The 57,671-nt window shown below is 39.5% G+C and carries 50 protein-coding genes (1 of these 50 running past the window's edge); 23 read left to right on the forward strand and 27 right to left on the reverse strand.

Annotated elements, in window-relative coordinates; all coding sequences use genetic code 11:
* Positions 1-157 precede the first annotated feature (157 nt).
* The 7 genes from K8F54_RS03900 to K8F54_RS03925 all read left to right on the forward strand — a co-directional run bounded on the left by K8F54_RS03900 (position 158) and on the right by K8F54_RS03925 (position 9,924).
* Positions 158-955 carry a M90 family metallopeptidase gene (locus K8F54_RS03900; RefSeq protein ID WP_290787298.1) on the forward strand — a complete coding sequence of 266 codons (798 nt, stop codon included), beginning with the start codon at positions 158-160 and terminating at the stop codon, positions 953-955.
* 49 nt (positions 956-1,004) lie between these two features.
* On the forward strand, positions 1,005-1,313 hold the full coding sequence (locus K8F54_RS13935) for a DUF6660 family protein (RefSeq protein WP_363299216.1): 309 nt from the start codon (positions 1,005-1,007) through the stop codon (positions 1,311-1,313).
* A gap of 118 nt (positions 1,314-1,431) precedes the next feature.
* Positions 1,432-5,847, forward strand: a complete 4,416-nt coding sequence (locus tag K8F54_RS03905) for a CusA/CzcA family heavy metal efflux RND transporter (protein ID WP_290787300.1) — start codon at positions 1,432-1,434, stop codon at positions 5,845-5,847.
* 65 nt (positions 5,848-5,912) lie between these two features.
* Positions 5,913-7,061: an efflux RND transporter periplasmic adaptor subunit gene (locus tag K8F54_RS03910; protein WP_290787303.1), complete on the forward strand. Its 1,149-nt coding sequence runs from the start codon at positions 5,913-5,915 to the stop codon at positions 7,059-7,061.
* A 107-nt stretch (positions 7,062-7,168) separates the two neighbouring features.
* A complete protein-coding gene (locus tag K8F54_RS03915; protein ID WP_290787306.1) occupies positions 7,169-7,504 on the forward strand; it encodes a P-II family nitrogen regulator in 336 nt (111 codons plus the stop codon).
* Positions 7,505-7,507: 3 nt separating this feature from the next.
* Complete coding sequence (locus K8F54_RS03920; RefSeq protein WP_290787309.1) at positions 7,508-7,924, forward strand: transcriptional repressor; 417 nt, start codon at positions 7,508-7,510, stop codon at positions 7,922-7,924.
* Between the two features lie 41 nt (positions 7,925-7,965).
* Positions 7,966-9,924, forward strand: coding sequence for a heavy metal translocating P-type ATPase (locus K8F54_RS03925; protein ID WP_290787312.1), 1,959 nt, complete (start codon positions 7,966-7,968; stop codon positions 9,922-9,924).
* 69 nt (positions 9,925-9,993) lie between these two features.
* Here K8F54_RS03925 and K8F54_RS03930 read toward each other — a convergent pair whose 3' ends face one another.
* Complete coding sequence (locus K8F54_RS03930; protein WP_290787315.1) at positions 9,994-11,208, reverse strand: site-specific integrase; 1,215 nt, start codon at positions 11,206-11,208, stop codon at positions 9,994-9,996.
* Between the two features lie 406 nt (positions 11,209-11,614).
* Complete coding sequence (locus tag K8F54_RS03935) at positions 11,615-12,037, reverse strand: hypothetical protein (protein WP_290787318.1); 423 nt, start codon at positions 12,035-12,037, stop codon at positions 11,615-11,617.
* 237 nt (positions 12,038-12,274) lie between these two features.
* On the opposite strand from K8F54_RS03935, the gene K8F54_RS03940 reads away from it, so the two are divergent.
* The 3 genes from K8F54_RS03940 to K8F54_RS03950 are packed head-to-tail and all read left to right on the forward strand — an operon-like array spanning position 12,275 to position 15,476.
* Positions 12,275-13,708, forward strand: a complete 1,434-nt coding sequence (locus K8F54_RS03940) for an aminotransferase class V-fold PLP-dependent enzyme (RefSeq protein WP_290787321.1) — start codon at positions 12,275-12,277, stop codon at positions 13,706-13,708.
* A 5-nt stretch (positions 13,709-13,713) separates the two neighbouring features.
* The gene (locus K8F54_RS03945; RefSeq protein ID WP_290787324.1) at positions 13,714-14,952 is read left to right on the forward strand and encodes an NAD(P)/FAD-dependent oxidoreductase; all 1,239 of its coding nucleotides are present in this window, start codon (positions 13,714-13,716) and stop codon (positions 14,950-14,952) included.
* On the forward strand, positions 14,949-15,476 hold the full coding sequence (locus K8F54_RS03950; protein ID WP_290787327.1) for a DUF1697 domain-containing protein: 528 nt from the start codon (positions 14,949-14,951) through the stop codon (positions 15,474-15,476). The genes K8F54_RS03945 and K8F54_RS03950 overlap by 4 nt, the downstream gene beginning before the upstream one ends.
* Before the next feature lie 58 nt (positions 15,477-15,534).
* Here the strand turns inward: K8F54_RS03950 and K8F54_RS03955 are convergent, their stop codons facing one another.
* From K8F54_RS03955 to K8F54_RS03995, 9 genes are all read right to left on the reverse strand, one after another.
* Positions 15,535-17,124: a T9SS type A sorting domain-containing protein gene (locus tag K8F54_RS03955; RefSeq protein ID WP_290787330.1), complete on the reverse strand. Its 1,590-nt coding sequence runs from the start codon at positions 17,122-17,124 to the stop codon at positions 15,535-15,537.
* Positions 17,125-17,193: 69 nt separating this feature from the next.
* Positions 17,194-18,810, reverse strand: coding sequence for a tail fiber domain-containing protein (locus tag K8F54_RS03960; protein WP_290787333.1), 1,617 nt, complete (start codon positions 18,808-18,810; stop codon positions 17,194-17,196).
* A 230-nt stretch (positions 18,811-19,040) separates the two neighbouring features.
* A complete protein-coding gene (locus K8F54_RS03965) occupies positions 19,041-20,768 on the reverse strand; it encodes a hypothetical protein (RefSeq protein WP_290787336.1) in 1,728 nt (575 codons plus the stop codon).
* Positions 20,765-21,163, reverse strand: coding sequence for a hypothetical protein (locus K8F54_RS03970; protein ID WP_290787339.1), 399 nt, complete (start codon positions 21,161-21,163; stop codon positions 20,765-20,767). Before K8F54_RS03970 ends, K8F54_RS03965 begins: the two co-directional genes overlap by 4 nt.
* A 125-nt stretch (positions 21,164-21,288) precedes the next feature.
* Complete coding sequence (locus K8F54_RS03975; protein WP_290787342.1) at positions 21,289-24,543, reverse strand: CHAT domain-containing protein; 3,255 nt, start codon at positions 24,541-24,543, stop codon at positions 21,289-21,291.
* A 7-nt stretch (positions 24,544-24,550) separates the two neighbouring features.
* On the reverse strand, positions 24,551-25,300 hold the full coding sequence (locus K8F54_RS03980) for a hypothetical protein (RefSeq protein ID WP_290787344.1): 750 nt from the start codon (positions 25,298-25,300) through the stop codon (positions 24,551-24,553).
* A gap of 8 nt (positions 25,301-25,308) precedes the next feature.
* Positions 25,309-25,887, reverse strand: a complete 579-nt coding sequence (locus K8F54_RS03985) for an RNA polymerase sigma factor (RefSeq protein ID WP_290787347.1) — start codon at positions 25,885-25,887, stop codon at positions 25,309-25,311.
* 33 nt (positions 25,888-25,920) lie between these two features.
* Positions 25,921-27,081 (reverse strand): hypothetical protein, encoded by a 1,161-nt coding sequence (locus K8F54_RS03990; protein WP_290787350.1) that lies wholly within the window; start codon positions 27,079-27,081, stop codon positions 25,921-25,923.
* A 114-nt stretch (positions 27,082-27,195) separates the two neighbouring features.
* Positions 27,196-27,957 carry a helix-turn-helix domain-containing protein gene (locus K8F54_RS03995; protein WP_290787352.1) on the reverse strand — a complete coding sequence of 254 codons (762 nt, stop codon included), beginning with the start codon at positions 27,955-27,957 and terminating at the stop codon, positions 27,196-27,198.
* A 449-nt stretch (positions 27,958-28,406) separates the two neighbouring features.
* Between K8F54_RS03995 and K8F54_RS04000 the strand changes: the two genes are divergently transcribed.
* Positions 28,407-29,486: a diphosphomevalonate decarboxylase gene (locus tag K8F54_RS04000; RefSeq protein ID WP_290787354.1), complete on the forward strand. Its 1,080-nt coding sequence runs from the start codon at positions 28,407-28,409 to the stop codon at positions 29,484-29,486.
* 1 nt (position 29,487) lies between these two features.
* On the opposite strand, the gene K8F54_RS04005 is transcribed toward K8F54_RS04000, so the two are convergent.
* Positions 29,488-30,867: a T9SS type A sorting domain-containing protein gene (locus tag K8F54_RS04005; RefSeq protein WP_290787357.1), complete on the reverse strand. Its 1,380-nt coding sequence runs from the start codon at positions 30,865-30,867 to the stop codon at positions 29,488-29,490.
* 161 nt (positions 30,868-31,028) lie between these two features.
* Between K8F54_RS04005 and K8F54_RS04010 the strand changes: the two genes are divergently transcribed.
* The 9 genes from K8F54_RS04010 (at position 31,029) to K8F54_RS04050 (ending at position 39,304) form a co-directional block, all read left to right on the forward strand.
* Positions 31,029-31,967: a mevalonate kinase gene (locus K8F54_RS04010; RefSeq protein ID WP_290787360.1), complete on the forward strand. Its 939-nt coding sequence runs from the start codon at positions 31,029-31,031 to the stop codon at positions 31,965-31,967.
* A 38-nt stretch (positions 31,968-32,005) separates the two neighbouring features.
* Positions 32,006-32,911 carry a geranylgeranylglycerol-phosphate geranylgeranyltransferase gene (locus K8F54_RS04015; protein ID WP_290787362.1) on the forward strand — a complete coding sequence of 302 codons (906 nt, stop codon included), beginning with the start codon at positions 32,006-32,008 and terminating at the stop codon, positions 32,909-32,911.
* Between the two features lie 6 nt (positions 32,912-32,917).
* Positions 32,918-33,880 (forward strand): carbon-nitrogen hydrolase family protein, encoded by a 963-nt coding sequence (locus K8F54_RS04020; protein WP_290787365.1) that lies wholly within the window; start codon positions 32,918-32,920, stop codon positions 33,878-33,880.
* A 133-nt stretch (positions 33,881-34,013) separates the two neighbouring features.
* Positions 34,014-34,874, forward strand: coding sequence for a S4 domain-containing protein (locus K8F54_RS04025; RefSeq protein WP_290787368.1), 861 nt, complete (start codon positions 34,014-34,016; stop codon positions 34,872-34,874).
* 336 nt (positions 34,875-35,210) lie between these two features.
* Positions 35,211-36,608, forward strand: coding sequence for an arginine decarboxylase (locus K8F54_RS04030; protein WP_290787371.1), 1,398 nt, complete (start codon positions 35,211-35,213; stop codon positions 36,606-36,608).
* On the forward strand, positions 36,598-37,533 hold the full coding sequence (speB, locus tag K8F54_RS04035; RefSeq protein ID WP_290787374.1) for an agmatinase: 936 nt from the start codon (positions 36,598-36,600) through the stop codon (positions 37,531-37,533). Before K8F54_RS04030 ends, speB begins: the two co-directional genes overlap by 11 nt.
* Positions 37,523-38,500, forward strand: coding sequence for a deoxyhypusine synthase family protein (locus K8F54_RS04040; RefSeq protein ID WP_290787377.1), 978 nt, complete (start codon positions 37,523-37,525; stop codon positions 38,498-38,500). Before speB ends, K8F54_RS04040 begins: the two co-directional genes overlap by 11 nt.
* 51 nt (positions 38,501-38,551) lie before the next feature.
* Positions 38,552-38,857 carry a hypothetical protein gene (locus tag K8F54_RS04045; RefSeq protein WP_290787381.1) on the forward strand — a complete coding sequence of 102 codons (306 nt, stop codon included), beginning with the start codon at positions 38,552-38,554 and terminating at the stop codon, positions 38,855-38,857.
* Between the two features lie 39 nt (positions 38,858-38,896).
* Positions 38,897-39,304 (forward strand): VOC family protein, encoded by a 408-nt coding sequence (locus tag K8F54_RS04050; protein WP_290787384.1) that lies wholly within the window; start codon positions 38,897-38,899, stop codon positions 39,302-39,304.
* On the opposite strand, the gene K8F54_RS04055 is transcribed toward K8F54_RS04050, so the two are convergent.
* Both K8F54_RS04055 and K8F54_RS04060 read right to left on the reverse strand, forming a co-directional pair.
* Positions 39,294-40,697: a glycosyltransferase 87 family protein gene (locus K8F54_RS04055; RefSeq protein WP_290787386.1), complete on the reverse strand. Its 1,404-nt coding sequence runs from the start codon at positions 40,695-40,697 to the stop codon at positions 39,294-39,296. The genes K8F54_RS04050 and K8F54_RS04055 overlap by 11 nt on opposite strands.
* Positions 40,698-40,705: 8 nt before the next feature.
* The gene (locus K8F54_RS04060) at positions 40,706-41,818 is read right to left on the reverse strand and encodes a hypothetical protein (RefSeq protein WP_290787389.1); all 1,113 of its coding nucleotides are present in this window, start codon (positions 41,816-41,818) and stop codon (positions 40,706-40,708) included.
* Positions 41,819-41,850: 32 nt separating this feature from the next.
* On the opposite strand from K8F54_RS04060, the gene K8F54_RS04065 reads away from it, so the two are divergent.
* The gene (locus K8F54_RS04065; RefSeq protein WP_290787392.1) at positions 41,851-43,074 is read left to right on the forward strand and encodes a M28 family peptidase; all 1,224 of its coding nucleotides are present in this window, start codon (positions 41,851-41,853) and stop codon (positions 43,072-43,074) included.
* A 2-nt stretch (positions 43,075-43,076) separates the two neighbouring features.
* Here the strand turns inward: K8F54_RS04065 and K8F54_RS04070 are convergent, their stop codons facing one another.
* The 5 genes from K8F54_RS04070 to K8F54_RS04090 all read right to left on the reverse strand — a co-directional run bounded on the left by K8F54_RS04070 (position 43,077) and on the right by K8F54_RS04090 (position 49,302).
* Complete coding sequence (locus K8F54_RS04070; protein WP_290787394.1) at positions 43,077-44,009, reverse strand: lipid A-modifier LpxR family protein; 933 nt, start codon at positions 44,007-44,009, stop codon at positions 43,077-43,079.
* A gap of 87 nt (positions 44,010-44,096) precedes the next feature.
* Positions 44,097-45,590, reverse strand: coding sequence for a cellulose synthase family protein (locus tag K8F54_RS04075; protein WP_290787397.1), 1,494 nt, complete (start codon positions 45,588-45,590; stop codon positions 44,097-44,099).
* Complete coding sequence (locus K8F54_RS04080) at positions 45,587-46,282, reverse strand: glycosyltransferase family 2 protein (protein ID WP_290787400.1); 696 nt, start codon at positions 46,280-46,282, stop codon at positions 45,587-45,589. Before K8F54_RS04080 ends, K8F54_RS04075 begins: the two co-directional genes overlap by 4 nt.
* 128 nt (positions 46,283-46,410) lie before the next feature.
* Positions 46,411-48,000 (reverse strand): 4Fe-4S dicluster domain-containing protein, encoded by a 1,590-nt coding sequence (locus K8F54_RS04085; RefSeq protein WP_290787403.1) that lies wholly within the window; start codon positions 47,998-48,000, stop codon positions 46,411-46,413.
* Positions 48,001-48,003: 3 nt separating this feature from the next.
* On the reverse strand, positions 48,004-49,302 hold the full coding sequence (locus tag K8F54_RS04090; protein ID WP_290787406.1) for an FAD-dependent oxidoreductase: 1,299 nt from the start codon (positions 49,300-49,302) through the stop codon (positions 48,004-48,006).
* Positions 49,303-49,460: 158 nt separating this feature from the next.
* Here K8F54_RS04090 and K8F54_RS04095 point away from each other — a divergent pair, with 158 nt between their 5' ends.
* Positions 49,461-50,174, forward strand: coding sequence for a DUF547 domain-containing protein (locus tag K8F54_RS04095; RefSeq protein ID WP_290787408.1), 714 nt, complete (start codon positions 49,461-49,463; stop codon positions 50,172-50,174).
* Between the two features lie 127 nt (positions 50,175-50,301).
* Positions 50,302-51,324 (forward strand): glycoside hydrolase, encoded by a 1,023-nt coding sequence (locus tag K8F54_RS04100; protein ID WP_290787411.1) that lies wholly within the window; start codon positions 50,302-50,304, stop codon positions 51,322-51,324.
* Here the strand turns inward: K8F54_RS04100 and K8F54_RS04105 are convergent.
* The 8 genes from K8F54_RS04105 to arsS form a co-directional block, all read right to left on the reverse strand.
* Positions 51,321-52,022 (reverse strand): TIGR04283 family arsenosugar biosynthesis glycosyltransferase, encoded by a 702-nt coding sequence (locus K8F54_RS04105; protein WP_290787414.1) that lies wholly within the window; start codon positions 52,020-52,022, stop codon positions 51,321-51,323. The genes K8F54_RS04100 and K8F54_RS04105 overlap by 4 nt on opposite strands.
* A 12-nt stretch (positions 52,023-52,034) precedes the next feature.
* Positions 52,035-52,838 (reverse strand): DUF547 domain-containing protein, encoded by an 804-nt coding sequence (locus K8F54_RS04110; protein WP_290787417.1) that lies wholly within the window; start codon positions 52,836-52,838, stop codon positions 52,035-52,037.
* Positions 52,839-52,870: 32 nt separating this feature from the next.
* Positions 52,871-53,755, reverse strand: coding sequence for a sterol desaturase family protein (locus K8F54_RS04115; protein ID WP_290787420.1), 885 nt, complete (start codon positions 53,753-53,755; stop codon positions 52,871-52,873).
* Between the two features lie 72 nt (positions 53,756-53,827).
* Positions 53,828-54,796: an arsenosugar biosynthesis arsenite methyltransferase ArsM gene (arsM, locus tag K8F54_RS04120; protein ID WP_290787423.1), complete on the reverse strand. Its 969-nt coding sequence runs from the start codon at positions 54,794-54,796 to the stop codon at positions 53,828-53,830.
* A gap of 14 nt (positions 54,797-54,810) precedes the next feature.
* Complete coding sequence (locus tag K8F54_RS04125) at positions 54,811-55,623, reverse strand: purine-nucleoside phosphorylase (protein ID WP_290787426.1); 813 nt, start codon at positions 55,621-55,623, stop codon at positions 54,811-54,813.
* Between the two features lie 3 nt (positions 55,624-55,626).
* Positions 55,627-56,316 carry a TIGR04282 family arsenosugar biosynthesis glycosyltransferase gene (locus K8F54_RS04130; RefSeq protein ID WP_290787429.1) on the reverse strand — a complete coding sequence of 230 codons (690 nt, stop codon included), beginning with the start codon at positions 56,314-56,316 and terminating at the stop codon, positions 55,627-55,629.
* The gene (locus tag K8F54_RS04135) at positions 56,316-56,813 is read right to left on the reverse strand and encodes a rhodanese-like domain-containing protein (RefSeq protein WP_290787432.1); all 498 of its coding nucleotides are present in this window, start codon (positions 56,811-56,813) and stop codon (positions 56,316-56,318) included. Before K8F54_RS04135 ends, K8F54_RS04130 begins: the two co-directional genes overlap by 1 nt.
* Positions 56,814-56,828: 15 nt before the next feature.
* Positions 56,829-57,671 carry the 3' portion of an arsenosugar biosynthesis radical SAM (seleno)protein ArsS gene (arsS, locus tag K8F54_RS04140; RefSeq protein ID WP_290787434.1) on the reverse strand. Its footprint extends 225 nt past the window's final position, so only the last 843 of its 1,068 coding nucleotides appear in the window; its start codon lies off the right edge, out of view; it ends in the stop codon at positions 56,829-56,831.

A 57,671-nucleotide genomic window follows, 5' to 3' on the forward strand; every position in this document is an offset into this window, starting at 1 on the left:
CAAGCAAGAAGGTGTAGAAAGTTGGGAAGTAGATACCACCAATCCAGATAAAATTTTAACCATTGAAAGCGATGGCGCTACCGAAGAAGATGTAAAGGCTACATTGCAAAAAGTAGGCTTTAAAGCGGAAGCCGTAGATTAATATTCTCGTTTTAATATGGTCTATATTTTAATTTTGGTTGTGATTCTTCTGTTTGCTATTCATTTTTATCAAAAAGCGAAGCGGCATAGCGTGAAGCCATTTCCAGAGCATTGGCACAAATTAATAATGGAGAATGTTCTTTATTATGAAAATCTTTCTAAAGGCAGGCAACTTGTTTTTCAACAAAAAATGATGCAATTCTTAAGTGAGGTGTATATTGATGGTGTGCAGTTTGAATTGGAAGAATTGGACAAAATTTTAGTTGCGGCAAGTGCAGTTATTCCTGTTTTTGGCTTTAAAGAATGGCATTACACTAATTTAAGTGGCATTCTATTGTATCCAGATAATTTTAATGAAGATATGCAATTTAGCAGTAAGGATAACTCACGCAATATTGGTGGTATCGTTGGGAATGGACGTTTTGAGAAGCAAATGATTTTATCCAAAAAAGCATTGTATCACGGTTTTAAAAACACAACCGATAAAAGCAATACTGGCATACACGAATTCGTACATTTAATTGATAAGTTGGATGATAGAACAGATGGTGTGCCAGAACGATTATTAGAGCATCAATATGCAATACCTTGGCTGAATTTAATACATAAGGAGATGGAAGCGATTAATGATAACCATTCCGACATTCGTAAATATGGTGGTACAAACCAAGCAGAATTCTTTGCGGTAGCTTCAGAGTATTTTTTTGAGCGTCCAGACTTGCTTAAAAAGAAACATCCAGAACTTTATAGAATGTTGGTTAAATGTTTCAATCAGAATTTGAGTTCTAGTGCTTCAATTAATAAAATAATGTGATATTATTTTTTGCAACCCAGTTGCATAAAAATTCAGCTATATTTGCAATGTGAAATTCTTGGTAGTTATATTATCCTTTTACTTTTTGGCACTTAATGTTGTGCCTTGTAGCGATGCAGAAAAGATTAATGACGATTCCCAAGTTGTTACGGTAACCGATTTTGATGGTGACCACGACCAAGACTGCGAATTATGTTCGCCATTTTGTCAATGTCATTGCTGCCACGTCCATACGTTAGATTTTGGGATAGCTTCATTCAATCCATTTCAGGATACGATTTTAAAAGAGAACTTCAGCCATTTCGATAGCCTTGGCAAAGATATTCGCCATTCTCTTCTTCAGCCCCCAAAGGTTTAATTCAGTTTTTAATAGGGATAGTTATATCCCATTGTGATGTTTTTCAAAAAACATTGCTTCAATTTTAGTTTACGCTTTTGCGTGAATTCATCATTTCAACTGAATTAATACTTTTTCTATGATTAACAAAATCATTTCATTTTCCATTAATAATAAATTTATTATTGGGCTGTTTATAGTGACACTTGTTGGCACGGGCATTTATTCTATGGCCACTATAAATTTGGGTTCTGTACCCGATATTACCAATAATCAAGTACAAGTTATTACCGTTGCCCCAAATTTAGGTACGGAAGATATTGAGCAATTTGTAACCTACCCAGTAGAATTGGCAATGGCAAACCTTCCTGACGTTATCGAACTGCGTTCCGTTTCTCGTTTTGGTCTTTCTGTAGTTACCATAGTCTTTAAGGACGAGGCAGGCACTTATCTTCCCCGGCAATTGGTACAAGAGAAATTAACCGAAGTTGCAGGAGAAATCCCCGAAGGTTTTGGTACGCCATTTATGGCGCCAATTACCACAGGACTGGGCGAAATCTACCAGTACACCTTAAAATTAAAAGAAGGCTACGAAGATAAATACGATGCAATGGAGCTTCGTACCATACAGGATTGGATTGTAAAACGCCAAATGGCATTAGTCCCAGGAGTGGTCGAGGTCAATGCTTTTGGAGGCTATGTAAAGCAGTACGAAGTTGCCATAAACCCTGATAAACTAAAAAGTTTTGGCATTACAATGAATCAGGTCTTTGAGGCCCTTAAAGTCAACAATGCCAACACGGGCGGTGCTTATATCGAAAAAAACCATCAAGCCAATTTCATTCGAGGTGAAGGTTTGGCTCGTAGCATTGAAGATTTGGAAAACACCGTTGTAACCACACAAAACGGAAGCCCTGTTTTAGTGCGGGATGTCGCTGAAAAAGTGGGCTACGGGAATCAAGTGCGCTATGGTGCGTTTACCCAAGACGGACACGAAACTGTTGGTGGACAAATTTTAATGCTGAAAGGCGAAAGCCCTGGCAACGTGGTAGAAAATGTGGAGAAGCGTATTGTAGAAATTCAAAAATCCCTACCCGAAGGTGTTTACATAGATACGTTTTTAAGTAGAAGTGAACTTATTGGAAGAACCACAAGCACCGTTGAAAAGAATCTTATTGAAGGGTCGCTCATCGTTATTTTTGTTTTGGTCTTGCTTTTGGGAAGTTTCCGTGGCGGATTGATAACCGCTTCGGTAATTCCGCTATCATTACTCTTTGCGTTTATCTTGATGAAACAATTTGGTGTGTGGGCAAACTTAATGTCCTTGGGAGCAATCGATTTTGGTATCATCGTGGATGGTGCAGTAATCATTGTGGAAGGAATGGTATTTCACATTCACCAACGGATGAAAAAATCCAACGCTGTGATAGGTCAGGCCGAAATGGATGAAATCGCCTACGACTCGGCAAGCACGATGATGAATTCGGCATTTTTCGGACAATTGATTATCCTTATTGTCTTTACGCCAATTCTCTTTTTAACTGGTATTGAGGGAAAAATGTTCCGTCCAATGGCTTTTACCTTTGGGTTTGCAGTTTTGGGAGCGATTATCCTTTGTCTTACGTATGTACCAATGATTTCCTCAATGTTCTTAAAACCTGCTAAAAATCAGAATAGTTGGTTTGCAAAATTTGAAAACAGGATTGACAGGTTCAGTGATAAAATAATGTCAGGGTTGAACAGGGCGTATGTGCCCTTGCTCAATTTCGCACTTCGCTTTAGGGCTGGTGTGGTTATAGGCGCGGTTGCCTTGCTTTTGATTGCAGGATTTATTTTCAGCAATATGGGTGGCGAATTCATACCTAAATTTGATGAGGGAGATATTGCATTTCAGGCCTTGATAAAACCAGGGAGTAGTCTTACAGAATCTATCGAAGCCTCAAAAAAGCTTCAAAATTTAATCAATGAATTTCCTGAAGTAAAAACAGTGGTTTCAAGGATTGGTGTGGCTGAAATACCAACAGACCCAATGCCAATGGACATTGCCGATAGCTATATAATTCTTGAAAAGGATAAGAGCAAATGGACTTCCGCAGATAGCAAAGAAGAACTCATAGAAAAAATACAGGAAAAAATTTCAGTTGTTCCCGGTGTGAATTTCGTGTTTACGCAACCTGTGGAACTTCGTTTTAACGAATTGCTTACTGGTGTTCGAGAGGACGTGGCCATTAAATTATATGGAGAAGATTTGGGCGTGTTAGCAGATAAGGTACAGGAAATCGCAGCGGTCATCAGAAGCGTTCCCGGAGCGGCCGACCTCAATGTGGAAGCTACAAGCGGTTTACCACAAATGACTGTGGAATACAATCGTGCAAAAATGGCACAGTACGGTGTGACCGTTGATAAGCTGAATGATTATGTAAGTGCCGCCTTTTCAGGAGAAGCGGCAGGTGTGATTTTTGAGGGCGAAAAACGCTTTGATGTGGTCATTCGTTTGGCGAAGGACTTTAGACAGGACATCAACAGTCTTAAGAATTTGTATATCGATTTGCCAAACGGAGCGCAAGTGCCTTTAAAGGAAGTGGCGGACATCAGTTACAAACCCGGACCAATGCAGATTTCAAGGGACAATACCTCGCGTCGTATTTCGGTAGGAGTCAATGTTCGTGGGCGAGATGTAAAATCGATGGTCGAGGAAATTCAGCAAAAACTGGAAACGGAAGTGAAACTGCCACCGGGTTATTTTGTAACCTACGGAGGTTCGTTTGAGAACCTGCAACGTGCTTCAGACCGATTGATGATTGTAGTGCCTATTGCACTTTTCCTAATATTCATATTGCTCTACTTTGCCTTGAGCTCGTTTTCACAGTCGGTAATGATTTATATGGCAGTGCCTTTGGCAGCCATTGGTGGCGTGTTTGCCCTTTGGATAAGAGGAATGCCTTTTAGCATTTCAGCTGGGGTTGGTTTTATCGTGCTCTTTGGAGTAGCGGTTTTAAACGGATTGGTACTGATAAACAAATTCAATGAACTAAAAGAAAGTGGAATGACAGACTTAAAAAAACGCATATACGAGGCAACACACGAACGGTTGCGACCAATTTTGCTAACCGCAACGGCGGCCATTATGGGCTTTATGCCAATGGCGATTTCTACCTCTGGCGGTGCCGAAGTGCAGCGGCCATTGGCAACGGTGGTTATTGGTGGATTGATAACAGCAACATTTTTAACGCTTGTGGTCGTTCCTGTATTATATTTTTGGCTCGAATCGAGAAAGGAACGAAACAATACTGATGGCGATGTTAGCTATGTCAATAAATCAACCAATATTGTAACCGTATTATTGATGGTTGGTGGTTTGATGGCTTCTGGAACTGCTTTTGCCCAAGACACCAATCAAGATGGCATAATTCCAAAAACCTTGACAGTCGATGAGGCCATTGCTTTGGCAAAACAGAATTATCCCTCGCTTAAGGAAAGTCAGGCATTTATTGAACGGGAAAAGGCACTAAAGGGAACGAGTTTTGACCTTGGTAGCACACAAGTTTTCACGGGCAAAGAAGAATATGGCAATAATCTTCCTGGAGTACAGACAACCGTTGGTGTGCAACAGGGCAATATTGATTTGCTTTCAGGGTTTTCAAAATCGAAGTTTTACAAAGAGCGTATTGCCTTGGGAGAAAAGTTTTATGTGGCCAGTGAACAACAATTGGTGCGCAATGTGATGCAAGCCTATGACCAAATTAATTATTACAAGGCACAGTTGCGTTTTGCAGAACAGCTGGATAGTGTTTATATTAATTTTAGGGAGGCTGCTGAATTGCGTTATGAAACAGGGGAAACCGGGAAATTGGAATTTATTGCAGCATCTTCGGAATATCAGCAAATACAAGTATTAAAACAACAAGCCTATGATGATATTGAAATTGCCAAACGTGCTTTAAAACAGTATTTGGGAACGGATGAAAGCATTGAAACGGTGAACGATTTTTACGAGCCATTGGATTTTATGGCAACTTTGGATTCAACCTCTGTAGCAAACAACCCAATATTGCAATATGCGTTGCAGAACGCCGAAGTAAGTAAAGCAAATGTGGGTGTTGAAAAATCGCAATTCCTACCGAAATTCAGTTTATCGTTTGGAAGGCAAGTAGTGGATGATGTTTCTGGATTCAATACCTATCAGGCAGGTATTAGTATTCCGTTGTGGTTTTTTCCGCAGAAATCGAGGATAAAGGCAGCCAAGGCAGATGCAATGGTCGCAGAAAACCAATATTTGGAACAAAAGGCAACCACCGAAAGCCAGGTGTCGCAATTGTTCAAATCCCTTGAAAAAACACGGAAAATATTGCAGTATTATGAAGAAGGTGCATTGCTTTTGGCGGAAGAACAGATAACAACCGCAGAACTGGCATCTAAAGAGGGCGAAATAGATTACGTCAACTATATTACCATTCTAAATAGCGCCATCCGCATTAAACAGACCCAATTACAATATATCAACCAATACAACCAACAGGCTATCGAGGTACAATACCAATTGGGCAATCTATAATATTAAATAAAAGAAAAATGAAACATATATCTATAATCAGTATAGCATTAGTAACTTTTTTGTTGATGAGCTGCAATAATAAAGGAGATTCAGGTTTGGAACATAATGAGAAAAATACAGAACTCGGCGAAGAAATCCACGAAGAAGGTGTTGTTGAACTTACAAAAGAACAAGCTGAAACCATTGGTCTTGAAATGAATACTTTGGAAAAAAAGAGTTTGGGCAATACCATAAAGGTTACTGGTCAATTGGAACTGTTTCCGCAAGACAGGGCAAACATAAGCCCTTTTGTGGGTGGAAATGTGCGCTCCATAAAGGTCATTGAAGGCGATAAGGTAAACAAAGGTCAAGTATTAGCATATTTGGAACATCCCGATATTATAACGATGCAACAGGAATATCAAGAAAAGAATGATGAGTTGGTATTTTTAAAACAGGATTTTGAGCGTAAACAAACATTGTACGATAAAGGAGTGTCTTCGGGAAAAGAATTTCAAATGGCACAATCCAAATTTCGTTCCACCACTTCTTCGGTAAACGGACTTCGTTCTAAATTGAGATTGTTGGGCATAAACACAGACCAAGTCCTACAAGGGCAGATTTACTCCGCAGTTCCTATCACAACCCCAATAAGTGGCTATGTGGATGAAGTAATGATAAGTCTCGGAGATTATGTAGCACCCCAGACCAAAATGTTCACGGTAAGTGATAATTCAGAAATACACGTAGATTTTAAAGTGTATGAAAAGGATATCCGAAAAGTAAAAGTAGGACAGGAAATTTATTTTACGGTAGCAGCCAAACCAGACGAGCTTTTAAAGGCCAAAATCCACGCCATTGGTAAAACCTTTGAAACCGACCCAAAAGCATTGCACGTACACGCAGACGTGCATAACGAAGACAAAGAATTGCTTCCCGGAATGTATGTGGAAGGAAGAATAGTCCAAGACCAAAAAATGGCATTTGCAGTACCCGAAGATGCCATCATCAAGGAAGGTGAGCAATCCTTTATTTTTATTTTGGATGAAGATGAAGAAATGGAAGCGGACAAAATGAAATTTAAAATGATACCCGTAACAGTTGGTATTAATGATTTAGGCTTTGTTGAAGTCAATCTTCCTGCCGAAGTTTCAAAGGATGCCAAAGTGGTCATTAAAGGAGCTTATATTTTGTCATCAGAAAGAATAAAAGGAGAATTGGGAGACCACGATTAATTCAATAATAATAAATGGTTTTGATTCCGAGTTTGTTTTATCGTCTTAATTAGTTAGTTAAAAATAAGAAAACAAGCTCGGTTCAAAATCGATTAAAGATTTATAATATGAAAGAAATAAAAGCATTTATAAAACCAAACAGAATCCAAAAAATAATCGATGCTCTTACAGATAATGGTTTTAAAAGTATGACCCTATCACAATCAGAAGGAACAGGAGCATTTAAAACTAAAGGCGCAAGACCATCCTTGGACTTTCACGTAACGGACAGTCCTGTGGTTAAACTGGAGTTGGTCTGCCAAAATGAAGAAGCCCAATATGCCATTGAGTTAATTATAAAAAACGGCACAACAGAAGAACCTGGAGACGGAATTATTTACGTGTCAAGTGTTGAAGATGCGTTTCAGATTAAAACTGGTAAATCCTTAAAACGTAGCGATTAAAGTATGAAAGAAATAGAAGAAACATTGGAAAGCAAAGGAATACGCCCTACCGCGATGCGCATTTTAATTTATAAGTATATGGTTGAAAAGGAAATTGCCTTAGCACTTACAGATATTGAAAACGCATTTATCAAGTCCGATAGGACAACTTTGTATAGAACCCTAAAAACTTTTGAAGAAAATGGTATTGTTCATCAAATAGACGATGGAACAGGTACTGCAAAATACGCCATATGCGAAGAGCATTGCAATTGTGAATTGGAACAAGACCTACATTTACATTTTCATTGTAATAGCTGTGATGAAACAGTTTGTTTGACAGAGCATAAAATTCCGCATATAAATTTACCTGAAGGTTACAAAGCCAAAGACGCGAATTTAGTGGTAAAAGGTATTTGTGATAAATGTAGCGGTCAATAATTGCACTTCCGTTGCACCTACTTAAATAATATATTGTGTCTATGAAAAAGAAAAAATTAAATCTTCGGGATATTGATGTTGAAAAACATTCGGGCCAACACTTACACGGAGCAGGTCATAATAACAATAGCAAAAAAATAAATTTTAGAACTTATCTGCCAGCAATTTTCAGCTTTGTAATGCTGATTGTGGGAATTGCACTTGATTATTTTAATGCGTTTCCACACTTTTCGGGCTGGATTCGCATCTTGTGGTATGTGATAGCGTACATTCCTGTTGGCTTTCCTGTGATGACAGAAGGATGGAAGAGTATTAAAAACGGAGATTTCTTTACTGAATTTTTCCTAATGTCCATTGCCACCTTGGGTGCGTTCGTCATTGGTGAATATCCGGAAGGTGTCGCCGTAATGCTGTTTTATGCCGTGGGCGAATTGTTCCAAAATGCGGCAGTAAAAAAAGCCAAAAGAAACATTAAAGCTCTTCTTGATGTAAGGCCTAATGAGGCTTTGGTATATCGTGAAAACAATTACATTTCAGTAAATCCCGAAATGGTAGAAATTGGTGAAAAAGTACAAGTGCGAGTTGGCGAAAAAATTCCTTTGGACGGTACTTTGCTTTCTAAAAAAGGCTCGTTCAATACAGCAGCCTTAACAGGCGAAAGCAAACCAGATACCATAGCAAAGGGCGAAAAAGTATTTGCGGGAAGTATTAATCTGGACGGTGTTATTGAAATTGAAACCACCAAAAAATTTAAGGATAGTTCCATTGCAAGAATTCTTGATATGGTGGAAAATGCTACCGCAAGGAAATCAAAGACTGAATTGTTCATCAGAAAGTTTGCACGAATTTATACACCTATTGTTGTATTTCTTGCCATAGGTCTGACTTTTCTGCCCTATTTTTTTGTTGATGATTACGTGTTTCGTGATTGGTTGTACAGAGCATTAATTTTCTTAGTTATTTCCTGTCCCTGTGCGTTGGTTATATCAATTCCATTAGGATATTTCGGTGGATTGGGAGCAGCTTCAAAAAATGGGATTCTATTTAAGGGTGCTTCATTTTTAGATGAAATGACCAAAGTTAATACGGTTGTTATGGATAAAACCGGAACTGTGACCAAAGGTGTCTTTAAAATCAAGGAAATAAAGTCAATTGATTGGGGAGAAACCGATTTTATGAAATATCTGATGGCGATGGAAGAACAATCCACCCATCCCATTGCCAAGGCAATTATGGAATACAAAGACAAAGGCGAAGATTTTCAAGCAAGTAATGTTTCCGAAGTTGCAGGAAAAGGACTGAAAGGAACGGTAAATGGTAAAGCCGTTTTGGTGGGAAATAAGGCATTGATGATTTCAAATAATATTGAAGTTCCTTCTGAAACCGACACAATTGTGGAATCAATTGTAATGGTTTCCATTGAAGGCAAATTCGCTGGTTATGTAATCATTGCTGATGAATTGAAGGATGATGCCCACGAAGCCATCAAACAAATTCGTGATTCTGGTATTTCAAAAATCATAATGCTTTCGGGCGATAAGGATTCCATTACGCAACAAGTCGCCAAAGAAATGGGTATACATACCGCAAAAGGTGGCTTACTTCCAGAGGATAAATTAGAAGAAGTTGAAAAACTGATGTCTGAAACCGACAACAAAGTGGCGTTTATTGGCGATGGAATCAACGATGCCCCAGTATTGGCAGCAAGTGATGTTGGTATTGCAATGGGGGGCTTAGGTAGTGATGTCGCCATAGAAACCGCTGATGTCATTATTCAAACGGACCAACCGAGCAAAATTGCAAGAGCTATTAAAATTGGTCGTTCCACTCGCAGTATCGTTTGGCAAAACATAGGTTTAGCTTTTGGTGTAAAAGCTGTGGTTTTAATTTTAGGTGCAGGTGGTCTGGCAACAATGTGGGAAGCGGTTTTTGCAGATGTGGGTGTGGCACTTTTGGCTATTTTCAATGCGGTACGTTTACAGAAAATGACGTGGAAGTGAGCCGCAACCTAATTCTGCTGTAGTATTGACTAAAATCAATTTAATAACTCTTTCAAAAAAATTGAATTCTTAAAAATTCACAACGCTGTCCAAAGCATCATCAGCTTCTTTATGAATAAAATTAGCTTGATAATTAAGAGTTGTCTTTAAATCACTGTGACGGTATAGTTTTTGAAGCATCAATGGATGTATAGAATCACCAGCGATATTACCAAAAGTATGCCTTGCAATGTGCATAGTAACCTTCTTATCTATTTTTGCCTTTTTCGCAATGGATTTTAGGTTGTCATTGAATTTTTTGGTGGCTGTCTTTCTTTTGTTATAGATGTCTTTTGCATCATCAAGATTCGCTTTTTTTAATTCTGGGAAGACAAAATCCGTTGCATATCTCTTATCATCTCTGTAATAATCCAAAATCTTTAAAACTTTATCGGGAATTTTCAAGGATAGTAACTTTGAGTTTTTGTTCATTCTATAATGCAATCTGTCGTCATATATGTCTGACCACTTTATCCATAGCACATCAGTAACTCGCATTCCTGCAAAATTGAAGCTGAAAAGCCAAACGTTTCTTGTGTGCATTTCGGCTAACGTTAAATTATCAAGAGCCTCTATAGCTCTTACTTCAATAATATTCAACCCAATTTTATTTGTTTCCGGAAATTTAATTTTAATCTTATCACCACCAAAAGGGTACAATTCCCTACTAACAATTTTAAGCTTTATTGCCCTATTGAACAATAAGCGGATAAATACCAGTATATTCATTATTGACGTTTCGGCTAGAGAATGTTCAACTTTTAGATATATCATCAATTTCTTCAGGAAACGCTCGTCGATTTCCTGAAAAGAAAGTTGTTTGGATTTATTGAATTTTAAGATATAACTTACCAAAGCACTATCTGTGGATAGGCGGTTTAATTTTTCAGCAGCTTTCAATTCATCGAGATGTTCTTGGGCAAGTTCAAAAAAGGTAGAAGTATTACCCAATGCGTATAGCTCTTTTTTGATTTGGTTTGCAGAAGCATCTTTGTGTTCTGATTGCAAATCAATAAGTGCTTTATTGGCATCAGAAAGTTCTTGTGACAACAACTTGTTTAAACTGTCCGCGTTTTGATTTGATTTTTTTACTCGAATGTTTTTTTCGTCCCAATCCTCTAAGTCGATATAATGACCGACATATTGATATGTTGAGCGACGATTTTTTGTGATACGAATAGCTAGTGGATATAGACCTTTACTGTTAGGTTTTTTGCGTAGTACTATTTTTGCATTTGATGACATAATTGACCTGTTTTGAGTACGAAAGTCAAATCAGGTACAACATAGGTACAACATTGTATTTTGAGCTCATTTTTTGTTGTACACTTTCGATAAAGGTACGAATTTATTGGGCTTTTTAGGTACAACATAGGTACAACAAATGCTGAAATCAATTGATATTAGATGATATCAAAGAAAATGATGTTTTTTATAATCAATTGAAAATGAATGACTTTGGTGTTGTTTGGGCAAATGTACGCTAGACTTAGGATCTAGTGCTTCACGGCGTGGGAGTTCGAGTCTCCCCGCCCGCACGAAGAAAAAGCTTCTCGGAAACGAGAGGCTTTTTTTATACGTCAGATCGCGTCAAGCAAAAAGCTTCGGTGAAAACCGAAGCTTTCTTCAATATTAATCGAATCTAAAATCTCTATTTAGTACTCGTTGTTTTACCGTACACCAGTCCGGCCAAAAGACCCATAATTCCGAAGAATACTAAGGTCAGTACAAAATTAATAAGTGTCCCTTGTAAATCGAGAATGTTTGCGGTGGCAAAATCGATAAGACCTTCGCCAAGACCTGCCAATAAAGCAATCCAGAAGCCTAATGCAAAACCGCTTCCAGCGCTATAACTATTTAAACCAAATCTCCCATAGATAGTTGAAAAGGCAAAGGCCTGAATTAGACAGCCTGCGAAAATATAGACTAAATCTGGTATTTCTCTCATAAGTCCATCGGTAAGAATATGGTCTGCAAAAAGATTTTCAGCAAGGATACCCCATAGGAGATATCCACCACCAAAACCCCAAATGGTGAGGACAATGGTACTAATAATGTTCGCTTTTGTAAACATAGTTAAAGTTTTATTTATTCGTAGTCAGCAAGTTACGTAATTAACTAATATGTATTTGTAGAAAAAATCGCACAATAAAAATAATTTCTACTAGCTAACACTCACATAAAATAGTTGTAAGACAAATGGTATAGGAGGAATCTTTCTTGTTCAATAGTTGCACTTATTTTTACAAGCGCACGTTCGCTATGGTGTAATAAAGCCGTAATTTTGCAGTCTTAGCATTAACAAATACCTATGTTGAAAATCGATACCACGCAAAAATTAGAACTTACCAAAGCCGAAATGAAGGAGTACGGCTATAAGGTGGTAGATGCCATTGTTTCACATTTTGATACACAAAACCAAAAACTACCGGTTGCTGCGGCATCCAGACAAGAAATGGATCAACTTTTTTTAGAAGATGTTCCGGAAAAGTCAACCGATGCTCATAAGGTGTTGGATTTTGTTTTAGAAAATGTAATGACGCAAAGTAATATAGTGACACATCCAAAATCCTTTTCCTTCGTCCCCGGGCCCAGTAACTACATCAGTGCGATGGCCGATTCATTGGCCTCGGGATTCAATATATTTTCCGGTGGTTGGGCAGGTTCGCCGGCAGCGGCCGAAATGGAGATCGTTACCATGAACTGGCTTCTCAAAATGTATGGTTTTCCGGTAAAAAAAGGAGGAGGGATCTTTACCAGTGGGGGCTCTATGGCCAATCTTACAGCTATTATCACCGCTCGTAAGGTGAAATGTGGTGATGATTTTTCAAAGGCGGTGATATACCTTTCCGACCAAGCGCATTCTTCGAATATAAAAGCCATCCGAGTTGCAGGATTTAGAAAGGAACAGATTAGGATTATTCCAACCGATTCTGAGTTTAAATTTTCACTCAACAAGCTTAAAAATGCTATTGCAAAGGACAGTCTGGAAGGCCTTCAGCCATTTTGCCTTATTGCAACCGCCGGGACTACAAATACAGGAACAGTCGATCAACTTTCGGAATTGGCAGCGATTTGTAAAAAAGAAAAAATTTGGTATCATATAGACGGTGCCTATGGGGCTGCTGCGATCCTGGCCAACAATGGTAAACAGTTGTTAAAAGGAATAGAAAAGGCCGACTCTATCACGGTCGACCCACATAAATGGTTTTATCAACCCTATGAGATTGGTTGTCTTTTGGTGCGCAATCACAGGTGGTTAAAGGGCACATTTACCGAGAAGCCGGAATATCTGAGGGATATCGAAGGTAATACTTCGGAAATTAATTTTTACGATCACGGTATCGAACTCACACGAAGATTTAGAGCCTTAAAATTTTATATGTCAATTAAGACGTTTGGTTTGAAAGCCTTCAGAAAAGCAATTACCTACAATATCAAACTGGCCGAAGAAACCGAATCTTTTTTACGTAAGAGTAGCAATTGGGAGGTGATTTCTCCGGCGACTCTGGCCGTTATTAATTTTAGATATAACCCCATAGGGAATGCGCTCTCTGAAAAAAAACTGGATGCACTCAATCAATATATTTCGGCTCAGGTTGTTAGCTCTCAAAAAGCCTTGTTGGTAACCACGGTGTTAAACAAACAAGTTGTGCTGCGTATGTGTTTGATCAACCCAAGAACCACTATGCAAGATGTAAAAGAAACCATCACACTTTGTGAATCTTTTGCGGGCGATAAATAGTAGGTTTGAGCGAAACAGCAGACATATTGGTCATAGGGGGTGGAGCAGCCGGTTTTTTTTCGGCCATAAATATTGTTGAAAAAAATTCAAAACTAAAGGTTAAAATTCTCGAACGTGGAAGTGAAGTCCTTACCAAAGTAAAGGTGTCGGGTGGTGGCAGGTGCAATGTAACCCATGCCGAATTTTCCCCCAAGGAACTATCTCAAAATTACCCGAGAGGTGAAAAGGAATTGTTAGGCCCCTTTCATAGTTTTATGACCGGAGATACCATCGAATGGTTTGCGCAGCGAGGCGTGGCCCTTAAAATTGAAGCAGACGGCAGGATGTTTCCCGAGACCGACTCGTCTCAAACGATCATTGATTGTTTTATTTCTGAAACCAAGCGTTTAGGAATTGAGGTATTAAAAAATCATTCGGTAAAACGTATAGAAAAGGAAGGGAATCGCTGGAATATAACAACTTCGGAAGGAAATTTCATTTCTGAAAAATTAGTCGTTGCAACAGGGAGTAACCCCAAGGTGTGGAAGTTGCTTGAAAACTTAGGACATTCGGTTGTAACTCCGGTTCCTTCTCTGTTTACGTTTAATATCGAAGATGAGCGAATTAAAAATTTACCCGGAGTGGCGACCGAAGCATCGGTAGCGGTGTTAGACGAAAACGGGAAGAGCATATTGCAAAGTGAAGGGCCTTTGTTAATTACCCATTGGGGCATGAGCGGTCCGGCTATTTTAAAATTATCGGCCTGGGGAGCGAGACTATTGCACCCAACCCACTATCATTTTACCATAAAGGTAAATTGGTTAACCACTGTTTCCGAAGCAGAAGTTTCGGATTTATTAAAGAACAGCAAGGCCGAACACAACAAAAAACAGCTAGCCAAATACCCTCAATATAACCTTCCGAAGCGTTTGTGGCAGAGTTTGGTAGCGGCTTCGGGAATACCTGAAACACTTTCATGGGCAGAACTTACAAAAATTCAGTTGCAACAATTGGCAACCCAACTAACCGCAGGAATCTATGTGGTAAATGGGAAAAGCACCTTTAAAGAGGAATTCGTTACAGCAGGAGGAGTCAATTTAAAAGAAGTGAATTTTAAAACCTTTGAAAGCAAAGTGCATAAAAATCTTTATTTTGCCGGAGAGGTATTAAACATCGATGCCATTACCGGAGGGTTTAACTTTCAGAATGCCTGGACCGGCGGATTTATGGTGGCACAGGCTATTGCGACTACAGAACACCTATGAAAAAGTACATCGCTTTATTAAGAGGAATTAACGTTGGTGGACATAAAAAAATTCTTATGGCCGACCTAAAGTTGTTGTTTGAATCCCTGGGTTTTTCCGAAGTCCAGACCTATATCCAGAGCGGAAATGTGGTCTTTACTTCTAAAGAAGAAAACAATTTAGAGAATAAAATAACTGAAGCGATTGATTCGAAATATGGCTTTTTTGTGCCTATTTTGGTTAAAAAAGCATCAGAAATGGCTAAAATCTTATCAAAATGTCCATTTTCTGAAGAAAAACGAGAAAAAAGCTATTTTATACTTTTGAAAGCGAGTCCCTCTAAGAAGGACATTGAATTAACAACCCATTTTTCGCATATAAATGAAGAATTTTATATCCTAGAAGACTGTATTTATATATATTATCGAGAAGGTGCCGGGAAGGCTAAGATGGGTAATAATTTCTTTGAGAAGAAACTAAAAGTAATCGGTACCGCACGTAACTATAGAACGATGGTAAAATTATTAGAAATGGTTTCCAACTAAAAAGCCCCTGTTATAGAGGCTTTTTAAAGATCAATTTATTCCCCACAATAATCAATCTTTATTCTTTTAGCACCTTGATGGTAGCCGTTTTGCCTTCAGCCGTTGTAATTTTTATAAAATACAAACCGACCTCCGAAGAAATGTTCAAATTTAATTGATCGGTATTTTCAAAATATTCTGAATGAACAACCTGGCCTAGGATATTGGAAACAGTTAATTTTATTTCAGAAAAAGATGCACCCAATGCTACTGTCAAGCTTCCTTGCGTTGGATTGGGGTATGCAAGTACAGTCGCTTCAAGCTCATTTGAGACTACCCCTAAGATGTCGGGACCGGTTTTAAATACCCAGTAATCATCCAGTCCTTCACTGTTATCTCCTTTATCTCCCGAAATATTGGAATCTGAAGAACAGGCCATTACAAAATCACCACTCGGCAAAGGGATGATGTAAGAGCCGGATTCGTCGTTAGCCCCTCCTATAGAATTTTGAGAAATTGGTGTACCCGATGCATTTAGTTTAACCAACCAGTAATCGTAACCTCCGTTTGAAGCCTCTGTTTTATCGCCGGACACATTACTGTTGCTCCAGCCTGCTACCATAATAGTATTATCGGTAAGCTCTTTAATATCTCGCGGATAGTCGATCCCGCTTCCGCCAATGGTATTTTGCCAAACAAGATCGCCACCGGCATTCAGTTTTAAAATCCAATAGTCGTAATCACCTTGTGAATTCTCTGTTTTATCTCCAGAAATGTTGGATTTTGAATAGCCCCCTATTATATAACCTCCATCTGAGGCTTGAACAATATCTCTCAGTACATCACTGTCGTTTCCACCAATGGTATTTTGCCATAAAATATTTCCGCTGGTGTCGAGTTTTACAATCCAATTATCATTTCCTCCCTGTGAATTTTCGGTTTTGTCTCCTGAAATATTCGAATTTGAGAAGCCTGCGATAATATAGTTTCCGTCAGCACTTTGAAAGGCCGCTTGTGGTCTTTCCACTAAACTTCCTCCGATGCTATTTTGCCATACAATGGATCCGGTGCTGTCTAATTTCAACACCCAAAAATCTCGCTGACCATTGGATGGATCGGTTTTGTCACCATTTACATCACTGTCTGAATATCCCCCAACGATATAGCCGCCATCTGATGTCTGACTTACATAGGTGTCAAATTCGGGCATGTTGCCGCCATAAGTATGTTGCCAAACAATATCACCGGACGCATTTAGTTTCAATATCCAATAATCCAATCCACCTCTTGAATTTTCGGTTTTGTCTCCGGAAATATTAGAATCTGATCCGGCCCCTACAATATAACCACCGTCTGCAGTCTGTTCGATAGTAAGAAGATAATCATCGCCGCTTCCACCGATGGTATTCTGCCAGCTAATGGCTCCAGAACCATCAATTTTTACGATCCAAATATCCAGGGCACCATTAGAATCTTCAGTCTTGTCACCGGAAGTGTTGGACGAAGAATACCCTCCAATTATATACCCACCGTCCGATGTAGGTTCAAAGGCAGTGATAAAATCACCATCGCTTCCGCCAATTGTATTTTGCCAATCGATGGCAGGATCTTGGGCTTGGGTATAAGTCAGTGCTATTATAAACATAAGTAAGGTAATTGCATTTTTCATAATTTGGTTTTTTAGTGGTTATATAAAAACATCGAGGATATTATACTTTATCATCATGCTTAATAAAAATCATTGTTCATCCTTAATAAGAGCCTCCATACGATCAAGACGGGCTTCCAGAAGCGTAATTTGTTCTTTTTGACTTTCTATAATCTCCTGTTGCTCCTGGACTGCTTTCACAAGGGGTACTACAAATTCAGCATAACGTAAACCATAATGAGATTTTGGATTCTTAGGTTTGTCAACACCATGAAAATCGTAGCCAACCAATTCTGCCGCTTTTTCGACTTCCTGCGCTATAAATCCACTCTGAATTTCAATCGCTTTAAGCCTTTCAGCATCTTTTAATCTCAGTGAATCTGGCGTTTTATTGAATTGTGCAATAGCATCCAAATCCAGATTATAGCTTACCGGACGAAGCTTTAAAATAAAATCCAATCCTATTACATTTTCCTTTACATTATTTTTAAACCGACCATCTGAAACATTGGACCAATTTGAGTAACCACCAATTGTAGAAACTGATGCATTTCCCAATCGAATTGTATTACTGGCTCCTGGTTCTGCATCATAACCCAATGCGGTAGAATTGCTAAATGTATTCCCAGTACTAAAAGCTGTATAGCCTATTGCTGTATTGTTAATTCCTGTGGAATTGTAATACTGCGCTTGATTGCCTATCGCAATGTTGTTATTTCCTGTGGAATTGTTAAAAAGGGATTGATTGCCTATTGCTGTATTGTTATTTCCTGTGGAATTGGCAAAAAGCGCTTGATAGCCACTTGCCGTATTCAGAAATCCTGTTGTGTTAGCATAAAGCGATTCTACACCACTTACTGTATTTCTATTACCTGTTGTATTATTGTCAAGCACATCATGCCCAATTGCCGTATTACCATACCCTGTTGTGTTGTCATAAAGCGCGTAACTTCCAATTGCTGTATTTCTACTCCCAGTTGTGTTGTAAATAAGCGTACTATAGCCTATTGCTGTATTTGTATCCCCTGTTGTATTGTAAGCAAGCGATGAATGACCATAGGCGGTATTTCTATGCCCTGTTGTGTTAGTATAAAGTGAGAAAGTTCCAATTGCCGAATTAAAAAATCCTGTTGTGTTGTCATAAAGTGATAAATAACCGATTGCCGTATTATAATCTCCCGTAGTATTACTATAAAGCGATTGATAGCCACTTGCTGTATTGTAATCTCCGGTGGTATTACTATATAGCGATTGATAGCCAATGGCCATGTTATTATTCCCTGTGGTATTGCTATAAAGTGAGTTATAGCCCACCCCCACATTTTGGTTATTGCTACTGTCATCATATAAGCCTGCATCGATACCTAAAAAGACAGAAGAGCCGTCTTGTGTACCGTCACTATCAGATTTGCCATCGGTTAAGTCATCTATTTTTTCTACTCCAGCAGAAACTGTATTGAGCGATGCCCAGACGGATCCATCGTAAAACCAGAATCCGGTTGTATTATTAGTTTGGTATACCAAAAGACCGGTTGCCGGTGAGGCAATGGCGGTGCGTTGCGCTTCGGTCATTCTGGGAACAAGTATTCCGGCATTGGTACTCACAATGTCTAAGACCGCAGAGGCGTCCGGATTGGTGGTATTGATCCCCACTTGGGCAATAATAATTTGAGAGATTAGTCCAATGAGTAAAAGTGCTTTTTTCATATTAAAAAATTTAAAAAGCGGCAGTAGGTGTGTCCTGTGTTTTTTGGTGCAAAAAAAGGCGTTTGAGGATTCCTCTTTATTGTACATCGAATAAAAGTCTGAATGTCATCATTTTTAATAAAAAATTATTTCTTATCAAATTCAATAATTTTTTAGGTGAGAGTTATTTTTATTGAAAATAAGCAGAAATTAAAGGATTATATTAAAAATAGTTAGCACCTACTATTTAGCTATTCAATGATATAAACAGCTCCCGAGTCGGCGGCACTATTATTCCATTGATTACCGTTTATGCCTGTTGCATTGGAATCTTCACTTGCGGTGCCAATTGCCAAGTATAGTCCATTGCCACTAAGGGAAACAACTCCTACATGATCTCCTGTTTCTGAGTTGGAGGTCTTTATATAACTTTCCTGTATCCAGGTAGAACCACATCGCGTGTATACATAAACTGCTCCTGAATTGGATGCGCTGTTATTGAACTGATTTCCATTGATTCCTCTAGCGTTAGAATCTTCCTGATGAGCTCCTACCACCAAACGAGCACCATCACCACTTAGATCCAGATAAGAGCCAAATAGATCAACTGTCTCTGTGTTAGAGGCTTTAATGTAGGCTTCCTGAGTCCAGGCGCCTGCACTCCTACTAAAAACATAAACTGCTCCAGCATAGGATGCGCTATTATTGGATTGGTTTCCATTGATTCCTGTAGCGTTGGAGGCTTCATTCATAGCTCCTACAGCCAAATGGTTTCCGCTATCACTGAGGGATATACTAAAACCAAAACTATCACCTACTCCTGTGTTAGAGGCTTTGATATAGGCTCCTTGCGTCCAGGTAGTTCCAATTCGGTTAAAGACATATACAGCCCCTGCATAGGTTGCACTGTTATCAGCCTGATTTCCATTGATTCCAGTGGCGTTTGAGGCTTCCCAGCGTGCTCCTACTGCCAAAAGAGTGCCATCACTATTAATGGATAGGTTATTGCCAAAACTATCACCAGAGCCTGTATTAGAAGCTTTGATATAAGCTTCCTGTGACCAGGTGGTCCCACTTCGGTTAAAGACATATACAGCACCGGCTTGGGTTAAACTGTTATTGGCCTGATTTCCATTAACCCCGGTAGCGTTAGAGCGTTCATATTGTGCTCCTACTGCCAAACGTGATCCATCATCACTTAGGTCTATATCAAAACCAAAAGCGTCCGCAGTATCAGGGTTCGAAGCTTTGATATAGGCTTCTTGTGTCCATGTAGTCCCACTCCTGCGAAATATATAGACCGCTCCGGAGCCGGATACACTATTATTGGATTGGTTTCCATTGACGCCAGTAGCGTTGGAATCTTCACCTGTAGCTCCTACAGCTAATCGTGAACCATCTTCACTTAATTTCAAACTAAATCCAAAATAATCATTAGATTCTGTGTTCGATGCTTTGATATAGGCTTCCTGAATCCAGATTGCTCCATTTCTTCTGAAAATATAAACGGCCCCAGAATTGGATGCACTGTTATTGAACTGGTTTCCATTGATACCGGTGGCGTTGGAATCTTCACCTGTAGCTCCTACAGCTAATCGTGAACCATCTTCACTGATACTCATAGAACTAAATGAATCACCAGCATTGGTATTGGATGCTTTTATATAGGTTGAAATATTGCTATAATCTGGCCGGTTTACAGTTAAGGAAGGTGATCCAGAATAATTACAGGTACAAATCCAAGACCCGTTAATACGAAAACAGGTTTGATTTCTGGATAAATCATATACGACCGTTCCATCCAGTGGATTATTACCATTGCCATCGGTAACATCTTCAATTTTAGTTACTCTAGGGATGACTAACCCTGAATTCCCAGAACTAATATCTAACATTCCTTTTGGTGCTATAGTTCCCAAACCCACTTGAGCGGAGAGGCAAAACGGAACAAATAATATAATTATAATATACTTTTTCATTGTTCTATTTCATTCAAGTTAGTAGCATTGTTTGTTGAGCGGTTTTGAGTGTTTACTTTATTATTTTGTATAACTTGTTCATTAGGATCATTAATGGTTATTGGGGAAGGTGTTGTTGTAGTAATAGCTAAACTTGCATCATCCGCAATACAAACCCAAGTATTCGCTATTCTAAAACAAGTTTTACTTCTAGAAATATCATAAACAATGGTTCCGTCTTCTGCCAGTCCTGCATTATTATTGGTAACGTCTTCCAATTGTGTTACTCTCGGTAAAACCAATCCTAAATTGCTAGAAGTTATGTCTAAAGCTCCTTTGGGGTCCGTAGTTCCAATTCCAACCTGACCAATGGCGAACTGCGACATTAAAACGAAAATAATAAGTACTTTTTTCATATCTAAATATTTAAAAGCACAAGTAGATTTTATATGGTGATTTCGGGCAAAATCAAGGTGTTTCTATAGACTCATCGAAAAGAAGTTGACATGTCATCAAGTTTTCAGAAAAAATTTAGAAGATATTACGCCCTGCGATATTTGAAGAAGACAGATAGCACGAAAAGAACTAGTAAACCACCTATGGCCCAATACCACCATGGCGCACCAGCCTCCAATTCTAATGGAGCCGTATTTCCCATGATCACAAGCCCTGCCCAATATTGCGGTGCCAGTTCTCTTCCATTGGCCGTTGCTAAGTAAGAAAGTTTAGCTTGCTTAAGTGCCTCATCCTTAGCCATCCCTTCGGCTAGATTATCATAAAAGAAGGCGAGAATTTCGGCACTGGACTTCTCGTCAATCTTCCATAGACTCGTAAGAATACTTTCACTTCCGGCATAGGTAAAGGCATGCGCCAGAGAAATCATTCCTTCACCGGCACTATAGGTTGGTTTTCCTGTTTCACAAGCCGTTAAGATGGCCAGATTCGAGCTGAGGTTCTGATTGTAAATCTCGTACGTATACAGGAAATTATTATCTATGGTTTCTTCAGAAGTGTCTGCTTCCGAAATATTCTTCGCAAAAATCAGGCGGGAAAGCTCCGGACTTACATTGTTAGATTCGGCATGTGTGCCAATATGTATGATTTTGTGCTCCTTCGCATTTGTAATAAAAACGGATTTGGAAGCTTTCTCATTTACAAATGAACTACCATCAAAAATTCTAGAATATTCCTTTGCGATATCAACGCTGAAGGGCTGTGGCAGAAGCGTTAAATAATTTTTGTCCAAAGCAACTGAATCTTTTACCGCAATTATATAATTGTCCTTCATTCCTTTAGAAAACTCAGGGGCAAAGGCAACGAAGTTATCGGAATATACATTTATAGTGGTGCTACCACCGTTGTTCAGCAGCAGGCTGAAATTATAAGAAATGGTGTATTTTGCGAGGAGACTATTAGTCGTTAACTCCTTGAAATCTAAAATAGGAGCGGGTGTTAATAATTCGAAACTTAAATTGTAAAGTTCACGATCGGGGATTATGATAACTTGATTTGTTTGTATGTGTTTATCGAAGGGTTTCCAAAGGACTTCATAAAGTTGATGTAAGAAAGCGCTAAATTCTTCAACTTCAAAGTTATTGTTCATCAGTTTCGGAATATGATCCTTTACTTGTTCAAATTGTAAGGGATACAAATGCTTGTCTTCTTTGGTAACTAGAAATACAAACAGCTTCTCTTCAATAAAGAAGTATCGAACAATCGACGTATTTGAATCTATATTTTGTTGAAGATCGTTCAAAGATGATTCAATAGTCGCATAACGCATTTTGTAGTATTTCGGGAAATGCTGTTTTAGCGAATCGAGAAAGTGATTCCAGGAAGTGGATGCCTCGAAAAATGGATCGAACTTTTCATTTGATTGGTCATTAAGCGCAGTAGCGAAATTCTTTTTAAGCTGTTGTTCCTTTTGCAACACGGTTTCAGGAATATCTGCAAAGGCAATATTATCCCTAATATTGAGGCGTGAGCGTATACGGTTATACATGCTGGATTCATGTATGGTCACTAGATCTAGCATATATTTCTCCTTACCGGTAATTTCGTAAAGGTCTAGATATAATTGCTTGGCAAAATTGAACAATTCATTATTATCATCTATTAGAATCTGGATATCCTCTGTTGAATTTATAATAGTTTTACGCCGCTCCAGTATATCAATACCTTCTGCAACTTGAGATAAGAGTTCGTTTAAATCAGCTTCTGTTCGATTATTTTGGAGTTTATATTTAGATTTAGCATTTATGAGTAAGGAACGGGGTTTGTTAAATTCAATCTGAATGGAATCTGAAAGCGAAGTTGCGGTAAAATTATTCCGGTTGAAGAAATTCAGGGCTTCTCCACTAAACTGCAAGGCACTGGGGTAGTTTTTTAGTTCAAAATGAACATCGGCCATATTCTGAATATGTGAATAATGTATAAGTGCATTTTGAAAATCTTGACGCTTCGTGTACCTATATCCGGTTTCCGCCAGCTGCATTGCTTTTTCCGAATCACCGTATTTTGAATAGAACAGAGACATGTTTATGAGTGCATCCAAGTAATCACTAGAATAGGTCCCATCAAAAGATTGCATAAAGAGCGCCTCACTTTTTTTATACATTTTTGATGCGAGTCCCATTTGCTCTAATGCTTCATATACCGATGCTCTAACGGCCAGGATATAGCTGTGTAAATAAGAAAAGTTGCTAGGGTTTTTATCTATGATCTCTAAGGCCTTATCGGCATATTCACCAGCAGCCTCATAATTTTTTGCGCTTAAATGACCATGACTTAAGATAACTAGTGAGAACACAACATTCGGATCTTCGGGGCCTAATTTTTGAAGTTTTTGAAGGTAGGAATAATTAAAGATCTCCACCGCCTTATTGTACTCACCCAGACCGTGGTAAAATGTGCCGAGGTTATCGATTGTGGCTAGTCGATAACGGACTGCCCGTGATTTTTTGGATTCATCCTTGGCTATATCAATAAAATCCTGATAGTTTTCAATAGCCTGTTTAATGAAGGCGATTGCCTCCTTCGTATGTCCAATATTTTGAAGGTTGAGTGAGATATTGTTTTTCACAATTGCCATCCAATAAAACCGATTCTCCTCAAATTTGTCCATTTCATTCAAAGCGGCGACGGCCTTTTTGTAATAAATGGTAGAGCTATCAAGTTGCGATTTACTCGCAAAATATCTACCGGTAGAATTATATGTATTGTACAATTCTTGCAAATTTTTCTTCGGTAGCCCTTCCAAAATGTTTTTCGACTTAAGTAAATGGGGTTTAGCTTCCTCCACATTCCCTAGATTGAGCATTGCAGTACCAATATTGTAATGCAGTGTAGCGATGAGTCGTTCATCTTTTGGTGTAGCTAGTTTTGCATATTTTAAAGCCTCGAAGGCCACTTCCAAGACCTTGTCGTTTTGTTTTGCACTAAAGTAAATATTGTTTAATTGTAGTAAGGCCTTGGCCTTAACAGCTGCAGTTGAGTTTTGAAGTATTATATCAACCAATGAAGAAGCCCCAACAATGGCTGCATTCGAATCTCCTTCGTTAAGTGTAAGACTGCCCACTAAAGGAATGTAGGCTACAAGTGTATCGTAATTCCCTTGCTTTTTAAACGCCTCAATCTCTGAATATAGTGTTGTAATTGCCAGTTCCAGCTTGTTCTGTGCTATTAGGTCTTCAATATATTTTGGGCCTGATGTAACCGAGTTTTGAGCCTGAACAGATAATGTGCCTAACACAACAAGCAGCAGTATTGTTCTTAGAGGGCTTGTTCGATTCCACATTATTGTCCTATTTTATATCTAACAAAAGTTTAGCGTTTCTTTCAGAAGGATTAGCTTTAAGCAATTGAGTTGCTTGTTCTGCTTTTCCACTTTTTAATAGCGCTAGTGCACGATAAAAAATGGCATCATTTGTAAAAATACTATTGGGTTGATTACTTAATTTTTGAAGGTATTCCTCGGCCAAACTACCATTTCCCTTTGCTAGGTAAGAAACGCCTAAAAAGTATTGCAAGGAATCATTCTGTGGTTTTTCCCGAAGTAGCTTTTCCCACTTGGCAATCGCAAGGTCGTATTCTGCACGTTTATAATTCACCATGGCATCATAAAAATCAAAGTTCGAAGTATTGCTCATGGTGGTAGGCAAACCGGGATCGGGGATAAAATGTTTTGCAAAAAGTTTTTCAGAAGACGTTTCCGCATTCATAATGTAGAGTACTCCAAAGGCTACAACAAGTATGGCTGCAATAGCATAAATTGAAGACTTCGAACGCCTGCGAATTAAAGTACGTTTAGGTGCATCAATAAGTGATGCTTTTGAGTCTTTTATCGACTCGTGAAAACGTTCTAATTTAGACTTAAGTGCGGCCGTTTCCACAGTTTCAATAAGAAACCGTATTTCGGCTACTTTCTCTTGTAAGCTGGTGTCTTTGGCAAGTTGTGCTTCAAACTGAACTTTTTCACCGGCATCCATAGTGTGATCCAGATACCTTTCTATGGTTTCCAATTGTTCTATTGTAAAAGTATGTTGTGTGTCCACTGTATATTTTAATTTGGGGTTTTTACCAACCTACGCAATTTTTGCATACATCGGTATTTTTTGTTTCTGGCGGAAGCCTCGTCAATACCTAAAGTTTGCGCTATTTCCCGCATCGACTTTTTTTGGTAATAAAACTGCATTAAAAGTTGTTTGCACGAATCTCCCATATCGTTGAATACGCTCATTGCGTCTTGCATCAAAACACCGGATGTCCAATTCAAGTTTTCAGTTTCGCTTTCAATTTCTTCACTTGACACGGTATTTAAAGGGTGTAAGGAAATGGTCTTTTTATATTGTGAAGAACGAAGAAAGTCTGTCCATTTGTTCTTTGCAATTTGGTACAGATATCCTTGAATGGCGGTTTCGCTCTGCGGAATAAATTTATCATCCTTAACGTTTTTCCAAACCGCTATAAATGCTTCCTGATAAATGTCTTTGGCATGGGGAATCGTACCATTGTTTTTTAGAATATGCATTTCCACTTTCCTGAAATTATCTTGATATAATTTTTTCAACACAAACTCATTGTTATTCTTAATTGCTTCAATTATCTGAAACTGTTTTTCTATGTGTTGTCTTTCCCCCATCCTTGTAGATAAAAGAAAGGTAAGAATTTTTTATTATTTCTCCACTGCAAATTTGGTCCAGTCTGTATTGTTAGTTGCGTTATTGATGTTTGGATCGAATAAAGCATTGTCCGTTCCAATGTATTTTCCATCGTTGTTTACCCAATAAAAATTGCTCCCCGATGTTACATTGTAGTGCTCCCCGGTTTCATGATTTCCTATCACGGCCGTTTCTGTCAACATATTAATTGTTTTTTGATGACCCTTTTCCTGGATATTACTACGGCTCAAATATCCTTCGTGCATTATATCTAATATATCGCTGTTGGTTTTCCCCGCCTCTAAGCTAGCTTGACCTCTTGCTGCTATGGCCTGCATGCGCTGTTGGTGTGCAGCAGCACTTTTTGCAGAGGCATCTGCCCAAAAATTATTGGTGCGTTGTATGTCCCCCATCAACTTGCCATTGGCGTATGCAACCCATTGTGGATTGATTTGGGTATTGGCCCATGAATATAAATACGCATTTTTGGCTTCATCAAAATATGCAGGAGAAGTTTCCATCTCTGATGTCTGTACGATCCAAACCATGGATTGGGATGTAACGGTTTCCATTTTCGACAAAACAATGAATGATTTTGTACCATTAGGGGTATTCCATTCTGTGCCTATAGTTTCAATTTTTCGTTGGGAGCCGGTGTTGGGCATTCCAGCGGTGAACTTTTGCCAAAAACCGTCTACTTCGGGCAAGGGATAGCTATTAATGAGGCTGTAGCCCTGTGACTGGGCGCTTGGCAAAATATTTTGTTGAAGTATTTGTTGAGTGTTCATAGGGGCCGCTAATGTCTGACCGCTCATTTGTATGGTCTGTTGCATAAAGGGATCATTGGACCAGGCAAAATTGTTGGTCTGGGTTTGGTAGATTTTTAACCCATTTGGGCCTTCTATATAAACAGGGGCGTTGGGACCGTTTACCTTCCAACTATTTGGAATGGGGGAGCGGGCTTGGACCATTCCGTTTTGCGGATCTCTTATTTCATGAAACTTTGTTTTTTCGACACTTGCCATTCCTTTATCAAATAATGTTTTTACATTTTCTATTGAAGAATTATCCCCTTGCGCATCATTTTTGGATACATCGTTTTCAGATTGTTTAGCATCCATACAGCCTTGTAAGGTGATGCAAGTAATGATTAATGTGAATATTAGATATTTCATGATTCGTTTTTTTAATGCATCGGAATGATTTTAAAATGTCATCAAAAAGCAGCCGTTTTTTTTAAGAGGAATGTTTTTGATGTCCGAAATATTCACATTTATAACTATTTAGTGCTAATTCGAATGATTTCTTTTGAATTGAGAAGGTGTCACCCCCGCAATTTTTTTGAAGGCACTGTTAAAGGTTGATTTCGAATTGAATCCGGCTTCTAATCCAATAGCTACCAGGGTGTAGCTGGAAAATTCAGCATTTTTAAGATACGATTTAGCTTCCTCTACCCGTAAGGTATTTATGTAATCTGAAAAACTGATGCTTAGTTCAGTATTAACAACTCTAGACAGGTGTCCTTTGCTAATATTCAGCTCATTTGCAATGGAATCTAGGGTTATTGATGAATCTTGGAACCATCTTTCTTCTACCAACAGTTTTTCGAGCGAGGCAATATGTTCGTTTTTGGGTTTTTCCACAATGGAGAAACTGCGATTTTCCTTTGAGAATTTTCGTAATTTTTTGCGCTCTTCCTGAACGCCTATTTTGTATATTCCAATATATCCCAATACATAGATGATTATTGAAACCATAGCAAAAAGAGGCAAGAACAATATTTCAAAATCTATGGCGTATTGAATCGTAAAATAGATCCAAGGTAATGTTGTTATAAAAAGGAAAAAAAGCAATATTTTTAACCAAAGTAGTCGGTTCTTAATTATTTCTAAATCGAATTTTTTTTGCTTTTGTTCGAATTTTTTTATGTTGAGCAGTAGCACGACTAACACAAAAAGAAACAAAGGGATATTTATAAAGTCCCCATACGCATCTACAAATACCTCCGTCCCCTGCATAGCACTTTTTACGAACTCAGTTTGGGGAATCAACAAAGCGATTTTGTAAAGCGCTGCTAAAAAAAGGAAGAGTAAAAAGGGTAGGTATAGTATTTTTTCTTTGCTTTTTGTTTTCCGCTTAGGATAGAGAAAAGTCATTACAAAGAAGTAAAGAAATGGCGGAGTCAGAAAGAAATAAGGGAAATAAATAATATTAAAAGTAAAGGTGGAAATCAAGCCTATAGCATCCAAGCTATACTGTAGGTTAGAAAGTGTAAAAGCGAGAATTAGTAATCCCAAATACACCGAGGACCGCGTTTTGTTTTTTTTGGAAAATAAAATAAAAGCACTTAAAAATAAACCCTGAATGATTCCCGCAAGTATGAGGCTATTGTAAATGGTGAAATCCAAATTGCTATTCGTTTACAAAATTAAATATAAGAAAATTAACTTGTTTCTGTCTCCCATTGATTTGGTTATATTTGTCCCATAAAATGATTGTCATGCCGGAAGCTCAATTTGTTCCAAAAAGCGATACCAAAGCACTTCGTAACGGGAGTTTTTCCTGGCAATCGCCCAGTAATATTGCTTTAGTAAAATATTGGGGAAAGTATGGCGAACAACTCCCAAAAAATGCCTCGATTAGTTTTACCCTTTCTAGCAGTTGTACCACGACAACCCTTTCTTTTTCAGAAAAGAATACGGAAGATTTTGAGTTTGAAGTGTATCTCGATGGAAAAAGAGAGCGCACATTTGAACCTAAAATTATAAAATTCTTTGAAAGGGTAGAGGTGTATTTACCCTTTCTGAAGGAATATCACTTCAAGATTGAAACCTCTAACAGCTTTCCACACAGTAGCGGGATTGCTTCTTCGGCAAGCGGAATGAGTGCATTGGCGCTGTGTTTGATGAGTTTGGAAAGGGAATTGTCCAATTTCGAAATGGCCGAAGCATTTTTCTATAAAAAAGCTTCCTTTTTAGCCAGATTGGGATCCGGGAGCGCCTGTCGAAGTATGGAAGGAGAGCTTGTAGTTTGGGGGGAGCATTCAAAGATTAAGGGGAGTAGTAATTTATTCGGAATTAAATACCCGTATGAAGTACACGATCGCTTTAAAAATTTTCAGGATACTATCTTACTTGTCGATAAAGGGGAGAAACAGGTAAGCAGTACCGTAGGGCACAATTTGATGCAGGATCATCCATTTGCCGAACAACGCTTTCAGCAAGCGAATGACAATCTCTCACGACTGATTCCGGTTTTGGAAAACGGGAATCTTCCCGAGTTTATAAAAATAGTGGAGCAGGAAGCCTTGTCATTACACGCCATGATGCTCACGTCACAACCGAATTTCATATTGATGAAACCCAATACGCTGGAGATTATTAATAGAATTTGGAATTTCAGGAAGGAGACTAAAAGCAATGTGTGTTTTACCCTGGATGCCGGTGCCAATGTACATGTGCTCTATCCCGAACATGAAAAAGAAGAAATACTCGGCTTTATAAAGCAGGAACTCGTTCCTTTTTGCAAGCAGGGAGAATTTATTTTAGATCAGGTGGGTTTTGGTGCCAAGCCATTGTAAACTATAGCTTCACAAACTTAGAAATTGCCAAAGTAGTTTTTCCTGAATATAATCTGGCTACATAAATTCCGCTTGCCAGGTGCGATCCATTAAACGGTGTGTATTCAGACATTGTTGAAATTCGCTCTATCTCTTGCCCCAAAGAATTAAGTATCGAAATATAGGCTTCGGGATACAATTGCAGTACGTCTGAAGGAAATATAAATTGAGAATTATCAGTTACGGGATTGGGTTGTACATAAAATTCAATTTTTTCAGAAGCAAAATCGGGGGTAGCCAAATTTATTTCCACCATGCGCAGCGTCACATTAGTCGAGTTACAAAAAACAATAAAGGTATATTCCAAGCCTTCATAGGTGGCATACACGTAATCGGATAAGGTACAAGAGGTAATGTCGTTGGCAGTGATAATCCCATATTCGTCACCAATTTCAGGGGCATAGGTCAAATTAATTTGTATGGAACCACCCAGATCGGGGAAGCCAAAAACCTCCATGACGTCATACGCGCCTGGATTAGCTCCTGCAATGTCGATTTCGAGCTTAGCATTTGCCGTAAATGTAAAATTGTTTACCACATCCATCGTTCCTACCGTTCCCGATCCTGCAGGAGAAAAGGTGCCGTCATTTGTAAAAGTGGCGGTAATGTCATAGGCGCCGCTGCCCTGCATTACACCGGTTTCGGCATTATAGAGGTTTGCGGAGGTCACCAAAAAGAGATATTGATGCCCTTCGGCAATGTCAAGCGTCCCAAAATTATTCATGTCGTAGATCATATAAAAAGAGCCTCCGCCTCCGCTGCCATCATCTAATTTATTGATGGTTCCGTAATTGTTTAACGAATTGCCTAGATCATCCTGAACCATGCCGCCATTGCTCAATATATCAATGTTCGCATTTTCGTAATTATTAATAACGACACCTTGTTCGAGCCGAATGAGGTTTGAATTGGTGATATAAATAGCGCCATAATTGTTTAAGGTAATGTTTGAGAGTTTTTTATCTTCAAACGATTCTAACTGAATTAATCCGTCATTATCTATGGTGCCTCCTCCATTTATTACACCCCCTAGCCAGTTTATATTGCTAGCGGCGGGCAGGGTTAATAAAGAAACCAATGTCAGGTTGTTTTCGATGGTTAAGGTAGTAACCCCGGTTAAGGCAATCGAATTTGCTTCGGCCGGAGCAGTACTAATTTCCACAAGGAATCCGGTTGGAATGACCACATCACTGGCCACCGAAGGAATCGTTGCCACGTCCCAGTTGGCGACGTTAAACCAATCGTTGTCTCCGCCATTCCCTGTCCAAATATGTGTTTGTGCAAAAAGGGCGCTTTGAAAAATTAGGACTGAAAATAGACAAAGTAGGAATTTTGATTTCATAATGGACAAATAAAGTCAGACTAAGATACTAATTATCTGATTATTAAGTTATTTTTAATAGGCAACTGTAAAAATTTTCCAATGGAACTTGTATCTTTGTCGGATATTTCGTTTTAAAAAGATAAAAACTGTATTTTTAACAAACCATAGTTCTCAGTCGTATGCGCGGACCCCTATTTTATTCAAAGATCCTTTTATTTGGCGAGTACGGTATTATTAAAGATTCGAAAGGTCTGTCAATCCCTTACAATTTTTACAAAGGCGCCTTAAAGATCGATCCGCACCACACCGTTGCAAATCATAAATCGAATGAAAGTCTAAAACGTTTTACAACCTATTTAGAGCAGTTGCAAAAGGAGAAACCCAATCTGGTTCGGTTCTATTTGGACGCTTTAAAAGCAGATGTTGAAAAGGGACTGTATTTCGACTCCAGTATTCCACAGGGATATGGTGTAGGAAGTAGCGGGGCATTGGTAGCGGCCATTTACGATAAATATGCTTCAGAAAAGATTACGGTACTTGAAAATTTAACACGAGAAAAGCTACTTCAGCTCAAAGGTATTTTTGCTGAAATGGAATCGTTCTTCCATGGTAAATCTTCAGGATTAGACCCATTGAACAGCTATTTAAGCCTTCCTATTTTAATAAATTCACAGGATAATATTGAACCTGCGGGAATTCCGTCTCAAACCGAAAATAGCAAAGGAGCAGTATTTTTATTGGACAGTGGTGTCACGGGCGAAACAGCACCGATGGTTCATATTTTTATGGAGAATATGAAGCAAGAGGGGTTCCGAAACATGTTAAAAGATCAATTTGTAAAGCATACCGATGCCTGTGTGGAGGATTTTCTTCAGGGTGATGTGAAGTCATTGTTTGGAAATATCAAGCAGCTATCCAAAGTAGTATTGGACAATTTTAAGCCTATGATTCCGAAGCAATTTCACAAGCTTTGGAAAAAAGGGATCGAGACCAATGCCTACTATTTGAAATTATGCGGATCTGGCGGAGGTGGTTATATGTTAGGATTCACCGAAGATATTGACAAGGCCAGAGCGGCATTGAAAGACTATAAGCTTGAGGTGGTTTATAGTTTTTAATTAAGATTGCTACCCTTTTTCCTAAAAGTCTTTAACGGATGCTTACTAGAAAACAAAAACACTTTTTACTAAAGTTTTTCAGTTTGTTTTCAATTATTCGCGGTTATAATATCTTAATTATTGTCATTGCGCAATACCTCACTTCCATCTATATTCTCGCGCCCGATCTTCCATTAAAAAAGGTGCTTTTCGATCTCAATCTGTTAATGTTGGTATTGGCTTCGTCTTCAGCCATTGCGGGAGGATACATTATTAATAGTTTTTACGATAGTGAGAAGGATCTCATCAACCGTCCGCGAAAAACCATGTTGGACAAATTGGTAAGTCAGCGGACCAAGCTTTCGGCCTATTTTGTGCTTAATTTTCTATCCGTAGTATTTGCCAGTTACGTTTCCTTTAGAGCGGTATTGTTCTTTTCATTGTATATTTTCGGAATTTGGTTCTATTCTCATAAATTAAAGAAATATCCCTTTGTTGGGAACATTACGGCTGCGATCTTGGCAGTGGTACCTTTCTTTGCTGTGTTTATTTATTACAAGAATTTCGATCTGGTGATTTTTGTACACGCCACCTTTTTATTTCTGATCATTTCCATGCGGGAATTGGTAAAGGATCTGGAGAATTTAAGAGGTGATTTAGCGCAAAACTACCGAACTATTCCGGTAGTGTATGGAGAGCAAGTCTCAAAGCGAATGTTGACCTTCTTAAGCATGTTAACCCTAATTCCTGCGCTGCTACTAATCACCAAGTTTGAAATAGGGTATATGGATTACTTTTTCTACGGGAGTATTTTTGCCTTGGCTGTATTTCTTTTATTTCTTTGGATTTCTGAAAAGAAGATTCACTACCTTATTTTACATAATATCCTTAAATTTATCATTGTCATAGGTGTTTTCAGTATTGTGCTGATCGATGTCAATGTCTTATTGAACCGTATTTTATAATAAATTATGGAAGCAAATCTTTTAAAAGTGGCACTGGCTCAAATCGCTCCAGTCTGGTTGAATAAAGCCAAAACACTTGAGAAAATAAAAAATCATATTACTAAGGCGGCTAAGAATGATGCCGAACTCATCGTTTTTGGTGAAGGGGTACTGCCGGGCTACCCATTTTGGTTAGCCCTCACCGAAGGCGCCGAATGGGATACTAAAATCAACAAAGAACTCCATGCGCATTATGTTCGGAATTCGATTACAATTGAAAAAGGTGATTTGAATGAAATCTGTACACTCGCGAAAAACCATCAAATCGCTATTTACATAGGAATTATAGAACGCCCTCAAGATAGAGGAGGGCATAGTCTGTATGCTTCTTTGGTGTATATCGATGCAAAAGGTGTGATCCAGTCGGTACACCGAAAGTTGCAACCTACCTACGATGAGCGACTCACTTGGTCCATAGGAGATGGGCATGGGCTTAGAACGCATTCGCTAAAACAATTTACCGTGGGAGGATTGAATTGCTGGGAGAACTGGATGCCGCTGCCAAGAGCTTCGCTCTACGCGCAGGGCGAAGACCTGCACGTGGCCGTATGGCCCGGCAGCGACCGCAACACCAAAGACATTACTCGGTTTATTGCGCTCGAATCAAGAAGTTTTGTCATCTCGGTTTCGGCACTTATGCGGATTGAAGATTTCCCTCAAAACACCCCGCATCTGGAAAAAATATTTGAAAAATCACCAAAAGTATTGGCCAATGGTGGTAGCTGTATTGCCGGACCCGATGGCGAATGGCTGGTAAAACCTGTACTTCTTAAGGAGGGAAATATCTATCATACACTAAATTTTAATCGCGTCTTGGAAGAACGCCAAAACTTCGATCCGGTGGGGCATTATTCACGTCCCGATGTTACCAAATTGTTGGTCAATAGAGAACGGCAATCCACGGTGGCCTTTAAAAAGTTTAAAGAATAGTTGCTTTTAGCAGTAAGAATAGGCATTTTGAGTTGCTTCATTTTACTGCTTGAAACCCAATCCCCTTTCCGTATCTTTGCAACATAGTTATAAAGAATAATTAAATAACATCCTGCGTTAGTGGGAGATACTAATGAGTAGACAAGATCAAAGTGGTAAAGGAAAAGCTTCAGGACGAGGAGGTGATAACAATCGAAAGAGAAGCAGCGCCAGAGGGAATGCCCCTTTTAAAAAGGAAAGCTTTAAAAAACCGTCCGGGAGGCAAAATACCGTGAGTAAGGCTCCTAAGAAATCGGATGGGATCCGACTTAATAAATATATTGCGCACAGCGGTATTTGTTCGCGCCGAGAAGCCGATATGTATATCGCTACAGGCTTGGTCACCGTAAATGGAAAGGTCGTTAATGAAATGGGTTATCAGGTCAAATTAGACGATGATGTCCGTTTTGATGGTCGGCGTATTTCTCCCGAACCAAATACCTATGTTTTATTGAATAAACCGAAAGGTTTTGCAACTACTACCAGTGATGGCAAAGGGCAAACCGTTATGGATCTGGTTGCCAATGCAACCACCGCCCGTATCACGCCTATTGGGAGACTGGGTAGAAATGCTACAGGACTACTCTTCTTCACAAACGACGACCAGCTCAAAGAAAAGCTTAGTAAAAAGGGAATGGCCCGCTTATTTCACGTTGAGTTGGATAAGAATTTAAAGGCGGCAGACCTTCAAAAAATTAAAGCCGGACTAACTATCGATGGAAAAGATGTGATGGTCGAAGAGGTGAGCTATGTAAACAATGCTCCTAAAAAAGAGGTTGGACTCAAGATTAAACATATGGGGAACAGTGTCATTAGAAATCTCTTCGAACATTTAGGATATGATGTCGTTCGTGTAGATTGCGTGACCATTGCACATCTTACCAAAAAAGACTTACCGAGAGGACGTTGGAAACACTTGTCGAAGGCAGAAATCGAATTATTCGGGATGTTGTAATAATCCATTCAAAAATTAAGTGAAATTTCTTTGTGTTTCAATTTTTTTTATTTCTTTTGCCACGCATTTAGCTGAACAAATGAACCCTGTTTCTGTGTTCGGGCATTTGAAGATTAGGAAGTCAAATTCAAAAGCAGTCCGCCAGGCGGACAACCGAAATCTAAAGCTAGCTTCCGCTTTTTCCGCCCTATTGAGCAGGGAACCTCTACAACAAAGATTGGCCTATTGGGTCAATCCCATTCGTATCTGATTTTCGGGTTAATTTTGTGTTATACTTCGCAATTCTTGAAGTATTTATATTATTATTCTTAATTTCATTTTCAATAAACACATCACATGAAGACCAAATACATCGATTTAATTAGTCAGACCTATGATTTTCCACAGGAAGAATTTACCTTAAACGATGCAAATTTAGAATTTCACGGAATCGATTTGATGGGGCTTGTAGAGAAGTATGGTGCTCCCTTAAAGTTTACTTATTTACCGAAAATTTCAGAAAATATTCAGCGCGCAAAAAAATGGTTTGGAAATGCGATTGCGGAGCAAAACTATAATGGCAACTATAACTATTGCTATTGTACTAAAAGCTCACATTTTAAACATGTACTAAACACAGCACTGGAGAATGATATACATATTGAAACCTCTTCTGCCTTCGATATAGATATTGTTGAAAACCTAAAAGCCGAAGGGAAGGTAACCGATAAGACCTATGTAATATGCAATGGGTTTAAGCGCGATCAATATATTCAAAATATTGGGCGTTTGATCAATTCGGGGCATAAAAACTGCATTCCTATCATTGATAATTACGAGGAGATTGGTTTGCTCTCTGAAGCTATCAAAGGAAAGTTCCGTGTTGGGATTCGAATTGCTTCGGAAGAAGAACCCAAATTCGAATTTTATACCTCTCGATTGGGCATTGGCTATAAAAACATTGTCCCCTTCTACGAAAGACAAATCAAAGACAACAAAAAGGTAGAGTTAAAAATGCTTCACTTTTTTATCAATACCGGTATCCGCGATACAGCCTATTACTGGAACGAACTCCTCAAGTGTTTGACGGTATATACGCGTCTAAAAAAAATATGTCCTACATTAGACAGTCTTAATATTGGCGGGGGCTTTCCTATAAAGAATTCTTTGGCGTTCGAGTATGATTATGAATACATGATCGATGAGATCGTCAATCAAATTAATGTCACCTGTGCCGATGCCGAGGTGGATGTGCCAAATATATTTACCGAATTTGGCAGTTTTACAGTAGGGGAAAGCGGTGGAGCCATCTATGAAATTTTATATCAAAAACAACAGAACGATCGGGAGAAGTGGAATATGATAAATTCTTCTTTTATTACTACCTTGCCCGATACTTGGGCCATCAGCAAACGTTTTATCATGTTGGCGGTCAACCGATGGAACGATGAATACGAACGAATTTTACTGGGCGGACTTACCTGCGATAGTGACGATTATTACAACAGTGAGCAGCATATGAACGCAATCTATCTTCCGAAGTTTAGAAAGGAGAAACCACTGTACATTGGATTTTTCAACACTGGAGCCTATCAGGAAACCATTGGCGGATTTGGCGGATTGCAACACTGCCTGATACCTTCACCAAAACATATTTTAATTAATAAAGATAGTGATGGTAACATCACAACCGAATTATTTTCACCCCAACAAACTAGTAAACAGTTATTAAATATTTTAGGTTATGAGCACTAAAACGTATGCCGGCATCCCACAACAATACGGGGCGCTGGAAACCAGTAAAATTGTATTAATTCCCGTTCCTTACGATGGTACAAGCACTTTTCAAAAAGGAGCCGATAAGGGCCCGGATGCTTTTTTACACGCTTCAGAAAACATGGAACTTTACGACATCGAGACCCAAAGTGAAGTGTATAAACAAGGAATTTACCTAGCAGATCCCATAACTGAAAATTCGTCCCCCGAAGCGGTCGTAGAGGCAGTGCATAAAATTACCAAAGAACATATCATAAAGAATAAATTCGTAACCATTTTTGGAGGCGAACACAGTATTTCTATTGGAACCATTCGCGCTTTTAATGAATGTTTCGATAATCTTACCGTATTACATATCGATGCACATGCAGATCTGCGGAAAGAATATCAAGGCTCTTCTTGCAATCATGCCTGTGCCGTTTATGAGGCAAGTCAGACCACCAATTTAATACAGGTGGGAATCCGAAGCATGGACATCGCAGAAACGAGCGTAATGGACGAAGAAAAAACCTTCTTCGCTCACGATATGGCAAAGGATGAATACTGGATGGATACCGTAATTGAAGCCTTGGGAGACAATGTATTTATTACCTTCGATCTTGATGCATTAGACCCATCCATCATGCCTTCCACCGGGACTCCGGAGCCGGGGGGCTTGTTTTGGTATGAGACACTGGATTTTTTAAAACAGGTTTTTGCCGAAAAAAATGTTGTAGGGTTCGATATTGTTGAACTTTGCCCCAATGAAGCTGATAAATCTTCCGATTTTCTAGCTGCAAAATTATACTACAAGATGCTTACCTATAAGTTTGACGGTACCGACGAAGAAGATGAATTTGAAAGCAACTTCCACGAATCGAAAAAAGAAATTTCAAAATTTAACAACGAAGAAGATGAGTACTAAAAAAGGAGCAATTTCAGAATTTATTCAAAAATATTACCTGCACTTTAACGCTGCAGCCTTGGTCGATGCCGCAAAAGGCTACGAAGCACAGCTTAAAGACGGTTCTAAAATGTTGGTTTCGCTCGCCGGAGCCATGAGTACTGCCGAGTTGGGGAAGATTTTTGCTGAAATGATCCGCCAAGATAAAGTACACATTATCTCCTGTACAGGAGCGAATTTGGAAGAAGACATCATGAATTTGGTGGCTCACTCTCATTACAAGCGAGTTCCAAATTATCGAGACCTTACCCCTCAGGATGAATGGGAATTATTGGAGAAGGGGATGAATCGAGTGACCGATACCTGTATTCCCGAAGAAGAAGCCTTCCGAAGAATTCAAAAGCATATTGTCAAGATCTGGAAAGATGCCGAAGCAAATGGAGAACGCTATTTACCACATGAATATATGTATAAATTATTGTTGAGTGGTGTTATGGAAGAACACTATGAGATCGATCTAAAAGATTCATGGATGTATGCGGCAGCCGAAAAAAACCTTCCTATTATATGCCCGGGTTGGGAGGATAGCACCATGGGGAATATTTTCGCCAGCTACGTATTAAAAGGAGAACTAAAAGCTTCCACCATGAAAAGTGGCATTGAATATATGACCTTCTTGGCCGATTGGTACACAGATAATTCGAAAAAGGGAATTGGGTTCTTCCAAATAGGCGGAGGGATCGCAGGAGATTTCCCGATCTGTGTTGTGCCAATGCTGTATCAGGATATGGAACGCCCCGATACGCCTTTCTGGAGTTATTTTTGCCAGATAAGCGACTCAACCACGAGTTACGGAAGCTATTCAGGTGCTGTGCCCAATGAAAAAATAACCTGGGGAAAGCTGGATATTGACACCCCAAAATTTATTATCGAAAGTGATGCTACTATAGTGGCGCCTTTAATTTTTGCATACTTATTAGACATGTAATTCAACAGATCGTTGAGAATATTTTAAAATATGAAAGGGCAACAACCAGCTTTGAAGCGAGTTATAGTAGACTTCAAAAAATTAACTGAAGAGATTTTAAACCTGTTGGTGGAAAAATATCCAAATGGATATAAGGAAAAGGACATTATTGTCTTTAGAAATGCACAAAACGAGATTATTGAAGCCGTAGAGGTGAGGACGGAGGACACCGTATATCTTGTAAAAGTAAGTCAGCGACTAGCCGACACCATGGAAGATTATGATGGTGATGACGACGATGATTTCGACGATGACGATTCGGGTGATGAAGGTTTAGAAATTGCCGATGAATCTTCAGGAGAAGGTGATTTTGATTAAGAAATATTTTGTAATTTAATTATATCAAATTTGTTCTTTATGGAAAATCGTTTTCATATTTCACTGCCTTGTCTTAGTACCAAAGCTACGAAAGACTATTACTGTGACATAATAGGTGCTCAAATGGGTCGTCGTGCCGAAAAATGGGTTGATATTAACCTCTTCAATCATCAAATCACTTTTATAAAGTCCGGGAAATTCAAATTCGATTATGCGAATTACGGCTTTGAAAACACGGTACTTCCATCTTTTCATTTTGGTGTTATTTTAGAAAATGCCGAATGGAAGAAATTGTATCAGAAGTTGAAAGCGCATGTGCATATAGACATTACTCACTTTTTAAAGGGAAGTAATGGCGAGCACGAGTCGTTCTTTATAAAAGATCCCAACGGCTATGTGATCGAATTCAAATGCTTTAAAGACGGCGATACGATTTTTAAGGCGTAGCCGTTTCAAAGTGTTCCTTTTCGGAATTCGATTTTTTTCTGAAACACAGTTCCCAAATGGCAAAACCGATTACTATGGTGTACTCTATAGCGATAAGCCATAAATTTTCCTGAAAGCCTGCATTCCCATAGGCCGAATAACTTACCATAACCATAAGGCTCCAAACTATGGGAAACTTGTATTTCGTAAATACCGAAAGCAATAATGGAGTGGCAATGTACCATGGGTGAACCGTTGTGGATAGCAATAAATAAAGTGATATGGCAAAAAGCATCGCAGTTATCAATTGTTGAAGCGATGTGTTTTTTCTGAAAAAACTAAGCAGCAACACTGCCAAAAGAACTATTGCCGGAAGTATTTTCCCGGTTGTTTCTATAAGATTCCAGCCTACGGTTTTAAAACTAATCCACCGTATTACATAATGAACACTTGCGTTAAATTCGAATTCCTGAAACCAGAGTCCGATAGTTGCACCAAAGTTTTCGACAAATTGGCCGGACAGGAACGGTGCAAACGCTGCTAAAACGGTCGCTAAGGTTACCCATCCAAACTTCTTCAACGTCCAAAATCCTTTTCCAAAGAGACCTTTCTTAATAAAAAACCGGAAGAACAGCGGCAGAAAAAGTAAGGGAATTAATTTAACCGAGATTGAGATTCCCAATAAAATCGCCGCCCAAAACCAGTTTTTATTGTGCAATAAATACAGCGACCAGATCAAAAAGAACAACATGACCCCTTCAAAATGAAGGTTTCCGGTAAGTTCCAGTATCACAAAAGGATTGAGGAAGTACCAAAAGATATTGTGTGGATTAAGTTCAAGTGCTTTTAGAAGTTTTCTTCCGAAGTATAAGATACCTATATCTGCGAGAATCATTATAATTCGGAGTACAATCACAGCACCCAGAATACTCTTTCCTGAAATCAAAGCAGCTATAGCAAAGAAGACTTGATTTATTGGGGGATAGTTACTAAAATGGCCGGCATTTAAACTGCCCATGCCTTCGTATAGCGCCTCTGCCTGATGCATGGTAATAGTGGCCTTTTCAAAATATAATCCCGAATTCTCCACGAACATATCGGGTGTAAACAAATACGGATTAATCCCTTGGAGTAAAAGGCGACCATCCCATAAAAACCTGTAAAAATCTTGCGAAAGATTGGGAATGCTTAGCAAAAGGAGTAATCTAAATACAAGTCCGAAGCCGGCTAGCAACCAAAAATCCCTTTTCGAAATTTGTAAAATCTTATACGCCAGGAAAAACAAGGCGGCGTATAGCATACTGAGTTTTATAAAATCACTTCTATCCAGATCGTATCCAAAACTTAAATAGAAAGCTGCACTAATAAGTGCAAGGAACAAGGGAATAGGGCGGGATTTTACAAAATCAAGCATGTTTTAGATTAGTCCTGCCATTCGGCAATAAAAAGGTTGGTGTCCCTTCCGCCACCATTGTGTCGGTTGGAGGAGAATACCAAATATTTTCCATCATTCGAAAATACCGGAAAGGCATCAAAGGTTTCGCCATGCGTAATACGCTCTAAATTTTTCCCATCCAGATCGATCATATACAAATTGAAAGGGAATCCTCTTTCGGCTTCAAAATTGCTCGAGAATAAAATCTTTTCTCCACTGGGGTGGAAAAACGGACTCCAATTGGCATTTCCTAAATTGGTGAGCTGCCGAAGATCACTTCCATCGGCATTGCAAATATACAGCTCCATTTCGGTAGGCTGAACCAGTCCTTGAGCGAGCATCTCTTTGTAATCCCTTATTTCATCCTCGGTTTTAGGTCTTGAAGAACGAAAGATAAGCTTTGTTCCATCGGGAGAGAAAAAGGCGCCACCATCGTAGCCTAATTGATCCGTGATCTGCTTAACATCACTTCCATCAATATTCATGGTGTATAATTCGAGGTCGCCGCTTCGGGTAGAGGTAAACACAATTTTATCTCCCTTTGGCGACACAGTCGCTTCGGCATCGTAACCCGGCTCATTGGTAAGTTGTGCCGTAATATTTCCTTCGAGATCTGCCACGAAGATGTCGAACGAAGGGTATACGGGCCATACGTATTTACCATTTTTCCGAAGGGGAACTTCAGGACAGGCTTCATCTGCTAAATGTGTTGAAGCATATACAAAATGCTTGTTATCGGGCAGGAAATAGGCGCAGGTAGTTCGTCCTTTACCGGTACTAATCATGGGCGGTTTCTTATCTTGAAAGGTATCGGTAGCATGCATCAAAAACATTTGATCACATTCCATACCCCAATCCTTAAAGTTAGATTGGAACACCAATTGTTTGTCGTCAAAACTCCAATAAGCTTCGGCATTATCTCCTCCAAAGGTGACTTGACGCATCGATTTAAAATGCTTTTCTTCGGGATAGATCAAACTAACGGTTTTGGATTCCTGGACAGTAGTTGACTCATTATTTATTGTATTGGATTTATCTTCTGAATTGTTCTTACAGGAAATTAACACCATAACAAAGGTGACAAATAGGATATTTTTCATTTTAAGCAGTACTTTTGTGCAAAAGTAACGATATGAGAGCATTTATTATAGTATTTATTTTAGCGATTCTCTTTTCTTGTAAGGAGACCGTTGTAGAAAAGATTTCGATGCAGGACGATGTCGCTGTGTTAGCAAGTGATAGCCTTGATGGAAGGGAGACAGGAACGCTGGGAGAACGTCTGGCTGCAGAGTACATAGTGAAACGTTATAAAGACTTGTCATTGCTGCCCAAGGGGACGCAAGGATACTATCAAACCTTTTCTTTTAAGCCGAGTACTGACCCTCACAAGCAAGCTGAAGTTACCGATACTATTTCCGATAGTTTGGCGCAAGGAATGAATATAGTGGGTTATATAGATAACAAGGCCGCGACTACTGTGGTAATAGGAGCTCACTACGATCATCTAGGTATGGGCGGCGAAGGTTCTCTGTATCGAGAAGGGGAAGCCATCCATAACGGAGCCGATGACAATGCCAGTGGCGTTGCTGTTATGTTTGATTTGGCTGAAAAATTATCAACTACAAATACAAATAACAACTATTTGTTCATCGCTTTCTCGGGCGAAGAAATGGGGTTATTGGGATCCAACTATTTTGTAAAGAACCCAACAATCGACACCAAACAAGTGTCGTATATGATCAATATGGACATGGTGGGACGCTTAAATGAAGAGAATACCCTTGCGGTGCATGGGGTAGGAACGTCCCCTGTTTTTAAACAAACCTTGTTTGCAAATAACGAAGGGTTGAATATCGCCGAACACGAAAGCGGCATTGGCCCTAGTGACCATACTTCCTTTTATTTGGCCGATATCCCGGTACTCCACTTTTTTACCGGTCAGCATACTGACTACCACAAACCGAGCGATGATGCCGAAAAATTGAACTACGAAGGCATGCAAAAGGTGTCGGATTATATTTTTCGGGTGATAACCGATTTAGATGACAATGGAAAGCTGGCGTTCAGAAAGACAAAGAATGAATCGGAAACAGTCCCCGATTTTAAAGTGACCTTAGGTGTGGTTCCAGATTATTTGTTTACCGGAAAAGGAATGCGGATCGACGGGGTAAGTGAGGACAAGCCCGCTCAAAAGGCAGGCTTACAAAAAGGAGATATCGTTTTGAAAATGGGAGAGCACGATGTAGTGGATATGATGAGTTATATGAAATCCTTATCCTTATTTGAAAAGGGGCAAGCTGCTATGGTTACCGTGGATAGAGGCGGAGAAATCATGGTAAAAGAGGTTAGGTTTTAGCGTCAAAACCTTCTTGCTACTGAGATTGTAAAATAGATATGCCATTTGGTGAGAGGAGATTCACTGGAAACATATTGATACCCCAATCTAATATCGTTTCTTCTCGAACGATAGCAACCCTCCATGCCGTATAGAAATAATTCGCGTACAGGAGGCACTAGAAACTCGGAATTATCGCCTCCTAAATGACCTTCAAGAAGCGCATTGTGTCCAACATAGCGATAGGTGAAATTTATAGAAAAGAACAGCTCGTTTTGGGTAGCCCCCACTTGATTATACGCTAACGATTCTTGTAACGGATTTCTATTTCCGAAATAGAATTTTGCACTGTGGTCTATGTAAATGTCTTTCGAACCAAATGCAATTTTTGGTTGAATAGCCGCGTACACACTAAAGGGTTCGGGGTTAAGAAGCCATTCCTTTATATAGGTTGCATAGGCATTAAAGTGAAAACTGTTCTTGATTTGTCCTTCCCAAGGCGGTGTTGAAATACCACCACTGCTGTGAAATAAATTTTGAAAACCTTCAGCAAATGCGATGGGGCCCGTAACTCCAACGGCCACCGAAATATCTGTTGCATGTTTTTTTCTTACCACAAAACTACCCGCAGAGAGCCCCAAATACCCCACGTACGGGCGGTCATAGTCGGTTATTTCGTGGGAGAGTATATTGGTTGGCGTGTAGAATAAATGGGCCAAGCCAATTGTAATCTGTTCTTTCCGGAGTTTCGATTTAATTTTCTTCGGAATATATCTGTACTCAATATAGCTCCCTGTAGTATAATATCGATCGGTAAATATCAAGAAATCATTGTCGTGTCGCAATTCTATTTGCCGATTATAAATAATCGAATCGGTCGTAAAATTCTCTTCAGTTTGGGATAGGCCAATTAACGAATTTAACTGAATTAATACACAAACAAATAGTAGCCTCACTTCAATAACTTCGACTTTAATCGTTACAAATTCCTTTTTTGAAAGTGTACTAAGGTAACACCATTTTATAAATAAATTGAAGTTGTTTTAAGCTTTGCTGGTAAGGCTTTTAAAGAATACAAATCCGAAGCCTAAGAAGAGCATTAGATGAAAAGGGAAAAGCCCGAAATCACCGCCCTGATCTCCAACGACGAATGCAGAGTACATCCCGAAGGCAAAGTACAGCATTAGAAGCCCTTCAATTATTACATTGGGAGAGATGTTCTTTTTTAGATATTTATTTCCTTTCCAACTATCCTTCAGGTTATGGATATTAAATTTCGGCGTACGTATAAATTCGCTTTTTTTCCCAAAATGTCCCTCAATTACTGCTATAGAATTATGCAACGAAAAACCCATGGCTATAGAGAAGAAGGTAAAAAACATTCCGGTGTATTTGACAAAGCGTTTAATTCCGCCTCCATACATATTTTTATACATGAACCAATAGCAGATAAAGAAGATGATGGTGCTAATCACAAAAAAGCTCATCACATAGAAATACAGCTTTAGGTGTTCGTATTCGTTCTTAATATAAAGCATAGGAATACTCAGTACCGCAACGATGAGAATGTTTAAGAACATCGTGCTGTTTAGCAGGTGCAATAAACTATGAATCTTTGTTTTAAAAGGAACCGTATTGCTTTTAATCACGCGCCCCGCCATCTTCTGAAAATTTTCGGCTCCTCCTTTGTTCCATCGAAATTGTTGCGAACGTGCCGCACTAATAACCACGGGCAACTCTGCAGGCGTCACCACCTCTTCCAAATATTTGAATTTCCAATTTTTTAACTGTGCGCGGTAGCTTAGATCAAGATCTTCGGTCAAGGTATCCCCTTCCCAATTTCCTGCGTCAAGAATACACTCGCGTCGCCAGACACCAGCTGTACCATTGAAATTGATAAAGTGTCCCTTACTGTTTCTACCCACCTGTTCTAAGGTAAAATGGGCATCTAGTGCAAACGCTTGCACTCGGGTAAGTATGGAGTAATTTCTATTTAGATGTCCCCAGCGGGTTTGTACCACTCCAATTTCGGGATCTTTAAAATAAGGGATGGTTCTCTTTAACCAGTTTGGCTTCGGAAGGAAATCTGCATCAAAAATGGCAATGAACTCCCCCTTGGCAATTTTCAACCCTTCCTTCAGAGCACCGGCTTTAAATCCTGATCGATCTTTCCTCGTGATGTGCTGAATGTCAAGTCCGCTAGCTCTTAATTGCTTTATTTGAAGCGCAGTCGTTTCAAAAGATTCATCCGTCGAATCGTCCAGAACTTGAATCTCCAGCTTGTCTTTTGGGTAGTCTAATCCGGAAATATTTTTCAATAAACGATCCATTACGTATAGTTCGTTATACACCGGCAACTGAATGGTCACAATTGGAATTTCGGCAGGATTGTCAAAATTGAATTTCTCACAGTGTTGTTCACACTTTCTTCTGGCACTTAGATAATTGAACAACAAATTTAGTTGCGCCAATGCATACATGAAAATAAGGAGGAGGGCAATGGAATATATGGTAATGACCAGCGTTTCAAGTATCATTTTTTAAGACTGTATTTAAAAATCCAAGTCAGAATTTTTATACCTGCAAAGATAGCACCTTTTACGGTACCCGAAACTTTTGACACCCCTATTCGGTTTCTATAATGCACCGGAACCTCCATATAGGAATATTTTCGGCGAAGGGCTTTTAACTGCATTTCGACGGTCCATCCATAGGTTTTGTCTTCCATGTTCAGGGCGAGTAGTTTGTTGTATTTAATAGCTCGGAAAGGCCCGAGGTCTGTAAAAGTAGCGCCAAAAAAAAGTTTCATTAGCGAGGTTGCCAACCAATTCCCGAATCGCTGCGGAAAGGTCATTGATCCTTTTTCACGTAATGCGCTCACTCGTGCGCCAATGACAAAATCGCAATCGTCTTCGATGATAGGTGTTACAATTTTAATGAGTTCTTCGGGATAATCACTATAGTCTCCATCCAGAAATACAACAATGTCCGGTTTTTCTGAAAGAGCAGCAATATAATTCATTCCTTTTAAGCAGGCATTGCCATAGCCTCGGTTGGGTTCGGAAAGCACAGTAGCTCCGGCCGCCTTTGCAACTTCAGAAGTGGCATCTGTCGAGTTGTTATTAACAACAATGACTTCAGAAACCATTTCGGGAATTTCGGCAATCACAAGAGCAATCGAGTCTTCCTCGTTATAGGCTGGGATAATAACTTTTATGTTGTGTTTCATCTTGGGAATTGGTGATGCGAATTTCAGAAAAATTTACAACACTGCCTTAGACGAAGCAGCTTTTAATACCTAACCAAAATTTGGACACTCGAATTTCAGCAATCGCCCGTTTCTGTTGAAATAATAACTTAGTTCTTATGCACATAATTCATAAGATCCACATCGTTACCAAGCAATATTTCATTGGGTGCAATTCGGTTTTCCAAGGGGCCGTTCTCCAATTTGAGTACCCCTCTCGGGCATACCGCCGAGCAAATGCCACAGCCTACACAGCTTGCCCGTACAATATTTTCACCTTTTTGTGCATAGGTGCGTACGTCAATGCCCATTTCACAATAGGTCGAACAGTTTCCGCAGGAAATACACTGTCCGCCATTGGTGGTAATTCTGAATTTTGAGAACAGTCGTTGCTGCAATCCCAGGATGGCCGCCATTGGACATCCAAAACGACACCAAACTCTGCTTCCGAAGATAGGGTAGAAGCCGGTGCCAATCACACCACTAAATATAGCTCCGATTAAAAATCCATACGATTTCCGAAGCGTTTCGGCTTCAAATAAAAACAAGGTTTTTCCCGAAGTGAAATGCATTCCGATTAACACCAAAACAATCACCAAGTAGCCTATCGCGCCATAACGGGCATCTTTCTTTAGTTCATTTCGCTTAAAGAACCAGATTCCCGCAAAAAGAAGGGTAAGAAAAACTGCGACACTGATTAAAAATAGGTCTTTGGTAAGCCAATAGGCGGAAGCGTCATCACCCAAGTACGAATGGACAACCGCTGTCGTCATCACTACCACAAACACCAAGACACTATGCACCACCCATCGTTCAATTTTCCAGGCATTCATGGTTTTGTCACTCAATTGTCGGAACGAATCGCCAGCAGTTTCGGCCAAGCCGCCACAGCCACACACCCAGCTGCAGTACCAGCGTTTTCCGTACTTGTAGGTTAAGATGGGAGTGATAATAAAGATCGAGACAATTCCGAAGAGCAACAATGCCAACCCAACATCACCCGCCGAGATAAAACTATCAATTCGGTATTGTTCAAAGTTGTAATAATTGAGGGGCCAGATATTTTTTAAGTCGTAATAGGGCAACGAAAAGCTATCACTATTGAGTCGTGCCATAAACTCGGGAATCAAAAAGGCAAAGGCGGTCTGAAAGAACATAACGCTCCAGGTTCGCAGCCGTTCATACCGATTGTGACGGTATTTCCAGATAAATTTAATTCCGAAGGAAAAAATGGCAAGGGTATACAAAGTTCCATATACAAACCACTGGCTCGCAGGATTCCCACTCAGCAGCGTACTAAGCGGGTCGAAAAAAGCAATGAGCCCGGTATTCGATCCCTCTTTTGAGAGTCCTAAAAATTGAGGATAGAAATAGAGAACAATGTAAAATCCTGTGAGTGAAATGGCAGTGAGCCATCCCAAATACCCGCGAGATGAAATCGATTTAAACCAAACGCCGTCGTTTTTGATTCCCTCGTGCTTAGCGGTATAGGCAGCCCTTGCAAACCATATAATCCCAAGGGTGATGGCCAATAAGGAAAGTATAAACCAAAGGGTTTTATTCGGAAAATCGACATTTAAACTCGCCAGTAATAGCATCAGTAAACCCGACATTCCCAAAAGGGTAGCGATCTTTTGCTGTGTTGTAATAGTTTTTGGTGGTTCGCCAGTTAAGGACATATTTCGCTGTACAGTACTCATGGCTTAGGCTATTACGGGTTGATTGTTATAAGCTGAAAGAATTTCTTTTTCAAAGTGGGTGTAAAATTCGGGATCGAAATTAGCTTCAATTAAATGTTCAATAATATAATCTAACGATCTTTTTTCGGTAAGCCATCGATCGAATACTTCATGTTTCATACGTATCCCGAAGGTGTTGATTCCTAAAAAGACACCGGATTCTTTATGGTAGGCAATAGTAATGCATTTGGTATCATCCTCATGTTTCCAATGAAAATGTGCCTCATAGTCTTTTTTCTCGGAGAAGACCCAACCATAGGTTTGGTATTCGATGTCGAAGAACTTCGCACTATTAAACCAATGTCCCGGATTGTATTGGGACTTGTTGCCACATATAGTTTGGGCAACTGTTTCCCCCATCATGCGTCCGGTATACCAAACCGCTTCGATAGGACGACGATTACCAATGGGTTGGTGTTGTTCGGCGCAATCGCCTATCGCATAAATGTCCTTGAAATTGGTTTCTAAAAACCGATCGACCTTCACACCTCTACCCAATGCAATACCACTGTCCTTTAAAAAATCAATATTGGGAGATACTCCGGCGGTCAATCCAACTACATTACAGGGAATTTCTTCGCCCGTCTCTTCAACTACCACAGCGCGTACTTGTCCATTTTCGTCGGAAAGGATTTCCTTTAGGTTAGAAGAAAGGCGTAAATCGATACGATGACTTCTAATATGGCGGTTTAGCATTTCACTTTCGCCCTGCGGAAGCACACCATTCCAAAAACTGTCTTCGCGCACTAAAAATGTGACCGGAATTTTTCGGGTAGAGAGCATTTCTGCTAATTCAATACCAATGAGTCCGCCACCCACTATCACCGCTCGCTGACAAATCTTGTTGTTGGGGGCATATTTTTCTAAGGCCTCCAAGTCTTGAAAAGAATACAATCCCTGTACTCCTTTTAAATCCTGTCCCGGCCATCCGAACATATTCGATTTAGATCCAACGGCGATAATCAATGTGTCGAATGGCATCGTATCTCCTTCTGAAAAAACAATCTCTTTGGTTTCGGGAAGTACTTTTTTTACAAAGCCGCGACGAAGTTCTATATTGTTTTTTTTCCAGAAATAGTCTTCGTAAGGTTTGGTATGTTCATATTTCATATGCCCCATATAGATATACATAAGGGCGGTGCGCGAAAAGAAGTGATCGGTTTCGGCCGATATAATTGTAATTTTTTTGTCGGAAAGTTTTCGAATGTGCCGGGCTGCCGTAACGCCGGAAATTCCGTTGCCAATAATCACAATATGTTCCATAGAAGTCAATTAGTTGAAGGTTCTGTCGCAATTAAAGTTACTAACATTACAAAGAATACGGATTTTAAAACAATAAAGTTTTCACAATGCATACTTTATCTGTGTTCTGTAAGTTATTTTAATGGTATTCCGACCTATTGGTTATTACTTTGATCCTAATGAAACGAATCTTTTTATCTATCCTTCTACTTATCTCAAGTTTTACCGCTTGTTTTTCGCAAAGTACACAAGATTTTTTTGATGAAGCCGATGCCCTTTTCGGAACCTATGTAGCCAATGGAATGGTAGATTATGAAGGATTGCATGGAAATTTGGAAACCTTGAACAACATCCTGGCAATCGCAAAAAATATAAAGATTACCACTTCCAAAGCCGACACCTATAAAGCCTTTTGGATCAATGCTTACAATCTGGCTGTGCTAAAAGGAATCTTGGACGTGTATCCAACAACTTCGCCTTTGGATACCAAGGGTTTTTTTGATAAGAAAAAATTTAATTTGGGAGGCCTTTCCCTTACCCTAAACGATATTGAGAACAACTTACTTCGTGCCAAGTTCGATGAACCTCGATTTCATTTTGTATTGGTCTGTGGTGCAAAAGGGTGTCCGCCCTTGATCTCAAAAGCCTATCGTCCGGCCGAATTGGAAATGCAGTTGCAGCAACAAACGGTTAAGGCGCTAAACAACGATGCGTTCATTAGAGTGAGTGATGGAAAGGTGATGGTTTCTGAAATATTTAAATGGTACCGAGAAGATTTTAGAAAGGAAGGACAGTCTGAGATCGATTTTTTAAACAAATACCGAAAGGTAAAAATTCCAGCCAATGCGAAGCTTTCGTTTTATAACTACGACTGGCGTTTGAACAGCAAATAGATAAGTCTTCCCGCCTGTTGTGTATTCCTCAAACACAGCAGGCCGCGGAAGCACAAAATTTTCGGATGCTACCGAAGTGGATCTTCTTCAGAAAATAATTGTATTTTTCTAGTGAAAATACAAGTCGATGAACAATTTAAACCGGTGTATTCTACTACTTTTTGGCCTTTCTGTATTATGCTCTTGTGCCCAAAAGGCAGTAGATTACCCCAAAATAAACGGAGTGAGCTTTGTGGCTTCACCAAAGGAGGTTCAGCAGGTAAATATATTGCCGCTGCAAGCGATACACGCCAATTATGCGGCAATCATGCCTTTTGGTTTTATAAAGACGCTAGATCATCCTGAAATTGTTTTTAACACCGAACGCCAATGGTTTGGCGAAACAAACGACGGCGCCAAACAATATATTACAAAACTTCACGAGAACAATATAAGCGTAATGCTCAAACCCCAAATTTGGATCTGGCGAGGCGAGTTTACAGGAAATTTGAAAATGAAATCGGAGGCCAATTGGAAATTGTTAGAGGAGGCATACCGACTATTTATTTTAGATTTTGCTCGTTTGGCGGAAGAAACCCATGTCGCCATGTTTTGCATTGGAACCGAACTGGAACAATTTATCGTACATCGTCCCGCCTATTGGACAGATCTTATTGCTGAAATACGCTCCATATATCATGGAAAACTTACCTATGCAGCCAACTGGGACGAATACAAGCGAGTTCCATTTTGGGATCAACTGGATTATATAGGAGTAGACGCCTATTTTCCTATTTCTGAAAATCAAACGCCTTCTCTGGAAGAAGCTCGAATAGGTTGGCAACCTTGGTTGGCCGAATTAAAAGAGATGGCAAAAGCACATAATAAAAAGGTGGTATTTGCCGAATACGGCTACCGAAGTGTCGATTTTGCTGGAAAGGAACCCTGGAAAAGCGATCTTGATATGAGCGTAGTAAATCAAGAAGCCCAATCCAATTTAACCCGTGCCTTGTTTGCTGAAGTTTGGGATCAGGAATGGTTTGCAGGTGGTTTTATATGGAAGTGGTTTATAGATCATAAAGCGGTTGGAGGAATAGAAGATTCGCAGTTTACGCCTCAAAACAAACCTGCCGAAGCCGTAGTAAGAGAAACCTATGCTACCTCAAACTAATACACGTGTTTATTATAATACCTGTATAAGGTTTCGGGCTTATTGCCCATTCGATGCTTCAAGTGTATCACCGTAAATAGGAATTGTAGTTTCCACATGCCAATATGTTTGTATTTTCGGGCCGAAGTAATAATGTATTTTGGTATAATCGAAAAGCTATAGTGGTCATAAATCCGATTTATAAATTCGCAGTCTTCATAAATAATATATTTTTCATTAAAACCATTCAGTTCTGTAAACAGCTCTTTGGAAACGAACAAGGATTGATCTCCTCCTCTGCAGAATTTAAAATTGAATCGCGTAAACCATTGAGAAAAACGCAGGAGCGGATGTGAACTGTCAAATTTCATCCGGAAGCAGCCGGCTTTATTGCCTTTAGCTATTTCTGAAAGGATCAATTGGTCAAAATTTTGCGGCGGAAAGGAATCGGCGTGTAAAAAATAGTAGGTACTCCCTTTGGCAAATTTAGCCCCGAGATTCATTTGTTTAGCTCTTCCTTTTTCGGAAGGAATGAGTTTTACGGGCATAGTAGTATTTTCCGAAAACCGAAGCACAGCTTCCTGTGTACCATCGCTACTTCCTCCGTCAACAATAAGAATTTCAGTAATATGCCTTTCCGAAGTAGTTTCAGTAATATGAACCAAGAGCTGTTCAATACTTTCAATTTCATTTAAAACGGGGATGATAATACTAATCATTTTGTTAAACTGCTAGTCTTGTTCGTTTAAATTCCAATTGAATGCTTTGTACTGCAATTTGACTTTGTTGTCCACCTTGCCGTCGCTGTATAAATTGATAAACCCAATCACATCCTGTTTTCCGTTTACGGTAAAATCCTTGGCATACCAATCGAATATCGATGATATCTTTGGATGCTTTGCTGATAGCTCATTTTTGTCGCTATTGATAAACTCCCGAGTTACACGATCCAGTTGTTCATTGATTTTCGACGCGGTAAAGGCTTCGTTTAACAGTTTCGGACATGAGATGGAGGCGCAATTAATAGCAAAATGGATTCGGGGCTCGTTCATTTTCCGAAGGACACCGTTTTCAACTCCCGCCAAGGAAAGTTGATTGTCAGCTATGGGTATTGATCCGCCAATCCAAACACCACTGATATCTTTGATGCTTTGTACAGGGTAGTTGTCCAAAATGGCCTGTACCGTATAAGCGTTGTAGGTATTAATATAATAGGCCAATAACTCCTGAACGCTCCATCCGTAGGTAGGCGCATTTGCAGAAAGCATTTTCAAATAAGAAGCCAAGGCTGTACTATCCTTTTGAAAGCCTTTATAATTAACCATCCCATTGCTATCCACATGCTTTTTTAGTAATTCATCCCATTGCGAATGATCCATATTAACTGAAGAATCGGTTATGGTGGAAATTAATTCCCCTTGTACTTCTTTGATGGGTTGTCCTTGGCTACTCAATCCTGCCGCCGAAAAGAGATTGCAGCTTTGAAAGAGAAGCGTAATCATTGCCAATACCGCTAGAATTCTAAAATGCTTCATAGTAATTTTTTCTGAAAAATATACGCAGCAACTTATTCTTTGGTTTTTAGCGGATACAATTCCTGAGTTATAAAATCTTTTGGGAAGGTTTCATCTCCTTTGAAGCCCAATTCAATGTCACGTCCGTCCGACGGAACGTGATTGGTCTTAAAGAGGTAATCCCAAATACTCAGTGTTAGTCCGTAATTTACACCATACTTTACATTAGAGGGCAATTTTTTAGCGTGATGCCAAATATGCATTTTTGGATTGTTGAAAAGATACCGCAAAGGCCCATAATCCCATCCCAAATTGGCATGGTTTAAATGGCCTACGGTGAGTGCAAAAAAGTGAACAATGGCAACATCTTCGATGTCAAAACCACCAATGATAGCGATAGGAATATACAGCAATGATTTATAGACAACCGGTTCCATCCAATGATAGCGCAGGTGCGCGGCAAAGCCCATTTCCTTAACCGAATGATGTACTTTGTGAAAATTCCACAAAAAAGGAACTCGATGTAATAGCCTATGGGTATTCCATTGTACAAAATCTGACACTAAGAAAAACACCAATAAGCCCATTCCATAGGGGAGGGCATCGACATCGAACCATTGAAAGTTGGAAACCTGAAGGTTAAAAACCGATAACATATCATTAAAAACTGCTTCAGCCGTATTGGAAAGAAAAATTAGTACGATGAGGTTCAGAATAAAGAAATTGAAAAACATATAAAAGGTGTCCAACCAGAAATCCTTTCGGAAGACAGCTTGCTTTTTCCGCCATGGAAATAAAAGCTCCAATCCCCATACTATTAAAGAAACCAATATCAAACCATAGAAATAATTTCCCCAATGAAAGTTTGTGATCTCACTCAGTAAATAATTCCAATAACCGGAATAGGAGTCTTTTAATATGTCGATGTATTTGTCCATGGTCAAACTGTGTATTTAAAAAGTCACAGACCTAAAATTACATTTTTAATTGAATTCTTTATAAGCATTATCCTAACAACAACCACCACCGTCGTAGTGAAAGGTCGATTCGCTGAAATAGATATCGTTTCTACCAAGACTCTGCAAGGCATTTGCTGTTTTATCACAAATGGCCAATGGCTGATTTTTCAAAAGGATATGTCCTTGCTTATCATCGAAATAATCGGTATCGCCATAATAAATAGCAGCTTTACCGGTAAAGACACAAGGGCCGTCTTCGGGCATGGGGTCTTTGATAGCAGCTACCTCAATGGATTCGATATAAATAAGTTCGTCGGTTGGATAGTTTTTCGGATCCAAGATTCGGTAGGGTTTTCGGGCTCTGATTTCGATCGTACCAAAGCCTACATCGGTGAGTGCTTTTATGTATTCGGCTATGGGGATGCTTCCGCTAAGGCATAAGGCTCTAAGGCGGTCATCGTTTCTCAGTGTTTCGTTCATGGGCTGCTCGCAGGTAGGATCACTCATCACCAAACGTCCATGAGGCTTCAATACGCGGTACATTTCTTCGATAGCGCGTTTTAAATCTTCCGCTTTAAAAATATTAAACAAGCAATTTTGAGCCGCCACATCAATTGAATTGTCTTCCACCGGCAAGTGAAGTGCATCGCCTTTTTTCAATGCAACAAACTCACTTTTAAACCATGGGTTTAGTGCTTCCGCTGCTATAAAATTCTTTCGGGAAGCTTCCAGCATTTCATCTACTACATCCACACCAACAACACCACCTTTTTGTCGGTTGAAGTAGGCAAACTGCAATAGTTCCATGCCCCCGCCCACACCTACATACAAGGTACGCGGGTTATTGGTAAGGTCCCGGGCATGCACGGTGCTGCCACAGCCATAGTTCATTTCTTGCATGATCCGCGGAATTTTCAATCCAGGTAATTCCCAAACAGGGTTGGTAGTGCAACAAAGACCCACATCGGGAGTGAGGGCGGCTTCCTTGTAAAGATTGTGCGTGGTTTCTAAATAGCTCATAGGTTTGTGGGGTATTAAAGTTGTTTAATCAATTCAGTAAAAAGGGTTGTCATATGTGGTTCTGCCTTACCAGCCATGGCAATAATTTCGTTAATGTCGACCGGTTTTAAATGGTCGGGATCACATTCGTCGGTCAAAACAGACAAGGCCGACACGGCCAATCCAAGATGGTTTGCTACAATAACTTCGGGAACGGTACTCATCCCTACGGCATCGGCTCCAATTATTTTCAGGTAGCGATATTCGGCGCGGGTTTCCAATTGGGGTCCAATGACACTGGCGTATACCCCTTTGTGTAAGATGATATTATTGGCTTTTGCGATCTGCTCAAATTTTGAATTCATTTCCACATCGTAAGGAGCGCTCATATCTACAAAACGCTCACCCATCAATTCGACCCCCCTAAAAGCCAAGGGCGAATCTCCTTGTAAATTGATATGGTCATCAATCAACATGATCTCTCCTTTTTTAAATTTTAGGTTGATGGCGCCGCTGGCATTGCTCACGAGTAATTTCTTGATGCCTAATTGATGCATCACTCGCACCGGAAAGGTGACATCTGCCAACGAATATCCTTCATACAAATGAAAGCGCCCTTGCATTACAATTACCTTTTTCCCTGAAAGATTTCCATAAATCAATTTGCCTTTGTGAAATTCAACAGTGGCAGTAGGGAAATTAGGAATATGGTTGTAGCTCACTTCGCTTTCCACAACTACCTCGTCTAAAATTTGTCCGAGACCGGTACCTAAAATGATGCCAATTTCAGGGGCCTCAAAGCCTTTTTGTTGTAAATATTCAGCAGACTGTTCAATGTATCGGTTCATCGTTTATGCGGTTGTATTTATAATTTGATTTAAATAGGGCTGAAACACTTCAATATCTCTAAGGTCTTCGTAGACATCAATATCGTTTCTGAGAGGTAATTTAAAAACAAGATCGTTTTTGAGATCGTGCAAAGTAGCTTTTAAAACCGAATTAGTCCCCCAGTTTTTATTGCTGAAAACCTTTTGTTCTAAACATTTCATCCCTAAAAGATAATAACCTCCATCTTCGGCCGGGCCAATAACAACATCGTGCTTTTCTAGTTGAAGAAAAGCATTTTGAAGATCGGGAGTCCTTAGATCGTACATGTCGCTTCCTATAATGACCACTTCGTTATAGCCACTCGCAAATATTTCGGTGAAGGCATTTTCCATACGTGCCCCAAGATCGTCTCCACGCTGTAATTTTTTTCTAAAAACAGCGTCATCCCAAATATCATTGGTGTGAATTTTTTCTGAATAATACACAAACTTATCGGCATCGACAGGTCGCGTTATTGCTGCGGTATGCTTCAGCAAAACAGTGTAAACGGCGAGCGCATTTTCATCTCCAATCACCTTGGCTAAGCGAGTTTTACAACGGCCTAATTCGGGGTTGCGCGTAAAAATGAGTAAGGCCCTTTTTGAAGTAGGAAAATGAAAATCGAAGGCCAAGTCCTCGGCTCCGTTGGTGTTTTTGTTCGACAATAATCCCATTAGTATATTTTTTCAGCCTTGAGCAGCCATTTTCCCCAGATTTTGGAGTAGGCATGCACTTTTTCCGTTTGATTTCCTTCGGCATCGACCACTTGATACCCGGCATTTTTCCAAGTAAAGATACCGCCATAGAGATTTTTAATATTCGTATAGCCTGCCTTTTGAAGCTTTTCGCCAATAGTTTCAGAACGGATTCCAAGAGAGCAATAGACGACAATAGGTGTGTCTTTCTTCGGGATCATTTTTGAAATATTTTCTGAAGAAAATTCAGAATAACCTATATATCTGGCTGAAGCGATTCGGCTTACATCAAATTCTTCCTTTTCGCGGGTATCTAGAATAACAATGGGTTCATTCACTTGCAAACGGCGTAATTCCTGTACCGAAATATACGAAACACTCCCCGAATTGAATGTCTTTAACAGATTGTCCAGCGACTCCTGTGCTGTGGCAGAAGCCATACTTAAAAAGACACAAATGAATAGTATATTTTTCATGGTTGAAGTCACTAATTATCCTGATACAGTACCCTGACAACTACTACCTGCACCGGCCGTACATCCATAGCAATGTTGTGAGATTATAATATCTCTATTTGAGAGGGTTTCTTCATTGTACTCGCTAATATGTTTCACTTTACTGGCTACTTTTAAATCTAGCATTTGATTAAAGTCGCAGTCGTACAACCAGCCGTCCCAGCTTACCGAAATGGTATTCGTACACATGACATTGGAAACAGCAGCTGGATTGTATGCCTCGACGAGTTGGTACATATAATCTTCGTAATTTTCGGAAGCAATTAAATAGTCTAAAAAACGGGAGATTGGTAAATTAGTAATGGCAAACAGATTGTGAAATTGTATACCAAAGTCTTCGAGCAACGCCTTTTTAAAATCTTTTTCCATGCTGTTTTGATCACCCGGTAAGAAAGCACCACTGGGGTTATAGACCAAATCCAACCGAAGGTCACTTCCAGGTATTCCGTAGCCCACGGCGTTTAATGCTTGAAGGGCAGTAATCGATTTGTCGAACACGCCGTCACCTCTTTGTTTATCGGTTTTACCTCGCGTCCAATGGGGCATCGAACTCACTACATGCACATTGTGCTCTTTAAAAAATTGCGGGAGGTCATGATATTTTTTATTTGCCCGAATGATGGTGAGATTGCTGCGGACAATAAAATCTTTAATTCCGGCTTTACTGGCTTCATCGACAAACCATCGAAAATTAGGATTCATCTCTGGGGCCCCACCCGTTAGGTCGAGTGTGTGCGCACTGGTCTTTTTTATCACCTCAAGACATTCTAGCATGGTTTCTTTGGTCATGATCTCGGTCCTATCGGGGCCGGCATCTAC

Source organism: Altibacter sp., from assembly GCF_019913785.1.
Classification (GTDB): domain Bacteria; phylum Bacteroidota; class Bacteroidia; order Flavobacteriales; family Flavobacteriaceae; genus Altibacter.

Excerpts from the sequence above, each read along its gene's own strand:
- K8F54_RS03915 (WP_290787306.1), top strand. The coding sequence starts at position 7,169 with ATGAAAGAAATAAAAGCATTTATAAAACCAAACAGAATCCAAAAAATA.
- K8F54_RS04030 (WP_290787371.1), top strand. The coding sequence starts at position 35,211 with ATGAAGACCAAATACATCGATTTAATTAGTCAGACCTATGATTTTCCA.
- K8F54_RS03975 (WP_290787342.1), bottom strand. The coding sequence starts at position 24,543 with ATGTGGAATCGAACAAGCCCTCTAAGAACAATACTGCTGCTTGTTGTG.
- K8F54_RS04055 (WP_290787386.1), bottom strand. The coding sequence starts at position 40,697 with ATGCTTGATTTTGTAAAATCCCGCCCTATTCCCTTGTTCCTTGCACTT.
- K8F54_RS03965 (WP_290787336.1), bottom strand. The coding sequence starts at position 20,768 with ATGAAAAAGTATATTATAATTATATTATTTGTTCCGTTTTGCCTCTCC.
- K8F54_RS04005 (WP_290787357.1), bottom strand. The coding sequence starts at position 30,867 with ATGAAATCAAAATTCCTACTTTGTCTATTTTCAGTCCTAATTTTTCAA.
- K8F54_RS03900 (WP_290787298.1), top strand. The coding sequence starts at position 158 with ATGGTCTATATTTTAATTTTGGTTGTGATTCTTCTGTTTGCTATTCAT.
- K8F54_RS03910 (WP_290787303.1), top strand. The coding sequence starts at position 5,913 with ATGAGCTGCAATAATAAAGGAGATTCAGGTTTGGAACATAATGAGAAA.
- K8F54_RS04130 (WP_290787429.1), bottom strand. The coding sequence starts at position 56,316 with ATGGGATTATTGTCGAACAAAAACACCAACGGAGCCGAGGACTTGGCC.
- K8F54_RS04010 (WP_290787360.1), top strand. The coding sequence starts at position 31,029 with ATGCGCGGACCCCTATTTTATTCAAAGATCCTTTTATTTGGCGAGTAC.
- K8F54_RS04135 (WP_290787432.1), bottom strand. The coding sequence starts at position 56,813 with ATGAAAAATATACTATTCATTTGTGTCTTTTTAAGTATGGCTTCTGCC.
- K8F54_RS04110 (WP_290787417.1), bottom strand. The coding sequence starts at position 52,838 with ATGAAGCATTTTAGAATTCTAGCGGTATTGGCAATGATTACGCTTCTC.
- K8F54_RS03925 (WP_290787312.1), top strand. The coding sequence starts at position 7,966 with ATGAAAAAGAAAAAATTAAATCTTCGGGATATTGATGTTGAAAAACAT.
- K8F54_RS04050 (WP_290787384.1), top strand. The coding sequence starts at position 38,897 with ATGGAAAATCGTTTTCATATTTCACTGCCTTGTCTTAGTACCAAAGCT.
- K8F54_RS04065 (WP_290787392.1), top strand. The coding sequence starts at position 41,851 with ATGAGAGCATTTATTATAGTATTTATTTTAGCGATTCTCTTTTCTTGT.
- K8F54_RS03930 (WP_290787315.1), bottom strand. The coding sequence starts at position 11,208 with ATGTCATCAAATGCAAAAATAGTACTACGCAAAAAACCTAACAGTAAA.
- K8F54_RS03905 (WP_290787300.1), top strand. The coding sequence starts at position 1,432 with ATGATTAACAAAATCATTTCATTTTCCATTAATAATAAATTTATTATT.
- K8F54_RS04085 (WP_290787403.1), bottom strand. The coding sequence starts at position 48,000 with ATGAGTACTGTACAGCGAAATATGTCCTTAACTGGCGAACCACCAAAA.
- K8F54_RS04060 (WP_290787389.1), bottom strand. The coding sequence starts at position 41,818 with ATGAAAAATATCCTATTTGTCACCTTTGTTATGGTGTTAATTTCCTGT.
- K8F54_RS04000 (WP_290787354.1), top strand. The coding sequence starts at position 28,407 with ATGCCGGAAGCTCAATTTGTTCCAAAAAGCGATACCAAAGCACTTCGT.
- K8F54_RS04105 (WP_290787414.1), bottom strand. The coding sequence starts at position 52,022 with ATGATTAGTATTATCATCCCCGTTTTAAATGAAATTGAAAGTATTGAA.
- K8F54_RS03950 (WP_290787327.1), top strand. The coding sequence starts at position 14,949 with ATGAAAAAGTACATCGCTTTATTAAGAGGAATTAACGTTGGTGGACAT.
- arsM (WP_290787423.1), bottom strand. The coding sequence starts at position 54,796 with ATGAGCTATTTAGAAACCACGCACAATCTTTACAAGGAAGCCGCCCTC.
- K8F54_RS04025 (WP_290787368.1), top strand. The coding sequence starts at position 34,014 with ATGAGTAGACAAGATCAAAGTGGTAAAGGAAAAGCTTCAGGACGAGGA.
- K8F54_RS03960 (WP_290787333.1), bottom strand. The coding sequence starts at position 18,810 with ATGAAAAAAGCACTTTTACTCATTGGACTAATCTCTCAAATTATTATT.
- K8F54_RS04080 (WP_290787400.1), bottom strand. The coding sequence starts at position 46,282 with ATGAAACACAACATAAAAGTTATTATCCCAGCCTATAACGAGGAAGAC.
- K8F54_RS03985 (WP_290787347.1), bottom strand. The coding sequence starts at position 25,887 with ATGGGGGAAAGACAACACATAGAAAAACAGTTTCAGATAATTGAAGCA.
- speB (WP_290787374.1), top strand. The coding sequence starts at position 36,598 with ATGAGCACTAAAACGTATGCCGGCATCCCACAACAATACGGGGCGCTG.
- K8F54_RS03990 (WP_290787350.1), bottom strand. The coding sequence starts at position 27,081 with ATGAAATATCTAATATTCACATTAATCATTACTTGCATCACCTTACAA.
- K8F54_RS04100 (WP_290787411.1), top strand. The coding sequence starts at position 50,302 with ATGAACAATTTAAACCGGTGTATTCTACTACTTTTTGGCCTTTCTGTA.
- K8F54_RS03920 (WP_290787309.1), top strand. The coding sequence starts at position 7,508 with ATGAAAGAAATAGAAGAAACATTGGAAAGCAAAGGAATACGCCCTACC.
- K8F54_RS03935 (WP_290787318.1), bottom strand. The coding sequence starts at position 12,037 with ATGTTTACAAAAGCGAACATTATTAGTACCATTGTCCTCACCATTTGG.
- K8F54_RS04040 (WP_290787377.1), top strand. The coding sequence starts at position 37,523 with ATGAGTACTAAAAAAGGAGCAATTTCAGAATTTATTCAAAAATATTAC.
- K8F54_RS04020 (WP_290787365.1), top strand. The coding sequence starts at position 32,918 with ATGGAAGCAAATCTTTTAAAAGTGGCACTGGCTCAAATCGCTCCAGTC.
- K8F54_RS04125 (WP_290787426.1), bottom strand. The coding sequence starts at position 55,623 with ATGAACCGATACATTGAACAGTCTGCTGAATATTTACAACAAAAAGGC.
- K8F54_RS03940 (WP_290787321.1), top strand. The coding sequence starts at position 12,275 with ATGTTGAAAATCGATACCACGCAAAAATTAGAACTTACCAAAGCCGAA.
- K8F54_RS03970 (WP_290787339.1), bottom strand. The coding sequence starts at position 21,163 with ATGAAAAAAGTACTTATTATTTTCGTTTTAATGTCGCAGTTCGCCATT.
- K8F54_RS04115 (WP_290787420.1), bottom strand. The coding sequence starts at position 53,755 with ATGGACAAATACATCGACATATTAAAAGACTCCTATTCCGGTTATTGG.
- K8F54_RS03955 (WP_290787330.1), bottom strand. The coding sequence starts at position 17,124 with ATGAAAAATGCAATTACCTTACTTATGTTTATAATAGCACTGACTTAT.
- K8F54_RS04095 (WP_290787408.1), top strand. The coding sequence starts at position 49,461 with ATGAAACGAATCTTTTTATCTATCCTTCTACTTATCTCAAGTTTTACC.
- K8F54_RS04090 (WP_290787406.1), bottom strand. The coding sequence starts at position 49,302 with ATGGAACATATTGTGATTATTGGCAACGGAATTTCCGGCGTTACGGCA.
- K8F54_RS04015 (WP_290787362.1), top strand. The coding sequence starts at position 32,006 with ATGCTTACTAGAAAACAAAAACACTTTTTACTAAAGTTTTTCAGTTTG.
- K8F54_RS04075 (WP_290787397.1), bottom strand. The coding sequence starts at position 45,590 with ATGATACTTGAAACGCTGGTCATTACCATATATTCCATTGCCCTCCTC.